Here is a 57,671-nt window from a genome sequence, read left to right as displayed (position 1 = left end):
CAGGTCTCCTGGGCGGCAAAACAGGGAGAAGAGGCCACGGTGATCAGTTGCGTAACGCGCTGCGGGGCATCGAGCGCCGCCTGACTGGCCACCAGACCGCCCAGCGACCAGCCTAACCACACCGCCTTTTCTGGTGCGTGGGCTAAAATTTCCTGTGCCATTTGCGCCAGCGACAGCGCCGGATAGCCCTGACTGCGGCCATAACCGGGCAGGTCGACAAGGTGCAGGCGAAAATGCGAAACCAGTCGCTCGGCAATGTAACGCCAAACCTCGGCATTCAGCCCCCATCCGTGAAGCAACACAAGATCGCGAGAGCCTGCACCCAAAGTCTGCCAATAGAGGCGGTTCATACTGTAGTGTCCGTGGTTAGTGAAAATTAATCGCCCGCAGATAACCCTCAGGTTGCAGGCAAGCAGGCAGAATACCAGTAAGCGTGATAAATAAGGAACCAGCTCGATGTTCTCCCTCACTCTGGCCAGCCGATGTTGGTTATGTCATCAGCCGCTGCAACTGGCCCGACACGGCATATGCAGCCTGTGCGTCAGACAGCTGTCGCCGTTACCCCCCTGTTGCCCGCGCTGTGGTTTGCCCAGTGCACATCCGCGCACGCCCTGTGGTCGCTGTCTGTTAAACCCGCCACCGTGGCAATCGCTGATTTTTGCCAGCCCCTATCAGCCGCCGCTCAGTTCGCTGTTACTGCGCTTTAAATACGCCGCAGCACCCGAACTTGCCACCCCGCTGGCGCGACTGCTGCTGCTGCGTTGGCTGGCGCGCTGGCGGGCAGGCGAGGTGGTGCGACCTGAGGTGGTGCTCAGTATCCCGCTGCATCGGCAACGTTACCGGCAGCGTGGCTACAATCAGGCTGACTTGCTGGCCCGCCCGCTGGCAAAATGGATTGGCGGCCATTACAGGCCCCACGCCCTGCTGCGTCAGCGCGCCACGCCACCCCAGCAGCTATTGAGCGAGGCCGAACGGCGGCGTAATTTACACCGGGCTTTTCGCTGTATCCAGCCGCTGGCAGGTAAACATATTGCACTGCTCGATGATGTGGTTACCACCGGCAGCACAATTAGCGAAGTTAGTAACATACTGAATAAGCAGAAAATTGCTTCTTTACAGATTTGGTGTATTTGCCGCACCTTGTAGTAGCTCGGCGAAAGGGCGTATTATAACCAACTGGAGTAGTCAACTATTGAGCCCATGCTATGATCATTATTACCGATGCTGCCCAAGAGCACTTTGCCAAACTGCTGGCAAACCAGGAAGAAGGCACCCAGATCCGCGTATTTGTGATTAATCCAGGTACGCCGACTGCTGAATGCGGTGTTTCTTACTGTCCCCCTGATGCTGTAGAAGCCACGGATACCGAACTAACGTTCCCGCGGCTTTCGGCCTATGTCGATGAGTTAAGCGCGCCTTATCTGCAAGACGCAGAGATCGATTTCGTTACCGATCAGCTTGGTTCACAGCTGACACTGAAAGCGCCAAACGCCAAAATGCGCAAGGTCGCCGACGATGCCCCGCTGATGGAACGCGTTGAATATCAGTTACAGGCACAGATCAACCCGCAGCTCGCCAGCCACGGCGGTCGCGTATCGCTGATGGAAATTACCGAAGATGGCCTGGCCATTCTGCAATTCGGTGGCGGCTGTAACGGTTGTTCAATGGTCGATGTCACCCTGAAAGAAGGCATCGAAAAAGAGCTGCTGCAAATGTTCCCGGAACTGAAAGGCGTTCGTGATTTAACCGAACACCAACGCGGCGAGCACTCTTTCTACTAAGCCAGCCCTCTGCCCCCGGTAACGGAGGCAGAATAGAAGAAAAAAGGCCTTAACCGGCCTTTCAGACTGCTGACAAAGTCCGTTATTAGGGAGTGTGCACCGTTGGGGTCGTAGCGGGCTTGCCCGCCGGAGCGCCCCGGGGTGTGCTATGCCCGGGTATCTCGATCATCAAGACGACTTTGTCATCAAACTCAAAGGCCTTAACCGGCTTTTTTTCTGCGCCTGTCCAGATCTTTCAATAACCGATTAATCCACGGATCGTCAAACATCTCCTGCACAGTGCGGTTAAGCTTGCGTCGCCAGTTGGGGTATTCAGTATTGGTACCCGGCACATTCACCGGCGTATTCATATCCAGCCAATCCTCCGGTTGCAGTCCCAACAGTGCGCTGGCACTGTCCGCCAGATAACGTTGTAACCCACGATTGAGCACCGGCGTCATCGGCATTAATTCGGCATGGGTGCCTACACTCTTGGGCACACAGTGATGACGATGCAGGGCATCGAGCAATGCCTGACGGGTGCTGGCACGCTCCTGGCGCAAATGAGCCAGAATGGTCGCATCAGGATAGATACCCAGGGTTTCTCCCAGCGCCAAATCATCCGCCTGCCAATAGCCGCGCAGCGTTGGCAAATCGTGAGTGGTCACAGTGGCCATCGCCTGGGTAACATAATCCGCTGGCGCGCGATAAACCCGCTGCTTATCGTGCTCGAAATAGAGCACCTTATACGAGTACACGCCGCTGCTGCGCAGGCTGGCGACAATCTCTTTCGGTACTGTCCCCAGATCTTCGCCAATCACCATACATTGGTGCCGCTGACTTTCCAGCGCCAACACCGCCAACAGATCGTCGAGGGGATAACTGACATAAGCCCCCTGCCCGGCGTGTTCGTTTTCCGGGATCCACCATAAACGCAGCAGCCCCATAACATGGTCGATACGCAGTGCGCCGCAGTCGGCCATATTGGCGCGCAACAAATCAATAAACGGCTGATAGGCGCGTGCCCGCATCACATGGGGGTCGATAGGCGGCAATCCCCAGTTTTGCCCCTGTGGTCCAAGAATATCCGGTGGCGCACCCACCGTCGCCGCCAGACAATAGAGCCCCGGATCGCACCAGGTTTCGGCTCCGCCTGAGGCCACGCCCACCGCCAGATCCCGGTAGAGACCAATCGGCATCCCCAGCTTGCGGCTGGCCTGATAACAGTCGGCAAACTGACAGTGCGCCAGCCATTGCAGCCAAAGGTAAAAATTCACTTCATCCTGATAACGCTCACTGAATTCCATAACCTCGGGGCTTTGCGGATCACGATAAGGCGCCGGCCACACCGGCCAGCCCCATTGACCCAGCGCCATCTGATGCAAGTGCACATGCAACGCATCAAACAGCGCCTGCTGGCGCAGGCTTTCGCCGCCCAGTAACACAAAACTGTGGAAATCCCGTTTGCGCTGACTGGCTTCCGGCACCTCACAAAAGGTCGGCCAGGCCAGTTTTAACGCAGTCATTTTGAGCGTCATCACCTGCAGATAGTCAACATACTCGACGCTGCGCGCCCGATGCAGCGCCTCACGGGTGGCCGCCAGCTGCCACCAGCTCTGCGCCGATTCGCTGGCGGTAAACTCCTCTACGGCATTGACGTCAATATAGGTGATATTTAGCCAGCGACGTGAAGAGGGACTGTAAGGACTAACGCTAAGAGGATTGGCCGGATAGAGCGCATGGATGGGATTGAGCCCGACAAAGGCCCCGCCGTGCTGCGCCAGTTGCTGCACCATCTGTTTGAGATCGCCAAAATCCCCCACGCCCCAGTTATCTTCGGAACGCAGGGTATAGAGCTGCACACAAGCACCCCACAGTTTTTTGCCTTGCAACAGCATCTCTGGCTCATAACAGCGCGATGGTGCCACAATGATGCGACAGTCCCACTGCTGCTGCCCATCGCGCAGAGTAAGCTGGTGATAGCCCAACGGGCACTCGTCCCCCAGCGTCAAAGGTTGACCCCAGCGTCCGCCGCCCAGGGTGATATCGCCGTTTTCCAGCGTCAGTTGCCACTGGAAGGTCCCCTCACCCTGCGGCGTTAGCGTCAGCGACTGGCCGGTTATAAAAACAATAACCGGCGGCAGCGCAGTTGTTGCGGGCGCGGGTCCATCGCGCCCCATCACCTGCAATAACGCCTTTTTACTTTCTGGCGAAACTAACTGAACCTCGTCAACCATATTGATAAAACTGCCGAGAATACCTGCCCGCTGTGCTGCCTGTTCGAGTTGCTCGCCGTCCATGCCTGCTCCTTAGCGTTTCGCCTGCCAAATACGCTGCTGGTAATCACGAATAGAACGGTCCGCACTAAACATGCCGACGCGGGCGGTGTTTAGCAGCGTACAGCGGGTCCATGCGTCACGATCGCGATACAGCTGGTCTACGCGAGCCTGTGCCTGGCAGTATTCGGCAAAATCTGCCAACACCAGATAGGGATCGCCGCCCGCCAACAGACTATGCAGCATCAAATCGAAGGCTTTCTTGTCACCCTGGCTGTAATAACCGCTGGCCAATTCATCAAGCACCCGTTTGAGCTGTTTATCCTTTTTCAGCCAGGTTTTAGGTTTGTAGCCCTTTTTCAGCAGCGCTTTCACCTGATCGACGGTATGGCCAAAGATGACGATATTTTCCTCACCCACCTGCTCGGCGATTTCGACATTGGCACCGTCCAGCGTGCCGATGGTCAGCGCACCATTAAGGGCCAGCTTCATATTGCCGGTTCCCGAGGCTTCTTTACCGGCGGTCGAAATCTGTTCCGAGACGTCTGCCGCCGGGATCATCAGTTCCGCTACCGATACGCTGTAGTCGGGAATAAATACCACTTTCAGACGATCGGCGACGATCGGATCGTTATTGATCTTCTCCGCCACCTGATTGATCGCATAGATAATGTTTTTGGCCAGATAGTAGCCGGGCGCCGCTTTAGCCCCAAACAGGAATACGCGAGGCACAATATCCAGCGCCGGGTTATCGCGGATTTGCTGGTAGAGGGCAACAATATGCAGCAGGTTCAGGTGCTGGCGTTTGTATTCGTGCAGGCGTTTGATTTGCACATCAAAAATCGCATCGGGATTGAGAGTGATACCCATATGCTGTTTAACGTAATCTGCCAGGCGCACTTTATTGTCATGCTTGATTTGGCGATAACGTTTGCAGAATTTTTTATCTTTAATCTGGTCTTCCAGTCCCTTAAGCGCATCAAGGTTGGTGACCCATTCGGTTTTCAGTGTCTCGTCAAGCAAGGTGGCCAGTGCCGGATTACACTGCTTTAACCAGCGTCTTGGCGTGATGCCATTGGTGACATTGTGAAACTTGTTCGGCCATAACTGATGATATTCCGGGAACAGATCCTTCACCACCAGATCGGAATGCAGCGCCGCCACGCCGTTAACCGCAAACCCCGCCACCACGCAGAGATTGGCCATCCGCACCTGTTTGTCATAATGCACGGCCAGCCGGGACCAGACGGCTTCGTCACCCGGCCACTGTTTTGCCACCAGTTTCTTAAAGTTGCTATTAATTTGTTTGATAATGGCAAAATGGCGCGGCAACAGACTACGCACCAGCTTTTCATCCCAGGTTTCCAGCGCTTCCGGCATCAGGGTATGGTTGGTATAGGCAAAAGTGCGGCTGGTGATCTGCCAGGCGTCATCCCAGCTCAGTTGATGTTCGTCGATCAGCACCCGCAGCATTTCCGGAATGGCGATGGTCGGATGGGTATCATTAAGCTGGATCACTTCGTAATCTGGCAGCTCGCTGATGGCGCGGCCCAGGAAATGATGACGACGTAAAATATCGGCCACCGAGCAGGCGCACTGGAAATATTGCTGCATCAGGCGCAGGCGTTTACCTTCCTGATGGTTATCGTTGGGATACAGCACCTTGGTCAGTTTGGCGGCATCAATGCCCTGCTGTTCGGCCTGCAGGAATTTGCCGTCATTGAATTTTTGCAGATCAAACGGATGCAGATGGCGAGCTTCCCACAGACGCAAAGGTTGCGAGACGCCGTTACCGTAGCCAATCACCGGCAGATCCCAGGCTTCGCCGCGCAGGGTAAACTCGGGCTGCCAGCGTGATTTTCCGTCTTCGTCTTTAATGATTTTACCGCCCACCCCAACGTCTACCGCCAGCGCGCTATTGTGGCGAAACCAGGGATAGTCATTACGATGCCAGTCATCCGGCGACTCATGCTGTTTACCGCCAACAAAACTCTGACGGAACAGGCCGTACTGGTAGTTGAGACCATAGCCAATCGCCGGCTGGCCAACGGAAGCCATGGCATCGAGATAACAGGCTGCCAGCCTGCCCAGGCCCCCGTTGCCCAGCGCCGGATCAATCTCCTCTTCAAGCAGATTGCCGAGATTGATATCAAATTTTTCCAGCGCCTTGGCCACCTGGTCATACCAACCCAGATTCATCAGGTTATTGCCGGTCAGACGACCTACCAGAAACTCCATCGAAATATAGTTCACATGGCGTTTAACCTGGGCGCTACCCTTGCCGCTGTCGGGCCGCGGCGGCAGTTGTTCCGCCACCGCCGCACTGACGGCATGCCACCATTGATGCAACGTCATATCCTGAGCGGAAGTCAGTCCGAAGGCTTGCCACTGACGGGTCAAGGCAGCCAGAAAATTCTCCTGCTTAAAAATAGGCTTTGGCATAGGGCAATCTCTTTCCTTTAAGTTGGGTAAGTTACCGCTAGCTGGCGTTTTTCAGCTCAGGGCGGAATAACACCAGCGATTGACCGGGAGGAAAATGGCAATAAAACGTGATCCCTGACACTTATATATATAAACCCTATAGCGAAAAAATGCTCATCGGCAATCAGGCTAAAAATCCTGATATCGCCTTGGGTTAAGGGAAAACGGCGGTGTTATGCCTCAGGGATAGCGACGTTTATTGACCACAGATTAACAATTTTAGGTAAAAGCCACAGGGAATACCGGGTCTTGTCTGGCAAAGAATTGGTTACACTGAGATCAAATCATCATTAACCAGGGTTTCACGTCATTACGGGGCAAAAGCAGCATGGATCAGTTTGAAACAATCAGCGTTGAGCAGGCACATCATCACCTGAAAGAAAATGCAGCGGTTATGGTCGATATCCGAGATATTCAGAGCTTTAACGCCGCCCATGCTGCGGGTGCCTTGCATTTAAGCAACGAAAATATCAGCACCTTTATGCAGCAGACCGATGCCATGACGCCGGTGCTGGTGATGTGCTATCACGGCATCAGCAGCCGCAACGCCGCACAGTTTCTGTTAAGCCAGGGATTTGACGCGGTTTATAGCATTGATGGTGGCTTTGAAGCCTGGTCGAAAACGTTTCCGCAGGAGATTGAAGCCTGAGGCATCACCTTATGGATGGATGCATAACGCCCCCTGGATCAGGGGGCGTCGGTAGATCAGGATTTCTGCATGGTGACTAAAATGGGTTTTTTCACAAATAACCCGTAACTTAATGCTCCCAGCATCAGCAGACCCGCGCCAAGGAAGAACACATTGGTGAACTGTCCGGTGGCATCGAGAATAATGCCGGTAACAATCGGAGCACAGGCGGCACCGAGGAAACCACCAAAGTTCTGAATTGCCCCCATCGACGCCACCTGTTCTTTTGGCGCAATGTCGGAAGCCAACGTCCAGATCACGCCCTGTGGCAACTGCGAAAAGAAATAGCCGACAGAAAGCAACGCAATACTCAGTGTGGTGCTATGCACAAACGGAATTGGCGCCACAAAACAGGCAGCCAGCGCCGCGCCCATCACAATCGGCACCTTGCGCGCGGTAATGGTATGCACACCGCGACGAATCAAACGGTCGGACAAGGTGCCGCCGCAGAGCACGCCCATGATCCCGGCGAGGAATGGAATTGCCGCCAGCCAGCCGGTTTGTTTCAGACTGAAGCCCAGGGATTTTTCCAGATAACTTGGCAACCAGGTCAGATAGACCCAGATGGTAAACATAATCGAAAAGTTACCGATGACCATAAACCAGGTTGTGTTATGTTTGAACAGCGCGCCCCAGCTGGCCTTATTATTTGCCGATACGTCCTTGACCGACTGCTGCACCAACTGCGAGTTGGCGTGAATGACTTTTTCTTCGCGCGGCGTCGGATTGCGGTAGAACTTCAGCCATACCAGCAACAGGGGGATCCCTGCCAGACCAATGGCGATAAACATGCCGCGCCAGCCCAGGGTCAGCAGTAATATCGTCAGGATCGGCGGCGCAATGGCGTTGGCAATCTGCGAACCGGTATTAATAATTGAGGTAGGCAGCGCCCGCTCTTTGTCCGAGAACCAGCGGTGCGTGATTTTGATACCGGAGGTAAAGAACGGTGACTCGGAGATACCGAGCAGAATGCGCAGGGCATAAAACATCGGATAGCCGTTTACAAAACCGGCCAGCACGGTAAAGGTTGACCAAAAACCGACCCCGCAGGAGAACATCTTTTTGGGACCAAAGCGGTCAACCAGCCAGCCGGCGGGCAAATTTGCCAGCGCATAAGGCCATAAAAATGCTGACAGCAGCAAGCCCATTTCTGTCGAAGTAAAACCAAACTCTTTGGCAATGGTGGTATTGGCAATACTTAAATTGGCGCGATCGAGATAGTTAATGATCGCCGCCATTAATAAAATAAAGATAATGCCCCAGCGCAAACGTGAAACAGGCGGAGCGGTTTTTTCCAGGGTAACATGCAGGGGAGAAGTAGTGTCTTTCATCATTTTAATTATCCACTATTGGTTATTCATAATTAAGCCATGATCAAACAGGCTCAGGTGAATTTTAATCACAGCTTTACGAATAAAAGACTCACCATGGGTATGACAGCAGGGACGATGTAAATCCTGCGGAAAGAAAACGGCAAACATACCCGGCACTAAATGAATTAGCGATTCATTTTTGGTGTGCTGATAAAACACAATATCGTGTTTCTCGGCACGGTCCTCTACCACCTGATGATCGGCGGCACCGCGCGCCACACCTATGGTTTCCTCGCCTTGCAACAGAAATTGAATATCAACAAACTTAAAATGAGACTCAGCTCTCATTTCATTAGCGGGTAGCGTGTTCATTTCCTGATAGAGACAAAACATTTTCTCAGGAATAATGTCATATTTCCCCGGTGACAAGGTGGAAAAGTCAGTTTGAGTAATAAACTCAATACCTTTATTAATAATTGGATGGAAAGCGTTTTTTTCGTTTTCCCAATCACGTAAGCAGCATACGATCATGTTGAATAATCCTTTTATATTTAGTTATACCGAGAGTGTAGGGTGACAACATCAGGCAATTAACCGTAGTAAACTGACGGGTAATTATTTAACAATCGGCTCAGGCTATTCAAAAAATACAGGCGCACCGCGCGCCTGCGCTCAAGGTTAATCAACTAACGGCTTAAAGTGCCGCGATTTTTTTCTGCCAGATTTCAGTGCCACGGTGAATTTGATCCAGCAGCACGGTTAACCCCCAGAATTTTTCCAGCACGTTGTCTTTATTTACCCGGCAGAATTCACTGTCGAAAGTTCCCAGACGCTGATGGTAGATCTTGGCATTTTTCGGGTAGCCAAGGGTCTCGGTCACGGCACCTAGTGACAGGAAAATCGCCAGTTCCTCGGCCAGTTTTGGCTGGCTGCTGGCGTGATGGTATAACCAGCTGTACAGCTCGGGATGGAAATTGGTAAACACCCCGCTGAAGCCTTTGGACCCTGCCAGCATGGCTGGATAGGCAATGGCCGCATTGGCATTAATAATATTCAGTGGCGTATGAGCTACCAGTTGCACACGACGGGTGACAGTGGCCAGATCGCAACTCACATCTTTGAGCACCACAAAGCGACCGCTATTGGCGCAGTAGGTCAGCTCTTCATCGCTCAGCAGGCGGCGATAAGGCGCCGGGCACTCGTAGAGACCCAATGGCATTGACTCCGGCAAGGCGCTCAGCACCTGATCCAGGGTGGCAAAGAAGGCGGCAGTACCCTGGTTTTTTGGGTCGAGATGGTTGGTGACCAATACCAACGCATCAATGCCGGTTTTTGCCATCGCGTTCAGTTCGCCAATTTGTTCGTGGATATCATCGCTGATATGACCAGAGGCAATCACCGGGATGCGGCCGGCCACTTTTTCCACCACAAACTGGGCCAGCTCGACGCGTTCTTTGAGACTCAGGTATTGCATTTCGCTCGACTGGCAGACGGCAAACAGCGCATCCACGCCCTTTTGCAGATACCAGTCGATCAGCTTGCCCAGGCCCGCATAGTCAATATGATTATCAGCGGTGAAAGGGGTTAACATCACCGGAACAATACCTTCAATCTTCTTCATAAATACTCCTCATCGTGCCTGTAAAACAGCAGACGGAAACGATTACGCAGCCGCTGCGAATAAATCGCGCAAAACTGAAACGGCTACCACAAAAAAAGTTTTCACTTAGCGCTGCGCCAGACGCGCAATCACCTGAGCGTTATCGGGCATATTGGCCGCGCCTTCCCGCTCAACCGAGAGCGAAGCAAACGCCGAGGCGTAAGTGGCGGCCTGCGCCAGACTCTGCCCCTTGGCAATGCTGGCGGCCAATGCGCCGTTAAAGGCATCACCCGCACCAGTGGTATCGACGCTTAGCGCCGCAAACGCCGGAATATGCTGGAACTGAGTACCGTCGAGGATCAACGCACCGCGTGAGCCCATGGTAATAATCACCCGCTGGGCACCCTGGCTGACAATGCGCTGCGCCGCTTCTTTGGCACTGGCCAGATCCTGCACGTCGATCCCCGAAAGCTGCGAAGCCTCGGTCTCGTTTGGCGTGATCACATCAACGTATTCCAGGCATTCAAGGGCATGACTGGAAAAAGGTGCCGGATTAAGAATAACTTTGACGCCCAATGCCTTGGCCAGCTTCATTGCGCTTAGCGTGGCGGCAAAGTTGTTTTCCAACTGCACCAATAACACCTCGGAATCCTCCAACTCGGTGGCTATCGCCGCCACTTCATCCTCACTGATGGTTTTATTAGCACCGGAATAAATGGCAATCATGTTCTCGCCCTTTTCCTGCGAGACATAAATGATGGCGTTACCGGTTGGCTCCGTTTCCGACTGGTAGAGGGTAAACGAATGGATCTCTGAGGAGCTCAGGTGGTCATAGGCAAACTGGCTAAACTGATCCTTGCCCACTTTGGAAACAAAATGCACTTTGGCACCGGCGCGGCTGGCGGCAGTGGCCTGATTAGAGCCTTTACCGCCTGGTCCCAGAGTGCTGTCGAGCGCCAGCAGGGATTCGCCGCCTTTGGGAAAGCGTTCAACCTTGGCGACAATATCGACGTTGAATGAACCCAGAATGCAGACCTTACCTTTCATGTTTTTTCCTTTTTGCTGCCCGGCCTGCTTTCTTTTCTGGCTTTGCAGTCGTTTCAGTAACACTTCAAAATTGTCGCCGGTGTCGGTAATCAGCTTTGACTGCAAACTGCGGCGGATCACCATGGCACCACCGTGACAACGCTGAACCAGCTTTTCGGCCGCCAGCGCATTAAGATCGCTGCGGATGGTTTCTCTGGTTACACTAAACAGGGCGGAAAGAGACTCCACCGTCATGCTTTCGTACTTATCCAGATGCTCAAGGATCTGCTGTCGACGCTGTTCAAGAAACATATGTCCCCCACCTCTTCTATTCTCAGAATAAAGCCCGCAACCTAATTAAAGAGTGATACTGCTCATAGCTTGACCGGCGAAACGGAAGTAAACAAAAATTAACGTAGAGGATGAGATCAGGCTTCAGGAAACGACGTATTTCTCTGGCATACAGCGGACGCCGCTGACGTTATAATCAATTATTGCTCAGCCGGGCAGCGGCACGGCCCGGATGATAGAATGAGACGTAAACTTTAAAATCAAATAATTACGGGACCCATGGAACCACTATGATCAGAATTATTAGCCTGCCAAACCCGCGCATTGCGCAGGCGTTTGTCGACTATATGGCAACATATGGGGTCCAGTTACAGGTCAAATCCGACGGACAAGAAGTGCAAATTTGGCTGGAAGATGAGTCAAAGCTGCATCAGGTTGAACAACAACTGACCCTTTTTCTTGAAGATCCCCTGCATGCCCGCTATCAGGCAGCCAGTTGGGAAACCGGTAAAACCGACACTCATCTGCGCTATCAGCACTACTCCTACTGGCAGCGTATTCGCAGCCAGGCAGGGCCGCTGACCATGATAGTGATGGTCCTCTGCATCCTGGTCTATCTCGCTCAGCAGATCTACGGTGACCAACGAGTGATGACCTGGCTGTCATGGCCCGCCGATCGCCATCAGTATGTGCAGCTTTGGCGCTGGTTTAGCCCGGCGTTTTTGCATTTTTCATTGCTGCATATTCTGTTTAACCTGTTGTGGTGGTGGTATCTCGGCGGCCCGGTAGAAAAACGCCTTGGCAGCGGCAAGCTCTTCACCATTGCGCTTATCTCGGCGTTGCTCAGCGGTTGGGGACAGTCGCTTTTCAGCGGGATTTATTTTGGTGGTCTGTCTGGCGTAGTTTATGCGCTGATGGGCTACGTCTGGCTAACCGGCGAGCTTAAACCTGAACGTCAGCTTGCGCTGCCCAGGGGCCTGATGGTGTTCTCCCTCGCCTGGCTGGTATTGGGATATTTTAATGTGATGGGTCTGGCCATCGCCAACGCAGCCCATGTGTTTGGTCTGGTTGTCGGTCTTGTCATGGCATTTTGCGATACGCGCACGCCGCGTAAAGCACGCAATTAGGGGATTAGGGTGAAACAAATGCAGCGTCATGACGCTATCGTCGAGCTGGTGCGCCAGCAGAGTTATGTCAGCACCGAAGAGCTGGTGGAGCATTTTGCCGTCAGCCCGCAAACTATCCGCCGCGACCTTAACGATCTGGCAGAGCAGAATAAAATTCATCGTCATCACGGTGGGGCCGCACTGCCTTCCAGCTCGGTGAATACCGCCTATAACGAACGAAAAATCATGTGGTCGGAGGAAAAGGCGCGTATTGCCGCCCGCGTGGCCAGCCAAATCCCCGACGGTGCGACGCTGTTTATCGATATCGGCACTACGCCGGAGGCGGTGGCCCACGCGCTGCTCAATCACAAGAATTTGCGCATCGTCACCAACAACCTGAATGTTGCCACCCTGCTGACCGCCAAAGAAGACTTCCGTATCTTGCTGGCGGGCGGGGAAGTTCGCAGCCGCGACGGTGGCATTATGGGTGAAGCCACCATCGATTTTATCTCTCAGTTCCGCCTCGATTTTGGCATTCTTGGCATTAGCGGTATTGATATGGATGGCTCATTACTGGAGTTTGATTATCATGAAGCGCGCATCAAACGCGCGATTATTGAAAACTCGCGCAACGTTATGCTGGTGGTCGACCATTCCAAATTTGGACGCAATGCCATGGTCAACCTCGGCAATATGAGCCTGATCGATGCCATGTTTACCGATCAACAACCGCCAGAAAGCGTGATGGCGCTGATTAATAAGCACGAGGTGCAACTCGAGCTCTGCTAGATCCTGCCTTGGCGGCGGTGTTAACGTCTTTACGTGACGCCGCCGGCTTGATCATCAAAGGTTATCTCCCCCCTTATTCTTTCCAGCCAAAAACGCGCAATAACGAAAGACATGCTTAAAAATTCATCTTACCGTCATCCTCTATTCTCTTAAGTCCGCGAAAAATGTTACCTGCATCACGCATGAATGTTTTTATTTGGTTAACTCTTGGCGCGCCTGTAGCTTATCGATTACAATCATGAGCGAAAACGAACATTAAAGAGCTATTTCGAACATCTGGAGGAAGATGACGTGGAAACCAAAGACTTGATCGTAATCGGTGGCGGTATCAACGGTGCGGGTATTGCTGCGGATGCGGCTGGCCGCGGGCTATCCGTTCTGCTGCTTGAGGCGCAAGACTTGGCCTGCGCCACCTCTTCGGCCAGTTCTAAATTGATCCACGGTGGCTTGCGCTATCTGGAGCATTATGAATTCCGCCTGGTGAGCGAAGCGCTGGCCGAACGCGAAGTGCTGTTAAAACTGGCACCGCATATTGCTTTCCCTATGCGTTTTCGTTTGCCGCATGAACCTCATCTGCGCCCGGCCTGGATGATCCGCATTGGTCTGTTTATGTACGATCACCTGGGTAAACGCACCAGTCTTCCGGCCAGCAAGGGGCTGAAATTTGGTGAAAATTCGGTGCTGAAACCGGAAACCACCCAGGGCTTTGAATATTCCGACTGCTGGGTTGATGATGCGCGTTTAGTGGTGTTGAACGCTCAGGAAGTGGAAGAACGCGGTGGCGAAGTCCGCACCCGCACGCGCGTCAACCGTGCATGGCGTGAAAACGGTTTGTGGATGGTTGAAGCGCAGGAAATCGACAGCGGTAAAACCTTCACCTTCCGCGCCAAAGGTCTGGTTAATGCCACCGGTCCGTGGGTGAAAAACTTCTTTGATAATGGCCTGAAGCTGAAATCACCGTATGGCATTCGTTTAATCAAAGGCAGCCATATTGTGGTGCCTCGCGTACATACTGAGCCGCAGGCTTATATTCTGCAAAACGTCGACCACCGTATTGTGTTTGTTATTCCATGGCTGGATGAGTTCTCCATTATCGGTACCACCGACGTCGAATATCACGGCGATCCGAAAGAGGTGAAAATCGATGACAAAGAGATCAGCTATCTGTTGAAAGTGTATAACGATCACTTTAAAAAACAGCTTAGCCGCGACGATATTGTCTGGACCTATTCCGGCGTACGTCCACTGTGTGATGATGAATCGGATTCGGCGCAGGCAATCACCCGCGATTACACCCTCGACGTGCACGACCAGCAAGGTCAGGCACCGCTGCTGTCGATTTTTGGCGGCAAGCTCACGACCTACCGCAAGCTGGCCGAGCATGCGATGGAGAAACTGGCCAAGTATTATCCGCACGCCGGACCGGCCTGGACGAAAAACGCCGTACTGCCTGGTGGCCAGCTTAATGGCGATCGCGACAGTTATCAGGCTGAGTTACGTCGGCGTTTTAGCTGGCTGCCGGAGTCGTTGGCCCGTCGTTATACCCACACTTACGGTAGCCAGACGGAGTTGATCCTGGCGGATGCCAATAGTCTGGCCTCGCTGGGTGAGCATTTCGGCCATGAATTTTATGAAGCCGAACTGCGTTATCTGGTGGAAAAAGAGTGGGTGGTCGAATTGGATGATGCCATCTGGCGTCGCACCAAGTTGGGAATGTGGCTGGACCAGGCTCAGCAGCAGCGTGTCGGGGAATGGCTGGCGGCGCATAAACACAAGGCATTGTCATTAGCGTCTTAGTCTTAAATGGCAATTTTGGGTTTTAAAGTCAATTGGCTTTAGAGGAGCTGTATCGGGTTGGGCTTTGGCTTAAATGGCAATTTTCTGTTTTAAAGTCAATTGGCTATGTAGTAAGGGTTTCGGTTTTATTATTGCAGTGGCAACTTAACCCGCAGTGCCGAACCGACAAGGGGACTCGCAGTCGCTCGAGTCCCCTTGACCCCTGAGCTTTTTGGTGTCGTTGATGTGTGTATTGCCCTCGGTTGTAGTTCTTTCCAGTAACCCCGGCGCGTGGCCTAAACCACGCCGCTGCGCGGTCCCTTCACTCGGTCGCGAGCCAAAAGCGTCTCGCTCCACGTCGCTCAGCGTAGGTTTTGAATCGGCCAGGAAACATTTACGGCAAAACCGGCAACATTAAAGGTCAAAGGCGAAAGATAAAAAGATAAAAAGATAAAAAGTTTGCCGCTGAAACGGCACGGTGTGCATAGTTGGCTGGCACATTCAGAGACGGCGCCGCGCGAAGCGGAGGGAGACGCTTTTGGCTCCCGACCGAGCAAGGGGACTGCGCAGCAGCGCGGCTCGTGCCACGCTCGGAGTCACTGAAACATAGCCGGTAATAGGCAGCAGACGCATCCAAGACACCAAAAGGCCCAGGATTGTTAAGGAGCGGGCCAGCGCTCCTTAACTCGGTTCGGCACAGCGGGTTAGGTGGCCACGGCAATTATAAAACCGAAACAATTCCTCTAAAGCCAATAGCCCTTTAAACCAAGAAATTGTCATTTAAGCCAAATCGGCACGACATACATAGTTTGCTGGCACATTCAGAGACGGCGCCGCGCGAAGAGGAGGGAGACGCTTTTGGCTCCCGACCGAGCAAGGGGACTGCGCAGCAGCGCGGCTCGTGCCACACTCGGGGTTACTGAAACATAGCCGGTAATAGGCAGCAGACGAGTCAACAACACCAAAAGGCCCAGGATTGTTAAGGAGCGGGCCAGCGCTCCTTAACTCGGTTCGGCACAGCGGGTTAGGTGACCACTGCTATTATAAAACCGAAACAGCTCCTCATAGCCAATTGACTTTTAAGCTATAAAATTGACTTTTAAGCTATAAAGGCGCTCTGGGCCGCCGCGCCCAGTGAGCGCAGCGAATGCAGTTGACCTTGACCTTGACCTTGATCTTGACGTCGACATCAAATTAACCCCAACTATTACCCCGTTTTGAAAAAACGGTCAAAACGGTCAAAACGGGGTAACAGGGGCCAAGCCCCTACAATTACAATTTGATAGGCTTAATATTCCAGATCTTCTCCGCATATTCCCCAATCGTTCTGTCCGACGAAAAATACCCCATATTGGCAATATTCAACAGCGTACGGCGTGACCATTCATCGGGCTGTTTGTATAACTCGTCAACCTTGTCCTGGGTATCCACATAGCTGCGATAATCCGCCAATAGTTGATAGTAATCCCCCAGATTGACCAGGTTATCAAACACATTGCTATAACGCTTCGGATCCTCAGGACTGAAAGTCCCGGTGGCAATCTGCGTTAATACTTTGTGCAGCTCGGGATCGTTCTGATAGTACTCATGCGGGTTGTAGCCTTTTTTCCGCAGCGCTTCCACCTCGGGCGTGGTGTTGCCAAAGATGAAAATATTCTCGGCACCGACGTGCTCCAGCATTTCAACGTTGGCCCCGTCCAGGGTACCAATGGTCAACGCGCCATTGAGGGCAAACTTCATATTACTGGTTCCCGAAGCTTCGGTCCCCGCCAATGAAATTTGCTCGGAAAGATCGGCCGCCGGGATAATCAACTGGGCAAGACTCACGCTGTAGTTGGGAATAAACACCACTTTCAGTTTATTGCGCACGCGGGGATCGTTATTGATCACCTTGGCGACATCGTTGATCAAATGGATAATCTGCTTGGCCGCGTAATAAGCCGACGCCGCCTTGCCGGCAAAAATCACCGTGCGTGGCACCCAGTTGGCATCAGGCTCATCAATAATGCGGTTGTAGCGGGTGATAACATGCAGCACGTTCATCAACTGCCGTTTATATTCGTGAATGCGTTTAATCTGCACATCAAACAGGCTGTGCGGATCCAGCACCACATCGAGTTTCTCACCCACATAGGCTGCCAGCTGCTTTTTATTCTCCAGCTTGGCCTTTTGCAGCGCCCGCAAAAAGCTCGGATAGTCGATATCCTGCTTGAGCTCGGCCAACTGGCTTAAATCGGTACGCCAGGTATGACCAATGGCATCATCCAGCAGAGCGGATAAAGGCTTATTGGCCAGCGCCAGCCAGCGACGCGGAGTGACGCCGTTGGTCATATTGCAGAAACGATCGGGAAATATCGCCGCAAAATCGGCAAACAGTGATTTCACCATCAGATCGGAGTGCAAGGCCGACACGCCGTTGACTTTATGGCTGGCGATCACCGCCAACCAGGCCATGCGCACTTTACGGCCATGGTCTTCATCAACGATCGACACCCGCGCTTTTAAAGCAGAATCATCAGGCATCACTTCCTGCACATGCTTGAGAAAATAATCGTTTATCTCAAAGATAATTTCTAAGTGGCGCGGCAGAATTTTACCCAGCATATCCACCGGCCAGGTTTCCAGCGCTTCTGACATCAGCGTGTGGTTGGTGTAGGAGAATACGCGGCTAACGGTATCCCAGGCTTTTTCCCAGCTAAATTTATGCTCATCAATCAACAAGCGCATCAGTTCGGGGATCGACAGCACCGGGTGGGTATCGTTAAGGTGAATAGCGATTTTATCTGCCAGATTCTCCATGGTTTTATGGGTCAAATAGTGGCGGGTCAGAATATCCTGCACCGTCGCCGACACCAAAAAATACTCCTGACGCAGACGCAGTTCACGCCCGGAATAGGTGGAGTCATCAGGGTAAAGCACGCGAGACACGTTTTCAGAATGGTTTTTATCTTCTACCGCCGCAAAGTAATCGCCCTGATTGAACTTGCCGAGGTTGATTTCATTACTGGCCTGCGCGCCCCACAGACGCAAGGTATTGGTGGCATCGGTATCAAAGCCGGGGATCACCTGATCGTAGGCGCAGGCGACAACCTCTTCGGTTTCCAACCAGCGGGTCTTGGTGCCTTCATGTTGCAGGCGGCCGCCAAATCGTACTTTATAGCGAGTGTTATGCCGCTGAAACTCCCAGGGATTACCATACTCAAGCCAGTAATCCGGGGACTCGGCCTGTTGGCCATCAACAATATTCTGCGCAAACATGCCGTATTCATAGCGAATACCGTAACCGCGTCCCGGCAAGGCCAACGTGGCCAGCGAATCAAGAAAACAGGCTGCCAAACGTCCCAGTCCACCGTTGCCCAAACCGGGGTCGTTCTCCTCACCAATCAATACCTCAAGGTCCATCCCCATCTCATCGAGGGCCTGCTTGATATCATCGTAGATACCCATCGACAGCAGCGCATTCGACAAAGTCCGACCAATCAAAAACTCCATCGACAGATAGTAAACCTGCCGCACATCCTGTGACAGCTGTGCACGGTTGGAACGCAGCCAGCGCTCTACCATGCGATCCCGCACGGCAAACAGCGTGGCGTTCAGCCAATCGTGCTGGTTGGCAATGGAAGGATCTTTCCCCACGATAAACATAAGTTTATAGGCAATTGAATGTTTTAACGCATCAACGCTGACAGTAGGCGAGGTGTAATTAAACGGTGAAGTCATATGGTTACCTTCCCAATTCTGTATATGGTGTGGTTAAGCGAAAAAAAGACGGCCCTGTAGCAATGTCAACCCTTGCCTGAGGAACACAGCCGCTGGTAAAGATCCAGGTAAGCCTGTGCAGCAACTTTCCAGCCAAAATCAATTTCCATCGCATGATGCTGTACATGTCGCCAATGTTTTGGTCGGCTCCACAGTACAAAAGCACGGCGAATGGCATTACTCAATGATTTTCCGGTGCTCTCTTCAAATACAAACCCGCTGGCAGTACCATCCGCCAGATTTTCCAACGCACAATCAACCACAGTGTCAGCCAGGCCACCGGTGCGTCTTACCAGCGGCAGCGTGCCATATTTCAACCCATAGAGTTGGGTTAAGCCGCAAGGCTCAAAGCGGCTGGGCACCATAATAACGTCCGCACCGCCAATAATGCGATGAGAGAAGGCTTCGTGATAGCCCAACTGTACCCCAACCTGGCCGGGATGATCGGCCGCCGCAGCCAGAAACGCCTGCTGCAACACCGCATCACCGGCACCTAACAGCGCCAACTGACCGCCCTGTTCCAGCAGCTCCGGCAATGCCTCAAGTACCAGATCCAGCCCTTTCTGGCTGGTGAGACGACTGACCACGGCAAATACCAGCCGCGAGTCGTCAACGTCCAGTCCCATCGCCCGCTGTAAATACGCCTTGTTGATGGTCTTGGCACGCAAATCATCGGCGCTGTAGCGCGCAGACAGCAGTGCGTCATTTTTTGGCTCCCAGATGGCATCATCCACGCCATTGAGAATACCGGTCAAGCGCCCTTCCTTCTGACGTTCCAGCAGCAGCGACTCCATACCATAACCAAACGCCGGTTGAGTGATCTCTTTGGCATAGGTCGGGCTAACGGTGGTGATATGGTCCGAGTAGAACAGCCCGGCCTTCAGGAAAGAAATCTGCCCGAAGAACTCCAACCCATGCATCTGGAAAAACGCCGGCGGCAGTTGCAATTGCTCAAGGTGATGAGCGAAAAACAGCCCCTGAAATGCCAGGTTATGTACGGTGAATACCGTCTGTGCCGGACGACCGCGCGCCACAATATAGGCCGAGGTCAGGCCGGCATGCCAGTCGTGGGAATGCACCACATCCGGCTTCCAGGCGGGGTCAAAACCGCAGGCCATTTCGCAACCCATCCAGCTCAGCAGCGCAAAGCGCAGATGGTTATCCGGATAGGCATGAGAGGATTGATCATGGTAGGGACTGCCTGGCCGATCGTACAGACCCGGAGTATCAATCAGGTAAATCCCCACCCCCTGGAACACGCCGTAAAGTAAATCGACGTGTCCTGCAAAAGTGTCCAGTGAGCCAATAAGTTGCGTGTCGCCGATACCTTTTTTCACATCAGGAAAAGCAGGGATCAAAACGCGCACGTCCGCACCCTCGGCGATTTGCGCAGCGGGCAGCGCACCGGCAACATCAGCAAGGCCACCGGTTTTCAACAGAGGAAACAGCTCGGAACAAACATGTAAAACCTGCATTCTCGCTCCTGATTTTCATCGTCTCCATCAAGCAGAGGGAGGCGGACAGAAATAAGTGAAATACACACTTTATTTTCAAATTTCTTGGGTATTACGCGTTCGTCAATGTCAGGCTTTAAGCTTGGCAAGCATGCTGCGGGTTACCAGCACCACGCCACCTTCCGAACGATAAAAACGTTTACTGTCTTCCTCTGCATTTTCGCCAATCACCATTCCTTCCGGGATATGACAAGCGCGATCTATTACACAGTGACGCAGGCGGCAGGAACGGCCGATATTGACATCTGGCAACAAAATAGCGGAGTCGATACTGCAAAATGAGTTCACGCGCACCCGTGGGAAAAGCACCGAATGCACTACCACCGAGCCGGAAACAATACATCCCCCGGCAACCAGCGAATTCATGGTCATGCCATGACTGCCGGAGCGATCCTGAACAAATTTTGCCGGCGGCAGCGGTTCCATATGCGAACGAATCGGCCAGTCCCGGTCGTACATATCCAGCTCGGGCGTTACCGAGGCCAGGTCGAGATTGGCCCGCCAGTAGGCATCGATCGTGCCGACATCACGCCAGTAAGGAGGCAGATCCTGATTGGACGTGACGCAGGACAGACCGAAGGGATGAGCCCAGGCAACACCTTGTTCGGTAATTTTGGGAATAAGATCCTTGCCAAAATCGTGGCTGGATTCCTCGCAAGCCCGATCCTCTTCCAATAACTGAAAAAGATACTCCGCATTAAAAATATAGACCCCCATGCTGGCTAATGCCTTATCGGGCTTACCAGGAATTGAGGGCGGGTTTTTGGGTTTTTCAATAAACGACTTGATCTGGTAGTTGGCACTGACGTCCATGACACCAAATTCACTGGCCTCTTTGATCGGCACTTCCAGACAGGCCACTGTGCATTGCCCGCCTTTTTCGACGTGATCGATCAGCATGCGCGAGTAATCCATTTTATAGATATGGTCCCCGGCAAGGATCACCACATACTCGGCGCGGTAACGTCGAATAATGTCCAGATTCTGATAGACCGCATCTGCGGTCCCTTTATACCAATGCTCGGTGCTGTGACGCTGCTGAGCAGGAAGCAGATCAACAAATTCATTCATCTCTTCATTGAGGATCGACCAGCCGCGCTGGATATGCTGAACCAGCGTATGCGACTGATACTGCGTGATCACCCCAATGCGTCGTATCCCAGAGTTAAGACAATTCGACAAGGCAAAATCGATAATCCGAAACTTACCGCCAAAGTGAACTGCAGGTTTTGCGCGGGTCGCGGTCAGATCTTTTAACCGCGATCCCCTACCCCCGGCCAGGACCAGCGCTACCGACTTGAGTGGTAATTGCCTCGCCAACATCATGCGGTCATTGAATTCTAATGTAGCCATAGCTGAATCCTTCCTGATGCTCTGCTAGCCTTTGGCCAGTACACAGAGCGTTTTTGCCGTCGCTCGCCAAGGCGAGCCTTCCCTGACGTCTTGCTGTTCATTGTCAAAAGGCGCAACGCAAAGCCAGCGACCCTCTGGTAATGCCATAGCAACGTCATGTAATGATGCATTGACCACCAGCAACCAGCGGTCAGACAATCGAATTTGCAGGCACTGCTGTTCACCTTGCTCCCAGCTTTTTATTGTCATTGGCTTCGCTGCACTATCTAACCACTGCACATCTCCTTCTGGCGTTCCCTGCCACCACCGATTTTGCGTCAATGCCGGAATACGTTTGCGCAACGCGATCAGTTGGCTGACGTAATCCGTTAACTCTTCGTCTGCCTGCGGCCAGTCGAGCCAGGTCAGCGCATTGTCCTGACAGTAGGCATTGTTGTTACCCTGTTGTGTATGGCCAAACTCATCGCCCGCCAGCAGCATCGGCGTGCCCTGGGACAGCAACAGGGTGGCCAGCAGCGCGCGCTGGCTAAGACGCCGCTGCGCCATCACCTCGGCTGAGGCATCCAAACCTTCTGCGCCGTGATTCTGGCTGTAGTTCTGGCTATGCCCATCGCGATTATTTTCGCCGTTGGCCTGGTTATGTTTGTTATTAAAGCTGACCAGATCGCGCAGGGTGAAGCCGTCGTGCGCCGTCAACATATTGATCGCCGCAGCAGGCAGGCGACCAGCATGATTAAACAGGTCGGCAGAGGCGGAAAACCGGCTGGCAAAGGTTCCCAACGACAGCCTGCCGTGCAGCCAGAACTGCCGCATATCATCGCGCCAGCGGTCGCTCCACTCGGCAAAGGGCGCCGGGAAATGGCCTAACTGATAGCCTCCTACGCCGATATCCCAGGGTTCAGCGATCAATTTGCAGGCGCTGAGTTTTGGGTCGGTAATGATCGCCTGCAACAGCGGTGCATCGGCACGAAACTCAGGCGTACGGCCAAGCAGGGTGCCAAGATCAAAACGAAAACCGTCAACGTGATAATCGTCCAGCCAGTGATGCAGGCAGGCAAGGGTCCAGGCCACCAGTTCGTCATCGACCAGCCGCAGCGCATTACCGCAGCCGGTAAGATTATTTTCCGAACCATCGTGATTGAGCCAATACCAGGCACCATTGCCCAAACCGCGCTGGGCCAGCGTCGGCCCCTCAACATCCAGCTCGGCGGTATGATTGAACACCACGTCGAGGATCACTTCGATACCGGCCTGATGCAGCGCCTTGATCGCCGCTTTAAATTCGTTTTGGGCGCTGACACCGTCAACACCGCTGGCATAAGCGGGTTCCAGCGCCCAGGGAGCTACCACGTTGTAACCCCAGTAATTACGCAGTCCCAACCGTTGCAGTCGCGGTTCATCGGCATGTTGCTGCACCGGCAATAACTCCAGCGCGGTAATACCGAGTCTTTTGAAATAGGCCAACATTGTCGGATGGGCCAGGGCGGCATAGCTGCCACGTAAGGCTTCGGGGATGGCGGGATGCTGTTGGGTCAGGCCGCGAACATGCGCCTCATAAATTACCGTTTCCCCCCAAGGGATCGCCGGAAGCACGTCCCCTTGCCAGTCAAAATCCTCGCGGCTTACCCGCGATTTGAGCATCACCGGCGCGCTATCTGCCGCATCGGCGACGTCAACGCCGCCACACAGCCGGGGATCATCGCCCAATTGCCCCTCCAGCTCGCGGGCGCTGGGGTCAATCAATAATTTTTGTGGATTAAAGCGCTGCCCTTTCGCCGGGTCAAAAGGCCCGTAAGCGCGAAAACCGTAGCGCTGTCCAACAGTGGCACCCGGTAGAAAGCCGTGCCACAGATTGCCGCTCCTGCCCGGCAGACGGTGGCGGGTTTCGTTGCCCTGCTCATCAAACAGGCAGAGTTCAATCTTTTCAGCACCGACAGAAAACAGACAAAAGTTGACACCATTGCCCTCAAAACGGGCACCAAATGGCAACGCATGGCCGGGCTGAAGTCGGGGCATTAGCAGTCCTCCCGCCGCAGATAAATGGTCGCCAGAGGCGGGATCACCAACGAAATGGAGTGTTCTCGCTGGTGGCAGGGTTGCGCGTCGGTATAGACATCACCGACGTTGCCAACGTTGCTGCCACGGTAAAAATGCGCATCGGTATTAAGCACTTCGTGATAGCGACCTGGTCGTCCCACGCCAATGCGATAGCCGTAGCGCGGCACCGGGGTAAAGTTACTGACCACAATCAGCTCATTGCCATGATCGTCACGGCGGGCAAAGGCAAATATTGAGTTCTCATGGTCATCCACCACCAGCCACTCAAAGCCCCGCGGGTGGTAATCCAGTTCATAGAGCGCAGACTGCTGCTGATAACAGTGATTAAGGTCGCGCACCAGATGCTGTACGCCGCTGTGCCAACCATTTGCTTCGTCCAGTAAGTGCCAGTCGAGGCTGGCGTTAAAATCCCACTCGCGGCCCTGGGCAAATTCGCCGCCCATAAACAGCAGCTTTTTGCCGGGATGCGCCCACATAAAACCGTAATAGGCGCGCAGGTTGGCAAATTTCTGCCAGGTATCACCGGGCATTTTGTCGAGCAGCGAACCTTTGCCATGCACCACTTCATCGTGGGACAGCGGCAAAATAAAGTTCTCGCTATAGGCGTAAAGAACCCCAAAGGTCATTAGGTTGTGGTGATATTTGCGATGAACCGGATCAAGCTGCATATAGCTGAGGGAGTCATTCATCCAGCCCATATTCCACTTATAGTGAAAGCCCAGGCCGTTAGCCTCCGGCGGCATGGTCACACCGGGATAGTCGGTGGACTCTTCAGCGAGGGTCACCGCCCCGCCCAGCTCGCGGCCAATGGTCTGATTGGTGTAACGCAGAAAGGCAATCGCTTCGAGATTTTCACGGCCGCCGTAGTAATTGGGGATCCACTCTCCCGCTTTACGGCTGTAATCGCGATAGATCATCGAGGCCACCGCATCCACGCGCAGACCGTCGATGCCGTAACGTTCTATCCAGTAAAAACCATTGCCAGCCAGATAGTTACGTACTTCATGGCGGCCATAGTTGTAAATCAGGGTATTCCAGTCCTGGTGGTAACCTTCACGCGGGTCGGCGTATTCATACAGCGCCGTGCCGTCAAACTGTACCAGACCATAGGCGTCGCTGGGAAAATGCCCCGGCACCCAGTCAAGGATCACATTGAGTCCTGCCTGATGAGCGGCATCTACAAACGCCTTAAACTCATCGGGTGAACCGTAGCGGCGCGTTGGGGCATACATGCCCAGCGGCTGATAGCCCCAGCTGCCGTCAAACGGGTGTTCATTGATCGGCATCAGTTCGATATGGGTGAAGCCCATCCATTTGACGTAGGAGACCAGTTGCTGCGCCAGTTCGCCATAACTGAGCCAGAAATTATTGTCGGCATGGCGACGCCAGGAGCCGAGATGCACCTCATAAACCGAAACCGGGGCGTTGAGGGCATTGGCCTTTTTTCTCGCCGGCGAGTAGTCAACTTTCTCCGGCAACTTGCGTACCAGCGAAGCGGTATCGGGGCGCATTTGAGCTTCAAAGGCGTAAGGGTCGGCACGTAAACTGGTCTGGCCGTGGCAGTCGATAATCTCATATTTATACAACTGGCCTTCACGAACGGCCGGAATAAACAGCTCCCAAATACCGTTCTCGCGTCGTCGGCGCATAGGGTGGCGGCGACCATCCCAAAAGTTGAACTCGCCTACTACGGAAATTCGCGCGGCATTCGGCGCCCACACGGCAAAGCTCACCCCATCGACATCATCCAGCGTCATCGGATGGGAACCGAGTTTTTCGTAAGGTCTTAGATGTGTCCCTTCCGCCAGCAACCAGATATCCAGCTCCTGCAACAGAGTACCAAAGCGATAGGGGTCATCAATAATATGCACCACTTCACCCCAGCGCACTTCTAGCTGGTAACGGAAATGTTTTTTACGACGGGGGATTTGAGCAACAAAAAAACCACGGTCATCATAGCGACGCAACTCGGCCACGCGACGCTGCTTTTGGGTATCAATCACCCAGACCTGATCGGCATCCGGTAACAGCGCACGCACTTCCAAACCGGTGGCGACATCATGCATTCCCAGTAATGAGAATGGATCGGCATAGTGACCGGAGATAATCTGATTAATAACGTGCTGGTCGGGAAGTACTGGCATGGTGTTCATCCTGTGATTAATTAATCAACAAATCCAACAAAATCAATGTGTCGGCCCGATCGTTATATCCATTCATGTCGTTATTCATCCTGAAAATAGCCCACTAGCCAGCTTAACCTTTAAGATATGTCTTAGGTCCGGCGAAAGAGTGCGCTTACACTCACAAATATTAAAAAATCTTATAAATAAGCTTCTCAAAACTTCCGCTTGCCTCTACTAAGCATAGACAAAGGTTTGTAAGTGCAAGGTATGAATTAAAAGAATTTTTTTGTGATCAGCAGCGGTAAAAAAGAAGGAAAAAAAACGTTAGGGAAACGTCATTAAAAACGTTGTTTGGCAAGAGTAATAGATACAAAAACGTCCAGAAAATGCATAAGTATTAACATACTTAGCCGTTCTGGACGCAGTGAAAATAAAAAGCAGTTTTAAATATCAGCTAACGACTTACAGCAGAATGCGCAGCATACGGCGCAGCGGTTCAGCAGCACCCCATAGCAACTGGTCGCCAACGGTAAAGGCAGAAAGATATTCCGGCCCCATATTCAGCTTACGCAAACGTCCGACCGGGGTGTTCATGGTACCGGTAACCGCCGCAGGGGTTAGCTCGCGCATCGACAAGTCGCGATCGTTAGGGATTACGCGCACCCACTCGTTATGGCTCGCCAGCATCTGTTCGATTTCTGGAATGGAGACATCTTTTTTCAGTTTCAGGGTAAAGGCCTGGCTATGGCAACGCAGGGCACCAATGCGCACGCAGAGACCATCCACCGGAATAATGCTCGAACGATTAAGAATTTTGTTGGTTTCCGCCTGCCCTTTCCACTCTTCTTTGCTCTGACCATTGTCCAGCTGTTTGTCGATCCACGGGATCAAACCGCCAGCCAGAGGAACACCAAAGTTATCGGTCGGCAGGGAGCCGCTGCGGGTTAACGCCGTGACTTTACGTTCGATGTCCAAAATTGCCGAAGCCGGATCTTGTAGCTCTTTGGCCACATGGTTATGCAGCATGCCCATTTGCGTCAGCAACTCACGCATATGACGCGCACCGCCGCCGGAGGCTGCCTGATAGGTCGCCACCGAAGCCCACTCCACCAGATCATTGGCAAACAGGCCGCCCAATGACATCAGCATCAGGCTGACCGTGCAGTTGCCGCCAACAAAGGTCTTGATGCCTTTGTTGATACCTTCATGGATCACCGCACTGTTAACCGGATCCAGAATAATAATGGCGTCATCTTCCATTCTCAGCGAGGAAGCTGCGTCAATCCAGTAACCCTGCCAGCCGATTTCACGCAGCTTTGGATAGATTTCATTGGTATAATCCCCGCCCTGACAGGTAACAATAATATCCAGAGCACTCAGCGCATCGAGATCAAAGGCGTCTTGCAAGGTGCCCTGGTGACCGGCAAAGACCGGTGACGGTTGACCGTGTTGCGAAGTCGAGAAGAATACCGGACGAATGGCGTCAAAATCGCGCTCTTCTGTCATGCGCTGCATGAGTACAGAACCGACCATACCGCGCCAACCGACGAAACCTACATTTTTCATATTTACTGTCCTGCCCTGAGGTGATAACTGCATTTGCTCGGCGTTAGGCCGCTTTGACACACTTTACCACCCTAAAGTGGCTGACCGGGCAGATTGTTGCCCTGATAACGCGTGGTCCGGACCCAAAGTCATCAGAACTTCGGGCCTCTTACCTTACAAAATGTACGCCAAGTGGCAAGTGAATTTAATCGATAGTGAGCGTCTGGTTAGCAGCGTTGCTAATACACACAGAGAATAGGATAGCTTGAGGTAGTGATGACTGAGATGATTTCGGCAACGGTATTGTTGTTTTTGATTATGGATCCGCTGGGAAACCTGCCGATTTTTATGTCGGTATTAAAGCATCTGGATCCCAAGCGCCGTCGCGTGGTATTGATCCGTGAAATGCTGATCGCCCTGTTTCTGATGCTGATCTTTTTATTCGCCGGGGAGAAGATCCTCTCCTTCCTGAATCTGCGCACTGAAACGGTGTCGATATCCGGCGGCATTATTCTGTTTCTGATCGCCATCAAGATGATCTTCCCTTCCCAGGAGAATAACAGCAGCGGTCTGCCTGCCGGTGAAGAGCCTTTTTTGGTGCCCATGGCCATTCCGCTGGTGGCCGGACCATCAATACTGGCCACCCTGATGCTGCTGTCGCATCAATATCCCAACCAGCTTGGTCACCTGACGCTGGCACTGTTTATTGCCTGGGGGCTATCGATGGCCATTTTGCTGCTGTCGAACCTGTTTTTACGCTTGTTGGGTGACAAAGGCGTCAGTGCGCTGGAACGGCTGATGGGGCTGGTATTGGTGATGCTGTCCACGCAGATGTTCCTCGACGGTATCCGTGCTTATTTAAAAATTTAGTCCCCCGGGGACACGCGGACAGGCCGATGTGATCCCCGACGCATTTCTGAATAATTGCTGATTACTTCTTGAAAAAACGCCGCCGTTAAACCGATTTCATCGTCAAAAAATCAAGGTAAGCGGGCACAACCATGACTACCATCGGTAACGAAGGGTTTAATGGGGTGTTAAAAATGACGATGTTACATAGCGTTGATTTTTTCCCGGCTGGCGGTTTTTCAATCGCTGTTGAACCACGCTCGCCGCAAGGTGCCTTTCCTGAACATCATCACGATTTTCATGAAATCGTGCTGGTCGAGCAAGGAACCGGCATTCATGTTTTTAACGGTCAACCGCAGACGCTGTGCGGTGGCTGCGTCTGTTTTATTCGCGATCATGACCGCCATCTCTATGAACAAACCGACAATCTGCATCTGACAAATGTGCTTTACCGCAGTCCCGAGGCTTTCCGTTTTCTCTGCGGTCTGCGTGATTTGCTGCCTCAGGAAAGCGAAGGAGATTATCCGGCCCTGTGGCGTATCAACAATACGCTGATGACCCAGGCCAAAGCGCTGATCGCACAGCTGCCACCCGGCTCGCCCACCTTTTCGCTACAGCAGCAGGCCGAGCAGGAACTGCGTTTTATGCAACTGCTGGTGCTATTACGTCAGGGATGCAGCATGCAACAGGACAACAGTCAGGAAAGTCGGTTACGGCACTTGCTCGACTGGCTAAACGATCACTACAGTGAAGAAATTGACTGGGACGAACTGGCCAACCGTTTTTCACTTTCGCTGCGTACCCTGCATCGTCAAATGAAACAGCAAACGGGCAATGCCCCGCAGCGTTACCTTAACCGGGTGCGGCTACTGCATTCGCGCCATTTGCTGCGTCATAGCGATATGCGTATTACCGATATCGCCTTTCAGTGCGGCTTTGGCGACAGTAATCATTTCTCGACGCTGTTTAAACGCGAATTTGGTTACGCGCCACGCAATGTGCGTCAACATATGAATTAAACCGCCAGCCGCCGCCATATTATGAAGCCATACCCAGGCCGACAATATTTGCCGCCATCACGATCACCAGACAGCCAACGCTGAGAACGCTGACCGGGCGATGGCCGACATTTTTCCACTCTTTCATAATCAGCCCCACCAGCCCGCCGCACAACACGTAGAAACTCATATGCAGCATCCAACTGATAAAATCATACTGCGCGGGAATATTGGCATGACCCCAGGCGTAGAAGAAAAACTGGAAATACCACATGGCACCGCCCAGCAGTGAAAAAGCCACGTTAGCGAGCAGCAAAGGTTTGGCCACCGAGAAATCGGCCTTTACCGACAACTCTTTTTTAGCCGCCAGGCGGATAAAGCAGTAGGCCAGATTAACAATGGCACCGCCGCCCATAATCACCACATAGCTGGGTAAAGCCACATACAACGGATTAATACCCAGCTCGGCCGCCGCCTGGTGCATCGGTTTGGCCGCATCCATGGCAAAAGACATACCGGCAGAGAAAATCCCGCACATCACCGCCAGCAACAGCCCTTTTTTCAGGTTGAACTCCTGGGCACGCACACCGAGCGCGCGCTCCTTCATTAGCCCCGCGCGGGAGACAATCGCCACACCGATCAACGCCACCAATACGCCAAGCAACGTCATGCGTCCGCCAGGAGAACTGAACAAGGCAATAAATCGGCCCTGTAATAGCGGTGTCATCAAGGTGCCAACCACCAGCGTGACGCCGATGGCAATACCAATGCCCATCGACATACCGAGGTAACGCATGGTCAAACCATAGTTGATATTACCAATGCCCCACATGGCGCCAAACAGAAACACCGGTAACAACGTCGACAAGCCAAAGCTGCTGTAATAGCTCCAGAAATCCGGCAGCAGCATGGCGCTGACCGTCCAGGGCAGGATCAGCCAGGACATGATGCCGCCCACTGACCACATGGTTTCCCATGACCAATGGCGGACCTTCTTAAACGGGGCATAGAAACAGGCGGCACTGGTGGCACCAATAAAGTGCCACAGGATGCCTAACAGGATTGCGTTATTCATTTTTATTCCTTCGTAGAGTTTAGGCGAACAGGAAATAAGCGGTTTCCTGCATACGAAGGAGTCTAAGGAGTTGTCACCAGGCACAACCTTAGTCTGATTGCCCACCCATCGCTAAATCTGGCGAAATTGGCGAGATTTCCCCCATGGCGATCACAAATTCCCTTTCTGACCGTTTTCGTGCGCTTTTGCCCCTGTTTTTCCGCCTCTGCCGCCGGGTTTCAGCAGGCATTACCACAAACATTGCCTCGCCCCGTCGCCAGACTCTATGATGGGGACAGCGGAACAGACCGCAGACGGCGTCAGTAAAGATGGCCGTTATTGATAGCACATCACAAGGAATCGAACCATGAAGACCCCCGCTTTGCTTGCTGTTTTAGTGGCAATGACGCTCACCGGTTGTGTCACCGCGCCTCACGCATTAAACGCCCCCTATCCGCCCAAGGCTGAACAATCGGCAGCGCAACCCGCACCGCAGCAGGTTTGCAAAACCGGCAGCCTGATGACGCAAAGCGTTCTCTACTTTGGCTTAAGCCGTCACGATGCCGCGCCGGTAAGTGCCGCCGAGTGGCAAACCTTTGTTGATAAAGATGTCACGCCGCGTTTTAAAGATGGTCTCAGCGTTTTCGATGCCAAAGGTCAATGGCTGAGAAGTGAAGGAGTGGTGATCAAAGAGAACAGTAAAGCTCTGATGTTGATCCACGCCGATACGCAGGAAGCGCAGAAAAAACTTGGCGAAATCCGTGATATCTACAAAAAACGCTTTAAGCAAGACTCGGTTATGCAGGTCGACAACCCGGCCTGCGTTGATTTTTAATCAAGGCCCGGCGGTAAACGCCGGGGCTTTTTTACCGCAGGATCAGAGCACCAAACCGGCAAATGCCGCCGAGAGCAAGCTGACCAGCGTTGAGCCATACACCAGCTTTAAGCCAAACCGCGAGACCACATTGCCCTGCTTTTCATTCAAGCCTTTAATGGCCCCTGCCACAATGCCAATGGAAGCGAAGTTGGCAAAGGAAACCAGAAATACCGACAGGATCCCCAATCCGCGTGGCGACAGCTCCAGCGCGATTTTCTTCAGGTCAATCATCGCCACAAATTCATTGGCAACCAGTTTGGTGGCCATAATGCTGGCGGCCTTTAGCGCATCGGCGGGTGGGATACCAATCAGCCAGGCAAAGGGATAGAACACATAGCCGAGGATTTGCTGAAAACTGATGCCAAACAGGCTGGTAAACAGGGCATTCACCGCAGCGATAATGGCAATAAAGCCAATCAGCATCGCCATAATAATCATCGCCACCTTGAAACCAGCCAAAATATATTCACCCAGCATTTCAAAAAAGCTCTGCTCTTCATGCAATTTATCGAGTCTGATATCCGGCTCATCCCCTGCCGGCGTTGGATTGATGATCGACAGAATGATAAAAGTGCTGAACATATTGAGGATCAGCGCCGCTACCACATACTTGGGTTCAAGCATGGTCATATAGGCACCGACAATTGACAGTGACACCGTCGACATGGCCGCAGCAGCCATCGAATACAGACGGCGGGGAGAGATATCGCCGAGGATACCTTTATAGGCGATAAAGTTTTCCGACTGTCCGAGGATTAGCGTACTGACGGCGTTAAAGGATTCCAGTTTGCCCATGCCGTTCACTTTCGACAACACAGTGCCGACAATACGGATGAGCAGCGGTAAAATGCGCAAGTGCTGCAAAATACCGATTAATGCCGAAATAAAAATAATCGGGCACAGCACACCCAGGAAGATAAACGCCAGCCCCTGTGAGCTCATATTGCCAAACACAAAGTCAGAACCGGTTGCAGCATACTTCAGTAGGTTTTCAAAAAATCCCGACACCGCAGTGACCACTCGCAGACCGCCACTGGCATGCAGAAAAAACCAGGCCAGCAGGGCTTCAATCACCACCAGTTGCAAAATAATACGCGGACGAATTTTTTGCCGATCGTTACTGAAAATAAACGCCAGCAAGAAGATGACAGCGAGTGCCAGAAGAAAATGCAAAATGGTCTGCATAAGAAAAATTCCACCTCAAAAATTATTTGGCCGACATTGAGCCATAATTTTCTTGCGCTTTCATCTTACTTGAACATTTATTTGCAAAGGGGGACAGACAGAAATGCCCGCTCCTGCTGCCAAAGCAGGAGCGGGATAAGGCAGGGTTATACCACCGTAGACAACAGCAGGCAGCCAACCAGACCGCACACGGAAATAATAGTTTCCAGCACAGACCAGGACTTCATGGTTTCGACAATGGTCAGGTTAAAATACTCTTTAAACAACCAGAAACCAGGATCGTTAACGTGGGAGAAAATCACGCTACCGGAACCTACCGCAATAACCATCAACTCAGGACTTGCGCCCGTCGAGGCAATCAGCGGTGCGGCAATACCCCCGGCGGTGATCGCCGCCACCGTCGCCGACCCCAGCGCAATACGCAATACTGCCGCAATAGTCCAGGCCAGTAAAATCGGAGACAGCGTACTGCCTTGCATGATTTGAGCGATAAACTTATCCACACCGCTGTCAACCAGCACCTGTTTGAATGCACCGCCACCACCAATGATTAACAACATCATGGCAATGATTTTAATCGACTCGGTGATGGTCGCCATCACTTCATCCATTTTACGACCACGGTTAAGACCAAAGGTGAAGATAGCAATCAGTACTGCAATCAGCGTAGCCATCACCGGATCACCAAAGAACTCGGCGTAGGAGAGGATCGGGTGACCTTTTGGCAAAATCATTTCGGCAATGGCGCGGAATGCCATCAAAATCACCGGTACCAGCGAAGTGGCAACACTGACGCCAAAACCTGGCATTTCTTCTTCAGTAAAGGTTTTCGGGTTGAACAGACCTTCAGGAACCGGTTTATCAATGCCTTTCAGGAAGCGGGCATAGACCGGTCCGGCCAGGATCACCGTTGGAATACCGAGAATCGCACCAAACAGCAGCGTCTTGCCCATATCGGCGTGGAAGATGGTAGCAATGGCGGTAGGACCCGGATGCGGTGGTAAAAAGCCGTGAGTCACCGACAGGGCCGCAGCCATTGGCACACCCACGTACAGCAGCGGCAGACGCGCAGAAGCAGCGATGGAGAACACCAGCGGCAGCATCAGCACAAAGCCCACTTCGTAGAACAAGGCAAAACCGACGATAAAGCCGGTGATCACCAGAGCCCACTGAATATATTGCTTACCAAATTTGGCAATCAGCGTCGTGGCAATACGTTGTGCACCACCACAGTCAGCCAATAGTTTGCCCAGCATGGCACCAAAACCCATAATCAGCGCCAGACTGCCGAGTGTTCCCCCCACCCCATTTTTAATTGATGTGATCACCTTATCGACCGGCATGCCCTGCATAACGCCTACGGCAAGCGCGACCAAAATCAGCGCGATAAAACCATTTAATTTGAATCGGATCATAAGTAACAGCAGCAGTAATACGCCAACTGCGACAATAACTAATGGCATAACTTTTCCCCTTCCACATTTACCCGAACTGATAAAATCAGGCAGATATTGCGCGAGTGATATTCTTTTGTAAGTTTGCGGGTTTAGCATCGGCCTGTATCTTAAACCGCGCTAAAATTTACTCCGGTTCCTTTGTGATATTAGTCACACCTCCATTTGTTACCGGTATCATGATACCGGTAACATGCTAATATAAGGAATCGCCCGGACGGGTATATTCTAAATATGGGACAGAGATCATACTTATGGCAGGACAAAGCATCATTTTGATGGGTGTGTCTGGCAGCGGTAAATCTACCGTAGGCGCAGCCGTAGCAAGGGCGATTAATGCCAAATTCATTGACGGTGACGATCTGCACCCTCGCGCCAATATTCAAAAAATGGCGAGCGGGCATCCGTTAAACGACGAAGACCGTGCTCCCTGGCTGGAAAGGTTGAGCGACGCGGCTTATAGCCTTGAGCATAAAAACGAAGTCGGCATCATTGTCTGTTCGGCGCTAAAACGTCGCTATCGTGACGCCTTGCGTAAAGGCAATGAAAACATCCTGTTTCTTTATCTGAAAGGCAGTGAGGAGGTGATTTTGCAACGTTTGCAGGCGCGCTCCGGTCACTTCTTCTCCCCGGACATGCTGAAAAGCCAGTTCGAAGCATTGGAAGAGCCCGCAGAAGACGAACCCGATGTGCTGCGAGTCAATATTGACCACCAGGTTGAAGGCGTGGTCAAGCGCTGCGTGGCAGCGCTGGAAAAAGCCAATGTGAAAATCAAGCCTCAGGTTTGATTCACAATCTCGGGGCGGTTTAAATACTGCCGCCCGGAGAGATGGTAAAACCCACGTCAACCATTCGGGGCGCGACTTCTTCGCCGCGCAGCCGCGCCAGCAGCCGCTCGGCGGTGATCTGCCCCATGCGTTCACGAGGGGTCAGCACGCTGGCCAGCTTGGGCTCCATAGCCTGGCCCATATCATGGCCGTGGAAACCGGCAATCGCCATCTGTGACGGAATATGCAATCCCTGACGCAGGCATTCAAAAAATGCCCCGGCCGCCAGGTCATCGTTGGTACAAAAAATACTGTCCATTTGCGGATAATCACGCTGCGCCTGACGCATCAGTTCACCGCCCGACGTATAGTTCGAGGAACGCGTTGTCATGACGCTATAAGGCTCCAAACCTGACTCCCGCATTGCCTGCTCATAACCCTGCTGCTTGATCAGCGTACGCTCATCCTGACGCGCACCGAAGTACACCACGTGGCGATGACCACGGGCAATAATTTGCTGAGTCATCTGCCGTGCTGCTTCAAAATTGTTAAACCCTACCGCCAAATCAACGCAGGGTGAGACGCAGTCCATCATTTCGATCACCGGGATACCGGCAACTTCAATCATCTTTAATGTCCGAGCAGAGTGATTACGCTCCGACAGGATCAGTCCATCGATATTGTAGGACAGCAGCGAGGTCAGCCGCTGCTCTTCACGCTCTGCGCTGTAACCATAGTGCGCCAGCATGGTCTGGTAACCGTGAATATCGGTAACGCTCTCAATCCCGCGCAGCACTTCTGCAAAAACCTGGTTGGTTAATGACGGCAGCAACACGCCAATGGCACGGCTTTTGGCGTTTGAAAGGATATCCGGCGCGCGGTTGGGGATATAGCCCAGTTCATCCAGTGCAGCAGAAATTTTCTCCTGCAACAGCAGCGAAACCTGTCCCGGATTGCGTAAATAACGGCTTACCGTCATTTTGGTGACACCCACCCGGTCGGCGACGTCCTGAAGTACTGGCCTTTTTTTCTTCATTTTCAATGAACTGGGATCAAGGGAACAAGCAGAAATTTTAGCAAAAAATGCCCTCATTTGGCACAAAAACAGTATCCATGCGCTAAATAGCTGGGCAAAGTGCGACCTGCGATATCATTTCTGCCAATTCGGTCATTAAAAGCTGAGATGGAAACAATTTAGCCCGTTTTTTATATGCCGATGAGATTTAGCCCGATCTCGTTTGCCTGGCCAAAGGTTCGCCCAACATCAGCCGGGCGAAACGGGGGATTAAAAACGGTAACCTACACCGATATTAAAGCCATTAATGTGGTAGCTTTTAAAGTCATCTTTAATACGTGAGCCTTCATAGCCCAGATCCAGCATCAGGTTTTTCGTCGGATTAACCTGTACCCCAAAACCATACATTACGGATGTTTTTCTCATATTGAAGTTTTGCTGATAAAGGGTAGTGGAATTATTCCCTTTGCCAGACTGCACAAAATTGGCATCCACTTTATTATAATTTAACCCAATCAGACCGTATAAACTGACATACTGATTAATACGATAGGCAGGGCCGGCGCTCAATGAATAATATTTAAAATTTTCTGTGGTACGGTAGTTATAGGTGCTAGTGCTATCGAAAAAGTCTTTGCTTCCTGACATATAAGTCAGTGAACTTATGATGCTCAGTGGCGAGTCCCACTCATAGCGATATTTCATATTGATGCCATTAATACCCGACACATCCTTTATATCGCTGTGAGCATAGCCCAAACTCACCGTCGAGTTACTGGCGATCGCCAGAGGCGATAAAGTGATTGAACCAATAAGCAGAGCAAATGCAGTCAGTTTTTTCATAAATCATCCATAAAGTATCGCACCCCGTCTAGTCCAGACGAGAATTAAATAAATAAATGAGTTCCGGATAGCCATTAAGGTATCCAGAGGGAACACTCTAGCATGAGAAAATAAAATTAAAACCATTTCCTCTGCCGAGAAGTAAACAAAATAACAACGGCCATTTCATTGAAATAAATAAAACAAACAGGAAAGGGTATCAATAGTTCAACTGACAAGCTGACGCTACTTTATATGATAGTGCATCCGGAACATGGCCAAACACCCCGCAATAGTCCGTGGCGCAAGGCCATACTCATCCGAAAAAAGTTATTCTGCTATCTTCGGCTCAAAGCTGCAGTGGGTGTGGGACGTAGCGGTACAAATAGCGATATCATCCTGCTGATCAAGCCATTTATCGGAGAGTTTAAAAGAATACAACTTATCTTCTTTACCGAGAAAGGAAATATTCACCCGGCCATCGCCCTGAGTTTTATAAGTACAGTTAATGCCCTCTCCACCATACATTTTTACGCGTGTCGCTTGTAAAAAATGATTAATATCACGTGAGATCAGCCCACTCTGGCTGCCTGCCCACTTGCCGTTTTCATCTTCAAAAGATATTTTTTTACAGTCGCCCTCATCACAGCCTTTCTGCACGGAAGTTACCGACGGACAGCTGGCCGCCCACACCGCAGGGGATAACAGCACCGTTAATAAAATAAAGCTTGTTGTTTTATTCATAGAATACTCCACACTTTAATTAATATTAAATAAGAAGGATTTTTAACGACAGAAAAAATTCTTCATAAATTATAAAGTATGTGCACGCCGTCCCCTGTAGTATTTACAGTGGCTATTTATTTAATCTATTAGCGTTTAATGCACAAAATAATGGTACACCAGCGATCGTCAATATAAGTTCAACTGGTTACAGGCACGGAGGTTCCCACCAGCAAAGAAATCGGCAAATAGAGTCAACGCCCCTTTCATCCCATAAAAAAGGGCGACTCGCGTCGCCCTGATATTGGCAAAACCAGCAACTTATACCGGCGGCAAATCAAACAGCAGAATTTCGCTGTCTTCTGCAGCATGCAGGGTCAGCGCCGTTTCATCCCAGATAGCCAACGCATCGCTGGTAGTGACTGTCTGACCATTGATGCTCAGATTGCCTTTAACCACCTGGATCCACACACGGCGATTGGCCGCAATGCTGTATTGGCTCTCTTCACCCTGTTGCAACGCCCAGCGGGAAAGCTCCATATCCTGGAAGACCTTCAGTGACCCCTCGCGGGCATCCGGCGACAATACCAGTTGGCGGCCCTGTGGCGCATCAAAAATGCGTTGCTCATAGCGAGGTTCCAGCCCTTTGGTATCAGGAATAATCCAGATCTGATACAGGTGCAGCGGGCGATCTTTATTACCGTTATATTCAGAGTGTTTTACCCCGGTCCCGGCACTCATAATCTGAAACTCACCGGCCTGGATCTGCTCTTTGTTACCCATGCTGTCCTGGTGTTCAACCGTCCCCGACAACACATAGGTCAAAATTTCCATATCTTTATGCGGATGGGTGCCAAAACCCTGACCGGCATCGATCACATCTTCATTAATCACTCGCAGGGCCGAAAAGCCCATAAAGTTCGGATCGTAATAATCGGCAAAAGAGAATGTATGCCAGCTATCCAGCCAACCATGGTTAGCGTGACCGCGGTCTTGTGCTTTGCGTAAGTAGATCATGTTCAACTCTCCTCAATGTTTTCTTTAGTCTAGTCAACGCCAGAGAATAAGAAAGCGTAAAAAGTTAACCCCTCTACTCAAAAAAATTGAACAAGTTATCGAGCGCTAATGCAAAGGATTTGCAGGAATAAAACGGCTGGAAAATCAGTGCAGCAATGAAAAAAAGATAAAAAAAAGCCAGCACCCGGCTGGCTAAAGTAATACTGGAAGCAATGTGAGCAATGTCGTGCCTTCCGGAGACCCGTTTGACTACGATGAATAGTCATCCCCGGAGTGCATGGCAATAATAATCATTATCATTCGCACTTGTAAAGTGTTTTTTTCAGTAACCCGCAAATTGACTCCCGGTGATAGCGCGTTAAATTAGGAAGTTAACTAACCGCGCACAGGGAGCGTTATATGAGTCAGATCGAGATCCGCCATGTTGAACCAGAGGACTACCGGCAGTTGCAGCAGCTTTACAGTCAGTACCAGGTTTACAGCGATACGCTACAGCTCCCTTATCCTGCCGCCGGGTTGTGGCAAAAACGCATTGCGGATATTCAGCCGGGCACCTACAACCTGGTCGCCTGCTTTGGCGAACGGGTAGTAGGTCAGATCACCCTGCATATCAACCCCACTCCGCGTCGACGGCACGTCGCCACCTTTGGTATGGGCGTGCATCCCGACTTTCATCAGCAAGGGGTGGGCAGTAAATTGTTGGCGGCGGTACTGGCGATGTGCGACGACTGGCTCAACGTCAGCCGGGTCGAGCTGACGGTCTATGTTGATAACCTGGCGGCGCTGGCGCTTTATAAAAAACTGGGTTTTGTGATTGAAGGCACCGCCGAGGGATTTGCCATGCGTAATGGACAACTGGTGGCGGTGCATCATATGGGCAGAGTACGGCCTCTGCCTGTCATCTAATAGGCCATAATCCCTCTGGATAGCGGCAAATAACGCAATTCAAAGACAAGGCTATCGCCAGCGCAGCCGGTAGCGGCGGCTGGCAATATTGCTGTTTTATCCCCCTCGGCTGCGGCCAATGGCTGAAACCCCTTGCCATCGGCGCGCGGGCGAAAACGCTCGTAAATCACCCCCGCTGCGGTAGGAGAAGGGCAATGCAGCAGAGGGTCAAGATAATGCTGACGAACAGCGGGATCGAGACGCGCTACCCCGGCACCATCCTGAACCCAGACTTTCACTCCGCTGCCGCTCAGAGTTTGTAGCAGTTGGTGATAATCTTCTGGCGACATATTGCCGGCAAAAAAGCTGCTGACCGCCAGCGGCTTGTCGGCGATTTGCTTAAGATCGGCGCGACTTTGCCGCAGCCATTGCAATAATGTTTGTTGCGACTGCGGTGTACGCCAGCGCAAATCGTCAATTTCAGCACTGAGATACCAGCCGCTAATCGACTGCCCACCCAGCGCCTTAAGCCACTGGGCGGCAAGTTGACGATCGTGGGCGCGCAGGCGGTTGAAATAGCCGCTGACTGCCGCATCCGGCTGTTTTTGCCGCTCAAAGAACTCGGGATCGGCATACAGACCGATCACCAACCGTAATCCGGCAGCACGGGCGGCTTTGGCTCGCGCCTGCAACCATTGCCGATCGGCGTTCTGGCTAAAGGCATCGCCGTACTGGCTCCATTGCAACACCAGGGTATCAATGCCTTGCGCCGGTAAACGTTGCATTAATTGTTGCCATTGGCTGGCAGAAATTTGTTGGTCACGCAGTTGCGGTTGCCAGATCACGGCGTTAAACGCCTGTGCCCACAGCGGGCAAAGCAACAGCAATGCCGTCAGCAGACGAAAAGTAGCCGCCATTACCAGCGCCCTCCCAAAGTAAATATCACGCTATCGCGGTAATCCAGGCCGTTGGTCTGCGACTGGCGCTGAGTAAAGACATACTGATATTCGAGGCCAAAGCTGATTTTATGCGGCCAGGCATTATAGTGCGTCTGACCGAGCCACAGGTTGTAACGCATACCGACCCCCCCCAGCAGATCGCTACTGTATTGATCCCACTGCGTGCGATCTGACAGCGAATCCGAGACCAGTTCGGCATTACCCTGAATATGGCTGTAAGGCTCCAGTGTTTGCCCTTCATGGACTTTCTGATGCCAGCTAAGACGATAATCGGCGGTATAGTTTTCCTGGTTATTCTTCAGGTAATGTCCGGCATCCAGATAGAGATTTTGCGCCATCCAGCCGCGGCCGTTGGCATGCCATTCATCGCTATAGCGCCCACTATTAAAAAACGAGGCACTGGCGCGCAATAGGGTATCGACCCGACCACGGTGATGATCCAGTGGAACCTGTTCTTCTGCCGCCAGATAAAACACCTGATCGTGCAACGGTTTCCAGCGCAGACCTACCCCGGCCATCGGCGCGTAGATCGGCCAGTTGCCACTGCCAATACCGCTGTTGTCCTCGCCGCTATGACTGCCTCCGGCAAAAAGTCGTCCGTAGGCCGCCAGCGTATCCCCTTCTCGCAGTTGGTTATCACCGATTTTATATTGCCCCTCAAACTGGCCATAGCTGCGCGAGTTTTGCTGTGCGCTGCCGCTGGCCGGCGAGGTCGTGCTGCGGGGCGCAGAGCCTGAGTCAGTGCCTGTCCAGCCGTCAAAGGTAAAGGTCCAGCGGCGTGCGCTGTCTTCATGGATGCGACGTAGCGAAAAGCGCGTATCGGCCGCAGCCCTGCTCAGCGGCTGCGTACCGGCGGCATTGTCGATCATATCTATCGCCTGGCGGCTATAGCGCCGGGTTTGCCCACCGTCAGACAGTCGCTGATTAACATAAACCAACTGCCGAACCAGATTTTCATCATCCGGCGTGGCCCGGTTAGCCAGCGTCAATTCCTGTCGGGCTGGCGTAAACTGTCCAGCGTTAAACAGCGCGAACCCCAGCGCCGCATGGGCAGAAGCATCCTGCGGTGCCAGCGTTGCAGCCTGACGCAAGGCGGCAATGCCGGCCGGTTGCTGACCCTGTGCCAGCAGCAACTGACCTTTTAACGCCCAGGCGCGCGAGGAAGGTTGCGCGGCAATGGCCTGATCCAACGCCCGCAAGGCTGCAGCGCTGTTTCCCTGATGATTTTGCCATTGGGCTTCCAGCCAGAAATAATTTTCGCCCTGTGCCGCATGCAGACGACGTAAATCGTTCAGCCAAACGGCAAGCTGTGGCCAGTTCTGCGCCGCCAGCGCACTGTTTGCCGCCGCCAATGCATCTTCGGCGGTCAGCCGTTCGGCCGGTAGACGCTGCCAGGCAGCCACGGCGGCGGCATAATCCTCGACAGCATAGGCTTGATAGGCAAGCCCGCGCAGCATCATATCGCTGCTGTCGCGGGCAACTGCCTGCTGCCAGGCATAAAGCGCCATACCTGGTGATGAAGTCTGATAACAGCGGGCAATACGCGCCCAGGCCGTCGCATCGTAAGAGGAGCTAAAGTCACTGAGCAGTGATAAGGTTTGCTGACAGTCGCTCCCGGATTGGCTCAACAAATTGGCCTGGGCTGTACGCAAGGCTGCAGTGGGTAACGGCTGACGCAAGCGGGCGGCGCGGGCGGCCGTCAGCAAGTCGGGATGCTCGTGCAGTATCGCGCCGAGACGGTCGATCAAACGCAACCTCAATGGTTCGGAAGCACCGGCATATGACCAGCCGTCGATCAGCAATTGCGCCGCTGCTGCGGGTTGTTGCAGGGCAAGCAACTGATAACTCAGGCTGTCGAGCAGTAACCAGTCATGGGGCTGTGCCGCCATTAAACGGTTGGCGATGGCCACCGCCTGCTTGCTATCCCCCTGACGTACGCTAATTGCCATGCGCAGTGGCAATTTTTCATCGGCCGGTAATTGCGCCAACAGCCGGGCTACGCCTGCGTCATCATGTCGGGCCAATAAAGCGGGTAATTGATTCTCCGCCACATAGCTGCGATTCTCGGCAAACTGCAGAGGATAGGCTGCCAGGGCCGCCGCTGGCGTTTTGGCCCCTGTCGCCAATAAATAGAGCCAGTCGCGCTCCTGTTCCGGCGAGGAAAATTGCGGCTGATTGCTGTTTTCACGCGCAGCCAGATACTCCGCAAGACGCTGTTTTTCTGCCCGACTGGCTAAATTTTGCGCCAGGATCAGCTGATACACAGGCTTATTAAGACGCCCCTGGTTTTGTAACTCGTTAAGGCGTTGATCGTCATGCTGGGCGATCAACAGGCCGAACCACTGGTCGTTTTCGCTCTCTTTGAGCCGCGTTTGCTGGCTCAGCTGCGCAAACTGCTGATCGGCAATTCGCCAGTGTTGGCTGCCGATTGCCCGTTGAATAATCGAGCGTCGCAGGTCCATCCCCGCTTGCGAAACGGCAAAACTGCCGTTGTCCAACTGGCTAATCGCCAGATTAAACTGATCGAACAACAGCGCATGATCGCCGACGTTGCTCAAACAAATATCATTGGGGTGCGCCTGACAGGCAACATCCAACTGGTGCAAGGCACTGAGGTTATCCACGCGGATCGGGATGGCGCTTAGTGCGTCACGCACGCGGGCGTTATCCGGTGTCAGTTTGCTTTGCGTCTCCAGCACCTGCCGGGCGTTATCGGCATCACCAAAGTGGCGATAGGCCTCGGCCAGATAGATGCTGATCTGCGGATTATCCGGCACCAGTTGATGGGCACGTAAAAATTCGGACAACGCCACCTCGCGATTTTCCGTTTTCATCGCTTGCATGGCTTTTTCAATATGCGGGTATACCAGGAAAGTGCGATATTCACTTAGCCCAAGATCATCGGCAGGAGCGGCTTTAAGGGGCGAAAATGGCACCATCAGCAGCGAAGTAAGGGTAATGGCACGTAATCCCAGGGTACTTGCTTTCAGACGCAACGGTCTGGCATTCATAGCGTACTTCCTTTTAACTGGGTCAACTGCATTTTCGTCAACCCGCCCGCCTGCAGCACGTCATCCATCGTCACCTGTAACTTTTGCTGCAGATCGAGAGCCCTGTCCAGAGTGGCAGAACTGATAATCGACTGTGCCACCAGAAACTCGCCCAGCGAGCCCTGGCTACGTTCAAAGCGCAGTAAAATCGACTTCATCGCCGCGTTGCCAATATCACCCAGCGAGAGCAACACTTCGGCAAACAGAAACTGCCGCGAGGTATAGAAACGCCATAGCTCTTCGGCTTTGCGCTGATCGAGAAAACCACAGAGGATCGCCTGATCCAACTGTTGGCGATGTTTACTTTCCGTCTGGTCGAGATACCAATGACGCAACCCGACAACGACCTGTCCACGCGGCACAATGACATAGCGCACGCCGCAAATCAGCTTGCGACCAATGGCGGCCAGAGAGACGGGATCGATATCGCTTTCGGATGCCAACACCAACTGGCCGTGCTCTTCACGCAGTGGCAGGATGGCATAATGCAGGGCAACATCGGCAGGAATGCGCGCAATCAATGCCGGGTCAAGCTGCCAGGCGTCCAGCTCTTCGGCTTCGACGTTGCTTTGTTCGGCCACACCCTGCGCCAGCTGCCAGGGGGTGATCACGCCGGTATAGACCAGCATGCCACCGAGTTTCAGCCCCTGGATCGGATGGCTTAATGCCTGTTCCAGCCCTTGCGGGGTGAGGGCGTTTTGAGCCACCAATATTTGCCCGAGCGGCCTTCTGGCACGGTTGACATCGTCAACGGCAGGGAAATCATGAGTGGTTTTATCCCAGGCGACACGACGTGGGTCACCATGTTGAATCACCTGGCGAATGGCGCGCCAGTTGGCCATAAAATTAATCAGATTGCCCCAAAACAGGCGAACAACCGACAGCAGTCCCTGCGCCAGCCCATAGTAGGCAGTCACAAAGATAATGCGTTGCACAATACGGTTAATCATCAGGCAGAAGTTAATCCACAGCAGGGTGACCAGCCAGGGACCGCCAGAGAAAATCGACAGGAAATACCAGGGATCGTCCCACAGGTACTGATAGATTTGCAGTAGCACCAATTGAATCATTAACAACATGGCGCCAAAGCTTAAAAAGTTGGTCATCGCCCCTTTGCGATCGCGCCACAGAAAATAATTCAGCGCCATATTGTCGCTCCATTTATGGGTTTTAAACCCCTGGAATACGATGCCGATAACCCAACGGGATTTTTGTCGCACAGCGGTGCTGACAGTATCCGGAAAATACTCACGCACACAGATAACATTTAAAGCGCGGGCGTTTTGCCCCAGCGCCATTTTTTGGTTGGGCGCATCCGGCATTACCGGGAAACGCACAAAGATCTCTGACATCCCCTTTTTCTTCAGACGGAATCCAATATCGTAATCTTCCGTCAAACTTTGTACGTCAAAGGCAATACCATCACCGTCCGCCAATAACGCCAAAATGGCGCGACGACTGAAACAGGTGCCAACCCCGGCACTGGGGACCTGCCCGGCGATGGCCTCTCTCACCGGGACATCTTTGCCATGCAGTTCGGCAAACTCGTCGATATAGCTAAGACTGGTAAAATTTTTCCAGTTACGCTCAAAGGGGTAAACCGGTATCTGAATCAGATCCTTGCGGGCGACCAGATAATTGAACAGCCGCAGCTCCATTTTGGAAATAACATCTTCGGCATCGTGCAAAATAAAGCCATCGAAGGTGAAATTGGCACTGCGCTCAAACTGCAAAATAGCGTCGAGAACGTTATTCAGGCAATCGGCTTTGCTGGTTGGGCCGGGACGGGCACAGACCACCTTGTGCACATTGGGAAAGCGGGCGCAGACCTCGTCAACATCATGCTGGGTATCAGGATCGTTGGGATAAGTGCCGACAAAGATATGATAGTTTTCATAGTCGAGAGTGGATGCCGCCAGTTCTGCCATCGGCCCGATCACCCCGGTTTCATGCCAGGCGGGGATCATAATGGCCAACGGTTTTTCCTCAGGCTGGTACAGCGCCTGATGATCGAGGTGCGCGTGTCGCTGATAGACGGTCATGGTTCGCCAGACACGGCGGCACCAGTAGATGATATCGATAAACAAATCATCAATTCCGCTTATCAACATCATTACGGAAAGTACAATCGCGATGTACTTCAGCCCAAAGAGGTAAGAAGTGAATAAATCAATAGTCGGCCACATGAAATACCCTACTCAGATGATACAGGGTCGAAATACCAGGTTTTAAGACCTGATATTGAAATTTTTATATTTTTAGTCAGTGGTCGGGGCACCGCTGACCATACATAAAAGCCACAGTAAATGGCTATGCCGCGCACTTTATGCTCATAACAATTAAATTTCACTAAAGTATCAAAACAACTTGCTCTAAATTTGATCCAAACCAGATAAACCGGCAGATAAAATTCAACAAATAAAACAACCTGCCAATCAATCAGATTTCCACAGACTTTTCTTTAGGTATCAGGCGTAAAACCAGTGCGCCGCTCAGGCAAACCGCAAAAGCCGAGGCAAGATAGATAGCGGCAACACCGGCATGAGTCATTAATATGCCGGCTAAAGGGCCGGTGATACCGAGCGACAAATCGAGAAAAGCGGTATAGGTCGCCAACGCACTGCCCTGATTCTGTGGCGGCAATTTTTTGACGGCCACTACCCCCAGAGCAGGAAAGACCAACGAAAATCCGGCCCCGGTCAAGGTAGCCCCGAGCAAGGCCATTAGCGGTACTGCCGCCCCCCACACCATTAACAGGCCAAGGGCTTCAACCGCAAAACAGGCCAGCGCAACCTGCAGTCCACCAAACCTGTTAATACTGTCAGGAAAAAGCAGTCGCATACTGACAAACGCCGAACTAAACAGGGTCAAGGCGAAAGCTCCGCCGCCCCAGCCTTTGGCATCGTAAAACAGGGTAATAAAGGTGGCGATTACCCCAAACCCCGAGGAAGCCAGCCCCAGCACCAAACCATAGGGCAACACCTTGCCCAATACCTGATGAAACGGGATCCGGCTGGCACTGCTCCTGGCCACGCTTTCTTTACTTAGCGCCAGCAGAAACGCTGCCAGCGCAATAGCAATAATGCACAGGGAAAGCAACGCCAGGCCACCAAGGTGGACAATCCATACCCCCAATGGTGCACCGATGGCCATCGCGCCATAGGTCACCACACCGCTCCAGGAGATCACCTTGCCGATATGCAGGGATCCCACGCGGCCAATGCCCCACAGTGTAGAACCGGTACCGGCAAAACTCTGGCCGATACCAAGTAGCAGACGTCCCACACATAATAAAACCAAGCTCACCACTGGCGTACCACTCTGCCAGACGGCGAAAAGATAGAAGACGCCACTAAGCAGGCAACCGCACAGCCCTATCAGTACAATTTTTTTTGGGCCGAGACTATCGGCATAGCGTCCGGCATGAGGTCGACTTAATAAGGTGGCAAAATACTGCACACTAATCGCTACGCCGGCCCAAAAAGCACTAAACCCAAGATGATCATGAACATAGCCCGGTAACACCGCCATCGGTAAACCAATGGTCAGGTAATTGGCAAAGTTGAAGATCATTATTGCCAGGATTTGCACATTGATATTTTTGGAACCTGTCGTTTGCGAGGAAGAAGCCGACATTAAAATGCGTAATCTCACTAAGTTCTAAGACCATTTGGCAGTGATTTGACTGTCAAAACCCTGAATATGACTCTATTCGTAATAGATTATTTAATCAACGATAAGACCAGGCCTGGTTGACGACGATTGCAGACTTCTTCAGGCCGTTACAACCTGTAGAGAATAGCGCTATCGGTAAAAAGTAGTCGCCGGGTAAAGCCCATTTTTAGGGCCTTAATCAACAGCTTGCCAGATCACTATGCCGTCAGGTCAACCAGCAGCACAGACGAAAGAGGCTGGCAAAACAGCCACAAGTCGGTAGGCGCAATGGTTTATTTTTAGGACTATGGCGGGTCAGGAAAGGCGGAAGGAAATCAAATGCAAGACAAGACCTGCCGGGCAATTACTGCCGGTTATTTGCGGCTATTAACTCCGTCAATAACCTGCTTGATGTCTGCTAATAAGCCAACACCCAGTGAGAGTGAACAGGAGTAACTTATTAAAGTTAATAAATAGATCCAGGTCTTTAAATGCGAAAAACCATATATTACCGATTAATTTAACGAAAACAGATTGTTATAAACGAAATCATAAATCAACTTATTACTGGCAATGGATATAATACCAACCCCTTTCCCAGCCAACCTCCCATAAACATTAAATTTCTTTTAAAATCATAAAGAAGGAGATGATTGAATTAAATTACGCATTAGGAAGTTAATATAATTTAAATCCAACGGCAGTCTTTTAAGTTATATTAAATAAAACGCTTAACAATATTGAGCGATATCACAAATAATCCATTAAGTTCAAAAAAATATTTTTACCTTTTTATTTTTATCGGTAAATTACCGAATCTTACGGACTGTAAGATCTGGCATTAAATTAAATAAATCTAAATAAGGAACGCTATTTATGATGCGCAAATCTCTTGCTGTGCTGATCACGGCAATATTGGCAAGCACAGCAGCAAACGCTGCTGAAATTTATAATAAAGATTCAAATAAAGTAGATTTATATGGCAAGGTCGTGGGATTAAATTATATTTCCCAAAACGACAAAGAGCATGGCGATCAGTCATATGCCCGTCTGGGATTCAAAGGTGTCACGCAAATTAGCGCTGATCTGAGCGGCTATGGCCAGTGGGAATATAATCTGCAAACCAATAACGCTGAAGCTTCGCAAACCGGTAATGCTACCCGTCTGGGGTTTGCCGGCTTGAAGTATGCTGACTTAGGATCCTTCGACTACGGTCGTAACTACGGCGTGCTTTATGATGTGGCCGCCTTTACCGACGTTAACCCGGAATTTGGCGGCGACAGCTGGTCAAGAACCGATAACTTTATGACCGGTCGCGCAAATAATCTGGCCACATTCCGCGCCAAGAACCTCTTTGGCCGTGTTTCTGGCCTGAGTTTTGCCGCGCAATATCAGGGTAAAAACGAGCGTGATGCCCGCGCCAGAACCACTGCCAACGGCGACGGCTGGGGTATTTCTTCATCTTATGAAGTGAGAAAAGGTCTGGACTTCGCCATGGCCTATGCCAAATCGGATCGTACCGATCAACAGGCTCGAGACAAAAACGGCGAGAATGCCGAAGCCTGGACCGCTGGTATTCGATACAACCCCCACCAGCTATATCTCGCTGCCATGTATGCAGAATCGCGTAATATGACGCCTTATGGCAATGCTCAGTTTGCCAATAAAACCCAGAACATTGAACTGGTTGCTCAATACGCGTTCAAAGAGATCCCTCTGCGTCCTTCGATTTCCTATCTGCAATCACGCGGTAAAGACCTCAATGCCGTCAGCAACGGCAGAGACACCTTCCACGGTGGCTCGCAAGATCTGGTCAAATACATTGAAGTGGGCACCAGCTACTACTTCAACAAAAATATGTATACCTACATTGACTACAAAATCAATCTGTTGAAGAAAGACAGCTATGCTCGTGCAGCGGGCGCCAATACCGATGACGTACTGGGATTAGGTCTGGTTTATCAGTTCTGATAACCCGGGTTAATCCTCTGCAAGCTGTATAGCCTCGATCTCAGATACCGAATCTTCTCTGTGAGAGATTCGGTATCTGTCTTATCTGTCTGTAGCGCCTCGCCCCTCACATGTCCTGATCCACACTGGCAGTCTACTAACGCGTCTCCAATAAGGGCAACAGGCTGCACTCTTGCCAATATAGAGTAAAACGATGCGTTAGCTAATTATTTACCTTGCTTGGCTAGCAGCTCAATCATTATGCTCGGTTACTCGGTCATTCCGGTTAACTTTGCTTTTAATGAGGACTCCATTTTTTTGTACTCTAACGCGTACTCATAAAAAATTTCACCCGCCTGGGTCAGGCTAAATGGCCGGGTTCTGACTAGCAGTTTCTCGCCCATGGTTTTTTCCAGCGAACTCATTCTGATTGATAATGCAGAAGTGGTAATATTCAATTTCTTTGCTGCTTTTTCAAAATTGCCATTATCAATAATCGCGAGAAATCCATTAATACTCTTTGGTTCTAAAAACATGTTAACTCCTTGTTATACTCATTAGGATTAAAATAATTTATAAAGACTCTACCTAGTTTAATTGTTTGTAATACGACATAGTGGGATCATAAAAAGACATGTTATATCGATAATTCGCAGGGGAATTATTACAGTCACAGCAACTCACTGATCTCTATATATTAACGCAACAATCATGCAACAAAGGCTTTATTGCCCTATCGCTTTATTACAAATATAATTAAACGAAACATCGACAAACCCTAATAAAATTAACTTAAAAGCCTTATAACGAATAAAAATGGCTACCAGGCATATCCATTAATTAATATTAAAAAACTGAATAAAATCATATATCACTTTGATATTAAAAGACTTTTAAAATTAATGACACATAAGGAAAAATATAATTAACGACGAGGAGTTAGCAGATAAATCCTGATCGAGAGGCAGCCCGATCAGGATTGACATAATGTTAACACACTGGTGCCCGGCCCAAACGGTGTTGCCAAAGGGTTATGTCACGGGCGTAGTTTAATGACATGTTATCGCTGGTTTAATCAAATTAAAAATGAACGTTCGTACTTAGCAGGCTATTTTACTTATTTTTTCTATCAGGCTAATTTCAAGGTTACGCAGTTGAAGTGCATGCTCATACAAAATATGGCCGGTTTCGGTAAGGATAAAGGGGCGCTTGCGGATAAGAAGCGGCTCTCCTATTATTTTTTCCAATGTACTGACCCGGATAGACAACGCCGATGTCGTGATACCTAACTTTTTGGCCGCTTTCTCAAAATTGCCATTTTCAACAATTGCGAGAAATCCATTAATTCCTTTTGGATCTATAGTCATAGACATTCCTTTCACTGAAAGTTCCTGGGAGAAAGCATTTTACTAAAAAATGTAACTATTAGAGCTATAATGCTTAATAGAAAAACTAATAGGTTCGTGTTACACAATATTAAGTAAAACGCGGAAATAAATAACTTTAAACAAACCGATAAGACGGCTTGATGCTATAGGATAATACGACAATTTCTTTGAACTCGATATATATACCAAGAATAGAAAATAGCATTTAATTAAAAACGAGTAAAACCGAATTATAAACAACCGGTCCGTTTTTGCTGTGACGTTACCGGGTTCACAGGCAGCCTGGGCCAATCAAAAATCCATTGCGACATATAGACAATAAGTCTATGGTGGATAATATTTCCACATTAAGAGCCCGCTATGTCTGTCACTACTCGAACTACCCAACTCTCGACGCTGGCTAATGCAATTATGCAAGCCCATCGTTTATTGCGCCCGCAGGTTGCCGTGACGCCACTAACTCATAGTGCCCAGCTGTCAACCCAGACCGGCAGCCAGATCTATCTAAAATGCGAACACCTACAGCATACCGGTTCGTTTAAATTTCGCGGTGCCAGCAATAAAATCCTCACCCTCAGCGATAAACAGCGGCAACAAGGGGTGATCACCGCCTCTTCCGGCAATCATGGGCAGGCGCTGGCTTTGGCCGGACTGCGTGCCGGGGTACCAGTCACCGTCTACACCACTACCCAGGCGTCGCCGTTAAAACTGGCGGCTATCAAAGGTTTTGGTGCCACGGTTATCTCCCTCGACAGCGAGCCGTTGAGCGTTGAGCTGGAAGCAGCCAGACAGGCAAAAGCCCAAAATACCCTGTTTATCTCCCCCTATAACGACGCCGACATTATCGCCGGTCAGGGCACCGTCGGGGTGGAGATTGCCGAACAGTTGCCGGATGTCGATGCAGTATTTGTCGCGGTAGGCGGCGGCGGTCTGATCTCCGGTATCGGCAGCGCCCTGGCTCACCTCAAGCCAGGCACCGAGATTATCGGCTGCTGGCCGGAAAATGCCCCAACCATGCAGCGCTCGCTGGCAGCGGGTGAAATTATTGAAATGGAAGAACAGGATACCCTGTCAGACGGCACCGCAGGCGGCATCGAACCCGGCAGTATCACCTTCCCGCTGTGTCAGCAACTGGTCAATAAGACCGTATTGGTCAGCGAGCAGGAGATCCGTGATGCCATGAAACAGGTCGCACGTTACGAGCGCTGGATGATCGAGGGAGCGGCGGGCGTGGCGCTGGCAGGAGCCATCAAACTGGCCGCCGACTATCAGGGGAAGAACCTGGTGGTGGTGCTTTGTGGACGTAATATCCTGCTGGAAAAATTTCTGGGAGCCATGGCGTGAAGATCTATCAGCAACAACAAATCATCGCCGCCATGGATCTGCATATCGCCGCACAGCGCATTACGGAAGGCTTTATCGCTTTTTCACAGGGGCGGGTTCAGGTGCCACCGGTGCAAAATTTTCTTTTTGCTGCCGCTAACGGCGACTGCTGTATCAAATCGGCATGGATTGAAGGCAGTGAAAATTTTGTCGTAAAAATCTCCAGCGGTTTTTACGACAATCCAGGCAAAGGCCTGGCCAGCAATGATGGATTGATGCTGGTACTGTCGGCACAGACCGGCCAACCGCAGGCACTGTTGCAGGATGCAGGCTGGCTGACCTGCATCCGCACGGCGCTGGCGGGACAGATTGTCGCCAAAGCCCTGGCCCCTTCGCGGGTCACCGCCATTGGTATTATCGGTACCGGTGTCCAGGCGCGTATGCAGCTGGAACAACTGATGGCGGTCACCGACTGCCGTCAGGTCTGCGTATGGGGACGCCAGCCAGCCGCGCTGGAGGCTTATCGTGACTTTGCCCACGCACTCGGTTTTCAGGTCAGCACGACGCAAGATGCCCGGCAAGTCGCCAACCAATGCAACCTGATTATCACCACTACGCCATCAAGAGAAGCCTTACTGGACAGTGAGTGGATCCGACCGGGAACCCATATCACCGCCGTAGGTGCCGACAGCAATGGCAAGCAAGAACTGGATCCCCGCCTGGTGGCACGCGCAGACAGGGTGGTGGTCGATTCGGTGCAGCAGTGCAGTCAGTACGGCGAAGTGTCACATGCGCTAAAACAGGGGTTGCTTCAAAGTGAGCAGTTGCTGGAGTTGGGACAACTACTGCAAAGTCCCGAGCTGGGGCGACAAAGTGATCGGCAAATCACTCTGGTGGATTTAACCGGTGTTGCGGTGCAGGATGCACAAATCGCCACTTATGCCATGCAGGCCTGTCTGGCGGCATCTGCCGCTGCATAGTCAGGACTCCTCGCGCAGCGCCTTGACGTACTTGTAGACCGTGGCTCTGCCCATCGACAGGACGCTGGCGACATAATCAACGGCACTGCGGCCTTCAAATGCCCGTTCATGGTACAGCGCCTCCACCAGCTGACGCTTTTCTTCGCGACGCAAGCTATTGAGACCGAGATGGTTTTTATGCAACCAGGCGTGCAAGAAAGTATTGATGCGCTCTTGCCAATCATCGCGAAACAGCGCTTCCGGCTGCGGCATAATCCGGCTGGACTGAAAAAACAGATTGAGGGCATCCCGCGCCTGCTCCAGCACCGAGAAATTGAGATTGATACAGAGGGCCATCACCGCCTGCCCCTGCGCGTCACGCAAAATACTGGTAATAGAGCGCAGACGTTGCCCATCCCAGTTAAGCTTTTCATAGGGGCCAATACTCTGCGACGACTGGGCATCGCTCGGCAACTCGTCCAATGCCGAGTCATCACCAATCTGGCGCCTGGAAAGATTATTGGCAATATGCACCACCCGCTGGGTTTGCAGATCATGCAAAACCACCTCCGCATGCGGAAAAAGCAGCGTAGCAATACTGTCAGCGATAATCTGGTAGTTCGTTGGCTGCAACGCGTTGGCGCCGCTGGCGGTGCTCATAATTATTCCCGGTTTTGGCTGGTCCCGCTGATAATACAATATTAAGGATCCCCCCAACATCCCTAACTCTGCCGGGCAGCAGATAAAAAGCCCGGCACAGGCCGGGCGGAAGGAATAACTGCCGTTAAGCAAAGTGGCTTCGGCTTAGAAGGCAAAACAGGAGCAACCCAGTGCGCCCCAAAATGCCTGGTTATCAGATACCGGCACGGTAGAACGACGAGAAATATCATGCTGATGGACGTGAACGCCACAGGGTCCACTGCATTGATGCACCTGGGGTCGCGCCCCCACACGCGCCTGCGCATCAGGCGGCGCTGCACGATAGTGCCCCGGCACCGTGACCACCGGCGACCAGTCTGGCAATACCGGGATCGACGGCGGGGCCAGCGGTGAAAAGCCACCGGCGGCATAGACAATTGCGCCGTCCACCAGGGTCAGTACCGACTCAATGCCTTTTATCTCTTCTTCCGGCACGCTGAAATAATCTTTTGACAGGATAGCCAGGTCCGCCAGTTGGCCGACTTTGATTTGCCCTTTTTTACCCTGTTCAGTGGAAAACCAGGCACTGCCCTGCGTCCACAGCATCAGCGCCGTCTCGCGGTCCAGGCGGGCATGGTCGTCATACATGGCCATGCCGCCGACAGTGCGGCCAGATACCAGCCAGTAAAGTGCGGTCCAGGGGTTATAGCTGGCCACTCGCGTGGCATCGGTACCCAGACCGACGGGTACCTCGGCGGCAAGCATCTTCGCCACCGGTGGCGTTTCCCGGGTGGCCTCTTTACCGTAACGTTCGGCAAAATACTCCCCCTGGAAGGCCATGCGGTGCTGCACGGCAATACCGCCGCCAAGGGCTTTCACCCGTTCGATATTGGCCTGAGTAATAGTTTCGGCGTGATCAAAGAACCAGTGCAGACCGTTGAACGGAATATCGCGGTTCACCTTTTCAAACACATCCAACATACGGCTGATGGATTCGTTATAGGTGGCATGCAACCGGAACGGCCAGCGGTTTTCCACCAGATGGCGCACTACGCGTTCCAGCTCATCCTCCATCCCTGGTGCCAAATCGGGGCGCGGCTCGAGAAAGTCCTCAAAGTCGGCGGCAGAAAACACCAGCATCTCACCGGCACCGTTATGGCGATAAAAATCCGTACCCTGGCCCGGCTTGAGCATATCGGTCCAGCGTTCGAAGTCTTCGACTTCATGGCCAGGACGTTGGGTAAACAGGTTATAGGCAATACGCAGCGTCAGTTGTTTCTTGTCATGCAACTCGGCGATCACCTGATAATCTTCAGGATAGTTTTGAAAGCCGCCACCGGCATCAATGGCGCTGGTCAATCCCAGCCGGTTAAGCTCACGCATAAACTGGCGGGTTGAATTGACCTGTTGCTCCAGCGGCAGTTTCGGGCCTTTGGCCAGCGTGGCATAGAGCAACATGGCGTTGGGACGGGCAATCAGCATGCCGGTGGGATTACCTTTGTCGTCGCGCTGAATTTCGCCTCCCGGCGGATTGGGCGTATCACGGGTATACCCCACCACCCTGAGTGCGGCGCGATTAAGCAGGGCGCGATCGTAGAGATGAAGAATAAATACCGGAGTATCGGGTGCTGCCGCATTAATTTCGTCCAGCGTTGGCATACGGCGTTCAGCAAACTGAAACTCCGTCCAGCCACCGACGACTCTGACCCATTGCGGCGAGGGGGTTCTCAGCGCCTGCTCTTTTAACATCCGCAATGCATCAGCTAACGAAGGCACCCCTTCCCAACGCAGCTCAAGATTATAATTGAGACCACCGCGGATCAGATGCAGGTGTGAATCATTAAGACCGGGGATCGCCGTATGGCCGGTTAAATCCAGCGTTGTGGTTTGCGGCCCGGCATAGCGCATCACTTCGGCGGCACTGCCCACCGCAAGAAATTTACCGTCTTTGATTGCTACGGCGTCAGCGAAGGGATTCTCTCGGTCAACGGTGTGAAATTTGCCGTTGGTTAAAATCAGGGAAGCATGATTGTGCATCTTGGGTCTCCAGACTCTATTGCCCTTTCGGGATCAACCAATTTTTCAGTAAACGCGTTACCAGCGGCATCCAGAAAAACACCACCAACGCAACGACACTGGCATCATTGAGCAGATGCCCCCATAGCGTCCCTTTGCCTGCGGGCAAGAGCGTGCCCCAAAACCAGGGAACAAAATTCGTCGAGGGAAAGATCACCCCCAGCGTCAGCAAATACTGTTTCCACTTCGCCGGTGTTGGCCCTTTTTTGGTTTGCGGCGTAAACCAGAAGGCGGCACCGGGTCGGATCTCAAAGCGGTCGCCCTGGTCTAATAATCCGCTGACCTTGGCCACCAGCGCCTGACGGTCCGGGGAGTGGATCCAGGCATACAGGCGGTCGAGATCCGCAAACCTGACCAGGATGGTATAGGCGGTTTCACCTTCCCGTGGTCGAATAACATTCACACCAAGATGACCGGTAAAGCTGGCGGCCATCGGCATAATTTCTTCCAGCCATGCCTCATATTCCCGGGTTTTTCCCGGCAAGGGGCTGTGAGTGATCACCAGCGTGACGTGATCTTGTTGCGTTGAATAGTTCACGTTATTTCCTTTAGCGGTAAGCGATAAACCCTGCTGCTGTGGTTGAAACAATAGGCAAATCGCCGGGTTGCTGATAGCGTAAAGATTTTAAGAACTTGTTAAATATTTTTGGGGAACCCGCAGATGAAACTGAGTCTTGAAGCCCTGCTGATACTTGATGCGCTGGAACGCCACGGCTCTTTTGCCGCCGCAGCCGCCACCCTGTTTAAAACGCCCTCGGCTCTGAGCTATACCATTCAAAAAATGGAAAGCGACTTAAAAATCAAATTACTCGATCGTTCCGGCCATCGCGCCACCTTCACCAGCACCGGCAAGCTGATGCTGGATAAAGGCCGGGTGCTGTTGCAGGCGGTCAGCGAGCTTGAGCAAGAGGCGCAATATGTCGAAAGCGGCTGGGAAAGCAAACTTACTCTGGCTCTCGATGCGTCGGTGCCGCTGAAGGTACTTCACCCGTTGATCGACGCCTTCTATCAACAGCATCAACATACCCAGCTGCATTTCACCCAGGAAGTGCTGGCGGGAACCTGGGAAGCGTTGCTCTATCATCGGGCAGATATCATCATCGGCGCGGTACGCGAACCGGCCACCCGCGGCGGCATTGGCTGTTTACCGCTGGGCTGGCTGGAATATGTCTTCGCCGTCGCACCACAACATCCGCTGGCCCGCGCCGAAGAACCCGTGCCGCAAGAAATCCTTCGCCAATATCGCGCCGTGGTGATCCAGGACTCTTCTAAACATAGTAGTGGTGCCGACTTACGGATCCTCGACCGACAGAAAATCCTCACGGTGCATGATTTTCGGGGAAAAATAGATGCGCAAATCGCTGCGCTAGGTTGTGGTTTTTTACCGCGCTATCTGGCGGAACCCTATTTACGGTCGGGGGAATTGATAGAAAAAGTGCTCGATGCCCAATGCCATCAAGATATGGCCTATCTGGCATGGAACGAAAACGCCAGCGGCAATGCCGCCAAATGGTGGATCCAACAATTGCGAGATTTCGAAGGTTTTTCCGCCCTCTATCAGCGCAATCCGCTTTAGAACAAAATGTGCCGTGCGCCCTGTCCTGATAACGTCATTTGACTGAAATATTGCTGTCATTACCGCACTTTATGGTCATGAAAACGCAACCGGAGGTCATTCTATGTTTAGCATGGACAACGTACTTCAGGATCTTGACCCACAGCACAAAACCCCGGACTGGCAGCGCCAGCTGTTAAAACGCCTGTTTCGCGAAAAAGAATTCCATCAGTTGGCCGATACCCACCGTCACCTTAAAGGTGTGGATATGGTCGAGCAGATACTCGATGATTTCCAGGTACGCTGCGAGCTGTCGGAACGCTGCCTGGAGCAGATCCCCAGCTACGGCCCGGTCGTGGTCATAGCCAATCACCCCATCGGTACCCTTGACGGCCTGGCCCTGCTCAACGCCGTTGCCTCGGTGCGGTCTGATGTCAAAATTGTCGCCAATCGCCTGCTCTCGCAGGTGACCTCCCTCAATAACCTGATGATCCCGGTGGATAATATGGGCAATCGCACCGGACGCGAGCAGGTTGCCAGGATGCAACAGCATCTGGAAAACCAGGGTGTGCTGATCCTCTTTCCTGCCGGTGAAGTCTCTCGTCTCAGCTCGAAAGGGGTACGCGATGGCCGCTGGCATACCGGGTTTATCCGCCTGGCGGCCAAAACCCGCGCCGCGATTGTGCCGGTGCATATCAGCGGTAATAACAGCGCGCTATTTTACCTTAGTTCGATGCTGTACAAGCCGCTGGCCTCACTGCTGCTGGTCCATGAAATGTTTGGCCATCGCGGCAGTTGCCTGACGCTGCAAATTGGCGCGCGTATTCCTTATGAAAGCTGGCATGACGGCCACACTCAGGCCAAGGATCTGGCGGCGCGTTTTCGCCAACACGTCTATCGCCTGGGACAGGGGAAAAGCGGTCTGTTTCATACCGAATCGGCCATTGCCCGCGCCGAAGATCGCGCAGTGCTCAAGCGCGCGCTGGAGGCCAGTGAAGTGCTCGGGCAAAC

The 57,671-nt window shown here is 52.1% G+C and carries 45 protein-coding genes (2 of these 45 running past the window's edge); 16 read left to right on the top strand and 29 right to left on the bottom strand.

Features of this window, described 5'->3' with window-relative positions; genetic code table 11:
• Positions 1–350 carry the 5' portion of a pimeloyl-ACP methyl ester esterase BioH gene (gene bioH / locus GW590_RS16380; RefSeq protein WP_169404128.1) on the bottom strand. The gene continues 424 nt to the left of window position 1, outside the view, so only the first 350 of its 774 coding nucleotides appear in the window; its start codon is at positions 348–350; the stop codon falls past the left edge of the window.
• 106 nt (positions 351–456) lie between these two features.
• Here bioH and gntX point away from each other — a divergent pair, with 106 nt between their 5' ends.
• Entirely contained in the window at positions 457–1,146 is a 690-nt protein-coding gene (gntX, locus tag GW590_RS16375) for a DNA utilization protein GntX (RefSeq protein ID WP_169404127.1), read from the top strand.
• Positions 1,147–1,205: 59 nt separating this feature from the next.
• Positions 1,206–1,781, top strand: a complete 576-nt coding sequence (gene nfuA / locus GW590_RS16370) for a Fe-S biogenesis protein NfuA (protein ID WP_169404126.1) — start codon at positions 1,206–1,208, stop codon at positions 1,779–1,781.
• Between the two features lie 200 nt (positions 1,782–1,981).
• On the opposite strand, the gene malQ is transcribed toward nfuA, so the two are convergent.
• Both malQ and malP read right to left on the bottom strand, forming a co-directional pair.
• The gene (malQ, locus tag GW590_RS16365) at positions 1,982–4,060 is read right to left on the bottom strand and encodes a 4-alpha-glucanotransferase (protein WP_169404125.1); all 2,079 of its coding nucleotides are present in this window, start codon (positions 4,058–4,060) and stop codon (positions 1,982–1,984) included.
• Between the two features lie 9 nt (positions 4,061–4,069).
• A complete protein-coding gene (malP, locus tag GW590_RS16360) occupies positions 4,070–6,478 on the bottom strand; it encodes a maltodextrin phosphorylase (protein ID WP_169404124.1) in 2,409 nt (802 codons plus the stop codon).
• A 367-nt stretch (positions 6,479–6,845) separates the two neighbouring features.
• On the opposite strand from malP, the gene glpE reads away from it, so the two are divergent.
• On the top strand, positions 6,846–7,166 hold the full coding sequence (gene glpE, locus GW590_RS16355; RefSeq protein WP_169404123.1) for a thiosulfate sulfurtransferase GlpE: 321 nt from the start codon (positions 6,846–6,848) through the stop codon (positions 7,164–7,166).
• Positions 7,167–7,222: 56 nt separating this feature from the next.
• Here glpE and GW590_RS16350 read toward each other — a convergent pair whose 3' ends face one another.
• The 4 genes from GW590_RS16350 to rbsK form a co-directional block, all read right to left on the bottom strand.
• Positions 7,223–8,536 carry an MFS transporter gene (locus GW590_RS16350; protein ID WP_408014944.1) on the bottom strand — a complete coding sequence of 438 codons (1,314 nt, stop codon included), beginning with the start codon at positions 8,534–8,536 and terminating at the stop codon, positions 7,223–7,225.
• 15 nt (positions 8,537–8,551) lie between these two features.
• Positions 8,552–9,049, bottom strand: a complete 498-nt coding sequence (locus GW590_RS16345) for a YhcH/YjgK/YiaL family protein (RefSeq protein ID WP_169404121.1) — start codon at positions 9,047–9,049, stop codon at positions 8,552–8,554.
• Positions 9,050–9,212: 163 nt separating this feature from the next.
• Positions 9,213–10,139, bottom strand: coding sequence for a dihydrodipicolinate synthase family protein (locus GW590_RS16340; RefSeq protein WP_169404120.1), 927 nt, complete (start codon positions 10,137–10,139; stop codon positions 9,213–9,215).
• Positions 10,140–10,244: 105 nt separating this feature from the next.
• Positions 10,245–11,456 carry a ribokinase gene (rbsK, locus tag GW590_RS16335; RefSeq protein ID WP_169404119.1) on the bottom strand — a complete coding sequence of 404 codons (1,212 nt, stop codon included), beginning with the start codon at positions 11,454–11,456 and terminating at the stop codon, positions 10,245–10,247.
• A gap of 269 nt (positions 11,457–11,725) precedes the next feature.
• On the opposite strand from rbsK, the gene glpG reads away from it, so the two are divergent.
• From glpG to glpD, 3 genes are all read left to right on the top strand, one after another.
• Positions 11,726–12,562, top strand: coding sequence for a rhomboid family intramembrane serine protease GlpG (glpG, locus tag GW590_RS16330; protein WP_169404118.1), 837 nt, complete (start codon positions 11,726–11,728; stop codon positions 12,560–12,562).
• 9 nt (positions 12,563–12,571) lie between these two features.
• A complete protein-coding gene (locus GW590_RS16325; protein ID WP_169404117.1) occupies positions 12,572–13,330 on the top strand; it encodes a DeoR/GlpR family transcriptional regulator in 759 nt (252 codons plus the stop codon).
• Positions 13,331–13,621: 291 nt separating this feature from the next.
• Complete coding sequence (gene glpD, locus GW590_RS16320; protein WP_169404116.1) at positions 13,622–15,127, top strand: glycerol-3-phosphate dehydrogenase; 1,506 nt, start codon at positions 13,622–13,624, stop codon at positions 15,125–15,127.
• A 1,251-nt stretch (positions 15,128–16,378) separates the two neighbouring features.
• Here glpD and glgP read toward each other — a convergent pair.
• The 6 genes from glgP to asd all read right to left on the bottom strand — a co-directional run bounded on the left by glgP (position 16,379) and on the right by asd (position 27,482).
• Positions 16,379–18,826 carry a glycogen phosphorylase gene (gene glgP / locus GW590_RS16315; protein WP_169404115.1) on the bottom strand — a complete coding sequence of 816 codons (2,448 nt, stop codon included), beginning with the start codon at positions 18,824–18,826 and terminating at the stop codon, positions 16,379–16,381.
• Between the two features lie 65 nt (positions 18,827–18,891).
• On the bottom strand, positions 18,892–20,340 hold the full coding sequence (glgA, locus tag GW590_RS16310; RefSeq protein WP_169404114.1) for a glycogen synthase GlgA: 1,449 nt from the start codon (positions 20,338–20,340) through the stop codon (positions 18,892–18,894).
• A 108-nt stretch (positions 20,341–20,448) separates the two neighbouring features.
• The gene (glgC, locus tag GW590_RS16305; RefSeq protein ID WP_169404113.1) at positions 20,449–21,732 is read right to left on the bottom strand and encodes a glucose-1-phosphate adenylyltransferase; all 1,284 of its coding nucleotides are present in this window, start codon (positions 21,730–21,732) and stop codon (positions 20,449–20,451) included.
• Positions 21,733–21,756: 24 nt separating this feature from the next.
• Entirely contained in the window at positions 21,757–23,748 is a 1,992-nt protein-coding gene (gene glgX, locus GW590_RS16300) for a glycogen debranching protein GlgX (RefSeq protein WP_169404112.1), read from the bottom strand.
• On the bottom strand, positions 23,748–25,934 hold the full coding sequence (glgB, locus tag GW590_RS16295) for a 1,4-alpha-glucan branching protein GlgB (protein ID WP_169404111.1): 2,187 nt from the start codon (positions 25,932–25,934) through the stop codon (positions 23,748–23,750). The genes glgX and glgB overlap by 1 nt, the downstream gene beginning before the upstream one ends.
• Before the next feature lie 444 nt (positions 25,935–26,378).
• The gene (gene asd, locus GW590_RS16290) at positions 26,379–27,482 is read right to left on the bottom strand and encodes an aspartate-semialdehyde dehydrogenase (RefSeq protein ID WP_169404110.1); all 1,104 of its coding nucleotides are present in this window, start codon (positions 27,480–27,482) and stop codon (positions 26,379–26,381) included.
• A gap of 255 nt (positions 27,483–27,737) precedes the next feature.
• Between asd and GW590_RS16285 the strand changes: the two genes are divergently transcribed.
• Together GW590_RS16285 and rhaS are read left to right on the top strand one after the other, a co-directional pair.
• A complete protein-coding gene (locus GW590_RS16285) occupies positions 27,738–28,331 on the top strand; it encodes a YhgN family NAAT transporter (protein WP_169404109.1) in 594 nt (197 codons plus the stop codon).
• A gap of 173 nt (positions 28,332–28,504) precedes the next feature.
• On the top strand, positions 28,505–29,329 hold the full coding sequence (rhaS, locus tag GW590_RS16280; protein WP_169404198.1) for an HTH-type transcriptional activator RhaS: 825 nt from the start codon (positions 28,505–28,507) through the stop codon (positions 29,327–29,329).
• Between the two features lie 19 nt (positions 29,330–29,348).
• Here the strand turns inward: rhaS and rhaT are convergent, their stop codons facing one another.
• The gene (gene rhaT / locus GW590_RS16275) at positions 29,349–30,383 is read right to left on the bottom strand and encodes an L-rhamnose/proton symporter RhaT (protein ID WP_169404108.1); all 1,035 of its coding nucleotides are present in this window, start codon (positions 30,381–30,383) and stop codon (positions 29,349–29,351) included.
• 346 nt (positions 30,384–30,729) lie between these two features.
• On the opposite strand from rhaT, the gene GW590_RS16270 reads away from it, so the two are divergent.
• The gene (locus GW590_RS16270; protein ID WP_169404107.1) at positions 30,730–31,197 is read left to right on the top strand and encodes a DUF3574 domain-containing protein; all 468 of its coding nucleotides are present in this window, start codon (positions 30,730–30,732) and stop codon (positions 31,195–31,197) included.
• 42 nt (positions 31,198–31,239) lie between these two features.
• On the opposite strand, the gene GW590_RS16265 is transcribed toward GW590_RS16270, so the two are convergent.
• Together GW590_RS16265 and gntT are read right to left on the bottom strand one after the other, a co-directional pair.
• Complete coding sequence (locus tag GW590_RS16265) at positions 31,240–32,424, bottom strand: NupC/NupG family nucleoside CNT transporter (RefSeq protein ID WP_169404106.1); 1,185 nt, start codon at positions 32,422–32,424, stop codon at positions 31,240–31,242.
• Positions 32,425–32,570: 146 nt separating this feature from the next.
• A complete protein-coding gene (gene gntT, locus GW590_RS16260) occupies positions 32,571–33,887 on the bottom strand; it encodes a gluconate transporter (RefSeq protein WP_169404105.1) in 1,317 nt (438 codons plus the stop codon).
• Between the two features lie 245 nt (positions 33,888–34,132).
• On the opposite strand from gntT, the gene GW590_RS16255 reads away from it, so the two are divergent.
• Entirely contained in the window at positions 34,133–34,666 is a 534-nt protein-coding gene (locus GW590_RS16255; protein ID WP_169404104.1) for a gluconokinase, read from the top strand.
• 19 nt (positions 34,667–34,685) lie between these two features.
• Here GW590_RS16255 and gntR read toward each other — a convergent pair whose 3' ends face one another.
• The 4 genes from gntR to GW590_RS16235 all read right to left on the bottom strand — a co-directional run bounded on the left by gntR (position 34,686) and on the right by GW590_RS16235 (position 38,222).
• Positions 34,686–35,681, bottom strand: coding sequence for a gluconate operon transcriptional repressor GntR (gene gntR / locus GW590_RS16250; RefSeq protein WP_169404103.1), 996 nt, complete (start codon positions 35,679–35,681; stop codon positions 34,686–34,688).
• Positions 35,682–35,930: 249 nt separating this feature from the next.
• Positions 35,931–36,503 carry an Ail/Lom family outer membrane beta-barrel protein gene (locus GW590_RS16245; protein WP_169404102.1) on the bottom strand — a complete coding sequence of 191 codons (573 nt, stop codon included), beginning with the start codon at positions 36,501–36,503 and terminating at the stop codon, positions 35,931–35,933.
• A 309-nt stretch (positions 36,504–36,812) separates the two neighbouring features.
• Entirely contained in the window at positions 36,813–37,226 is a 414-nt protein-coding gene (locus tag GW590_RS16240) for a DUF3757 domain-containing protein (protein ID WP_169404101.1), read from the bottom strand.
• Positions 37,227–37,526: 300 nt separating this feature from the next.
• Positions 37,527–38,222 (bottom strand): pirin family protein, encoded by a 696-nt coding sequence (locus tag GW590_RS16235; RefSeq protein WP_169404100.1) that lies wholly within the window; start codon positions 38,220–38,222, stop codon positions 37,527–37,529.
• A 399-nt stretch (positions 38,223–38,621) separates the two neighbouring features.
• Between GW590_RS16235 and GW590_RS16230 the strand changes: the two genes are divergently transcribed.
• Positions 38,622–39,128, top strand: coding sequence for a GNAT family N-acetyltransferase (locus GW590_RS16230; protein ID WP_169404099.1), 507 nt, complete (start codon positions 38,622–38,624; stop codon positions 39,126–39,128).
• Here the strand turns inward: GW590_RS16230 and GW590_RS16225 are convergent.
• The 4 genes from GW590_RS16225 to GW590_RS16210 all read right to left on the bottom strand — a co-directional run bounded on the left by GW590_RS16225 (position 39,125) and on the right by GW590_RS16210 (position 46,752).
• Positions 39,125–40,024, bottom strand: a complete 900-nt coding sequence (locus tag GW590_RS16225; RefSeq protein ID WP_169404098.1) for a DUF4434 domain-containing protein — start codon at positions 40,022–40,024, stop codon at positions 39,125–39,127. The genes GW590_RS16230 and GW590_RS16225 overlap by 4 nt on opposite strands.
• Positions 40,024–43,077, bottom strand: a complete 3,054-nt coding sequence (locus GW590_RS16220) for an NfrA family protein (protein ID WP_169404097.1) — start codon at positions 43,075–43,077, stop codon at positions 40,024–40,026. Before GW590_RS16220 ends, GW590_RS16225 begins: the two co-directional genes overlap by 1 nt.
• On the bottom strand, positions 43,074–45,302 hold the full coding sequence (gene nfrB / locus GW590_RS16215) for a cyclic di-3',5'-guanylate-activated glycosyltransferase NfrB (RefSeq protein ID WP_169404096.1): 2,229 nt from the start codon (positions 45,300–45,302) through the stop codon (positions 43,074–43,076). The genes GW590_RS16220 and nfrB overlap by 4 nt, the downstream gene beginning before the upstream one ends.
• A gap of 253 nt (positions 45,303–45,555) precedes the next feature.
• On the bottom strand, positions 45,556–46,752 hold the full coding sequence (locus GW590_RS16210) for an MFS transporter (protein WP_169404095.1): 1,197 nt from the start codon (positions 46,750–46,752) through the stop codon (positions 45,556–45,558).
• A gap of 894 nt (positions 46,753–47,646) precedes the next feature.
• On the opposite strand from GW590_RS16210, the gene GW590_RS16205 reads away from it, so the two are divergent.
• Positions 47,647–48,741, top strand: coding sequence for a porin (locus GW590_RS16205; RefSeq protein ID WP_169404094.1), 1,095 nt, complete (start codon positions 47,647–47,649; stop codon positions 48,739–48,741).
• A gap of 248 nt (positions 48,742–48,989) precedes the next feature.
• On the opposite strand, the gene GW590_RS16200 is transcribed toward GW590_RS16205, so the two are convergent.
• Positions 48,990–49,256, bottom strand: coding sequence for a LysR family transcriptional regulator (locus GW590_RS16200; RefSeq protein WP_169404093.1), 267 nt, complete (start codon positions 49,254–49,256; stop codon positions 48,990–48,992).
• Between the two features lie 564 nt (positions 49,257–49,820).
• Positions 49,821–50,087 carry a LysR family transcriptional regulator gene (locus tag GW590_RS16195; RefSeq protein WP_169404092.1) on the bottom strand — a complete coding sequence of 89 codons (267 nt, stop codon included), beginning with the start codon at positions 50,085–50,087 and terminating at the stop codon, positions 49,821–49,823.
• Positions 50,088–50,468: 381 nt separating this feature from the next.
• Here GW590_RS16195 and GW590_RS16190 point away from each other — a divergent pair, with 381 nt between their 5' ends.
• Entirely contained in the window at positions 50,469–51,452 is a 984-nt protein-coding gene (locus GW590_RS16190; protein ID WP_169404091.1) for a threonine/serine dehydratase, read from the top strand.
• Positions 51,449–52,411: an ornithine cyclodeaminase family protein gene (locus tag GW590_RS16185; protein WP_169404090.1), complete on the top strand. Its 963-nt coding sequence runs from the start codon at positions 51,449–51,451 to the stop codon at positions 52,409–52,411. Before GW590_RS16190 ends, GW590_RS16185 begins: the two co-directional genes overlap by 4 nt.
• On the opposite strand, the gene GW590_RS16180 is transcribed toward GW590_RS16185, so the two are convergent.
• The 3 genes from GW590_RS16180 to GW590_RS16170 all read right to left on the bottom strand — a co-directional run bounded on the left by GW590_RS16180 (position 52,412) and on the right by GW590_RS16170 (position 55,643).
• A complete protein-coding gene (locus GW590_RS16180) occupies positions 52,412–53,050 on the bottom strand; it encodes a helix-turn-helix transcriptional regulator (RefSeq protein WP_169404089.1) in 639 nt (212 codons plus the stop codon).
• Between the two features lie 144 nt (positions 53,051–53,194).
• Positions 53,195–55,066, bottom strand: coding sequence for an amidohydrolase (locus tag GW590_RS16175; protein ID WP_169404088.1), 1,872 nt, complete (start codon positions 55,064–55,066; stop codon positions 53,195–53,197).
• 16 nt (positions 55,067–55,082) lie between these two features.
• On the bottom strand, positions 55,083–55,643 hold the full coding sequence (locus GW590_RS16170; RefSeq protein WP_169404087.1) for an antibiotic biosynthesis monooxygenase: 561 nt from the start codon (positions 55,641–55,643) through the stop codon (positions 55,083–55,085).
• A 123-nt stretch (positions 55,644–55,766) separates the two neighbouring features.
• On the opposite strand from GW590_RS16170, the gene GW590_RS16165 reads away from it, so the two are divergent.
• Both GW590_RS16165 and GW590_RS16160 read left to right on the top strand, forming a co-directional pair.
• Entirely contained in the window at positions 55,767–56,681 is a 915-nt protein-coding gene (locus tag GW590_RS16165; RefSeq protein ID WP_169404086.1) for a LysR family transcriptional regulator, read from the top strand.
• A gap of 103 nt (positions 56,682–56,784) precedes the next feature.
• Positions 56,785–57,671: the 5' portion of a lysophospholipid acyltransferase family protein gene (locus tag GW590_RS16160; RefSeq protein ID WP_169404085.1), read on the top strand. 841 nt of this gene lie beyond the right edge of the window; only the first 887 of its 1,728 coding nucleotides appear in the window; its start codon is at positions 56,785–56,787; the stop codon falls past the right edge of the window.

The organism is Rouxiella aceris (assembly GCF_012933545.1).
In the GTDB taxonomy this organism is placed as follows: Bacteria; Pseudomonadota; Gammaproteobacteria; order Enterobacterales; family Enterobacteriaceae; genus Rouxiella; species Rouxiella aceris.
Note: the sequence above shows the minus strand (reverse complement) of the source record. Positions and strands in the feature narration are given on the sequence as shown.

Bases quoted from the DNA above. Each gene is read 5' to 3' on its own strand.
- GW590_RS16225 (WP_169404098.1), bottom strand. From the start codon at position 40,024: ATGGCGGCTACTTTTCGTCTGCTGACGGCATTGCTGTTGCTTTGCCCG.
- glgB (WP_169404111.1), bottom strand. From the start codon at position 25,934: ATGCCAGTACTTCCCGACCAGCACGTTATTAATCAGATTATCTCCGGT.
- gntX (WP_169404127.1), top strand. From the start codon at position 457: ATGTTCTCCCTCACTCTGGCCAGCCGATGTTGGTTATGTCATCAGCCG.
- malP (WP_169404124.1), bottom strand. From the start codon at position 6,478: ATGCCAAAGCCTATTTTTAAGCAGGAGAATTTTCTGGCTGCCTTGACC.
- GW590_RS16285 (WP_169404109.1), top strand. From the start codon at position 27,738: ATGACTGAGATGATTTCGGCAACGGTATTGTTGTTTTTGATTATGGAT.
- GW590_RS16255 (WP_169404104.1), top strand. From the start codon at position 34,133: ATGGCAGGACAAAGCATCATTTTGATGGGTGTGTCTGGCAGCGGTAAA.
- GW590_RS16245 (WP_169404102.1), bottom strand. From the start codon at position 36,503: ATGAAAAAACTGACTGCATTTGCTCTGCTTATTGGTTCAATCACTTTA.
- GW590_RS16195 (WP_169404092.1), bottom strand. From the start codon at position 50,087: ATGACTATAGATCCAAAAGGAATTAATGGATTTCTCGCAATTGTTGAA.
- glgP (WP_169404115.1), bottom strand. From the start codon at position 18,826: ATGACTTCACCGTTTAATTACACCTCGCCTACTGTCAGCGTTGATGCG.
- GW590_RS16235 (WP_169404100.1), bottom strand. From the start codon at position 38,222: ATGATCTACTTACGCAAAGCACAAGACCGCGGTCACGCTAACCATGGT.
- GW590_RS16240 (WP_169404101.1), bottom strand. From the start codon at position 37,226: ATGAATAAAACAACAAGCTTTATTTTATTAACGGTGCTGTTATCCCCT.
- GW590_RS16180 (WP_169404089.1), bottom strand. From the start codon at position 53,050: ATGAGCACCGCCAGCGGCGCCAACGCGTTGCAGCCAACGAACTACCAG.
- GW590_RS16220 (WP_169404097.1), bottom strand. From the start codon at position 43,077: ATGAATGCCAGACCGTTGCGTCTGAAAGCAAGTACCCTGGGATTACGT.
- glgA (WP_169404114.1), bottom strand. From the start codon at position 20,340: ATGCAGGTTTTACATGTTTGTTCCGAGCTGTTTCCTCTGTTGAAAACC.
- GW590_RS16230 (WP_169404099.1), top strand. From the start codon at position 38,622: ATGAGTCAGATCGAGATCCGCCATGTTGAACCAGAGGACTACCGGCAG.
- glpG (WP_169404118.1), top strand. From the start codon at position 11,726: ATGATCAGAATTATTAGCCTGCCAAACCCGCGCATTGCGCAGGCGTTT.
- GW590_RS16210 (WP_169404095.1), bottom strand. From the start codon at position 46,752: ATGTCGGCTTCTTCCTCGCAAACGACAGGTTCCAAAAATATCAATGTG.
- GW590_RS16350 (WP_408014944.1), bottom strand. From the start codon at position 8,536: ATGAAAGACACTACTTCTCCCCTGCATGTTACCCTGGAAAAAACCGCT.
- GW590_RS16175 (WP_169404088.1), bottom strand. From the start codon at position 55,066: ATGCACAATCATGCTTCCCTGATTTTAACCAACGGCAAATTTCACACC.
- GW590_RS16190 (WP_169404091.1), top strand. From the start codon at position 50,469: ATGTCTGTCACTACTCGAACTACCCAACTCTCGACGCTGGCTAATGCA.
- GW590_RS16345 (WP_169404121.1), bottom strand. From the start codon at position 9,049: ATGATCGTATGCTGCTTACGTGATTGGGAAAACGAAAAAAACGCTTTC.
- glgC (WP_169404113.1), bottom strand. From the start codon at position 21,732: ATGGCTACATTAGAATTCAATGACCGCATGATGTTGGCGAGGCAATTA.
- gntR (WP_169404103.1), bottom strand. From the start codon at position 35,681: ATGAAGAAAAAAAGGCCAGTACTTCAGGACGTCGCCGACCGGGTGGGT.
- GW590_RS16270 (WP_169404107.1), top strand. From the start codon at position 30,730: ATGAAGACCCCCGCTTTGCTTGCTGTTTTAGTGGCAATGACGCTCACC.
- GW590_RS16200 (WP_169404093.1), bottom strand. From the start codon at position 49,256: ATGTTTTTAGAACCAAAGAGTATTAATGGATTTCTCGCGATTATTGAT.
- GW590_RS16340 (WP_169404120.1), bottom strand. From the start codon at position 10,139: ATGAAGAAGATTGAAGGTATTGTTCCGGTGATGTTAACCCCTTTCACC.
- rbsK (WP_169404119.1), bottom strand. From the start codon at position 11,456: ATGTTTCTTGAACAGCGTCGACAGCAGATCCTTGAGCATCTGGATAAG.
- glpE (WP_169404123.1), top strand. From the start codon at position 6,846: ATGGATCAGTTTGAAACAATCAGCGTTGAGCAGGCACATCATCACCTG.
- GW590_RS16205 (WP_169404094.1), top strand. From the start codon at position 47,647: ATGATGCGCAAATCTCTTGCTGTGCTGATCACGGCAATATTGGCAAGC.
- rhaS (WP_169404198.1), top strand. From the start codon at position 28,505: ATGACGATGTTACATAGCGTTGATTTTTTCCCGGCTGGCGGTTTTTCA.
- asd (WP_169404110.1), bottom strand. From the start codon at position 27,482: ATGAAAAATGTAGGTTTCGTCGGTTGGCGCGGTATGGTCGGTTCTGTA.
- rhaT (WP_169404108.1), bottom strand. From the start codon at position 30,383: ATGAATAACGCAATCCTGTTAGGCATCCTGTGGCACTTTATTGGTGCC.
- nfrB (WP_169404096.1), bottom strand. From the start codon at position 45,302: ATGTGGCCGACTATTGATTTATTCACTTCTTACCTCTTTGGGCTGAAG.
- glgX (WP_169404112.1), bottom strand. From the start codon at position 23,748: ATGCCCCGACTTCAGCCCGGCCATGCGTTGCCATTTGGTGCCCGTTTT.
- GW590_RS16165 (WP_169404086.1), top strand. From the start codon at position 55,767: ATGAAACTGAGTCTTGAAGCCCTGCTGATACTTGATGCGCTGGAACGC.
- gntT (WP_169404105.1), bottom strand. From the start codon at position 33,887: ATGCCATTAGTTATTGTCGCAGTTGGCGTATTACTGCTGCTGTTACTT.
- malQ (WP_169404125.1), bottom strand. From the start codon at position 4,060: ATGGACGGCGAGCAACTCGAACAGGCAGCACAGCGGGCAGGTATTCTC.
- nfuA (WP_169404126.1), top strand. From the start codon at position 1,206: ATGATCATTATTACCGATGCTGCCCAAGAGCACTTTGCCAAACTGCTG.
- GW590_RS16265 (WP_169404106.1), bottom strand. From the start codon at position 32,424: ATGCAGACCATTTTGCATTTTCTTCTGGCACTCGCTGTCATCTTCTTG.